A 57,671-nucleotide genomic window follows, 5' to 3' on the forward strand; every position below is an offset into this window, starting at 1 on the left:
TAAATTTGAGACAGCTTCTTTCTATGATTCGCAATCAAGTCAAACAGACTCCGAAAAGACCAAAGTCCTGAATCAGATTTATTGACCTGCTTGTTGTTTTGCTTCTTTCTTCATTTGATCACCTGCCACAATCACGATTTCAACACGACGATTTTGAGCACGTCCTGCTTCCGTATCGTTACTTGCAATTGGCTCAGAGAAGTTTCTACCTTCAGTTCTAATACGCGAAGACGCTAAGCCTTTAGATACCGCAAATGCACGTACAGAATTTGCGCGGTCCAAAGACACTTTTTCATTCGCAGCCAACGTACCTACATTATCTGTATGTCCGATAACCAGGATTTCAGTACCTTGTTCTTTGTTCAAGGTTGTTACCAAATTTGCGATATTATCTTTAGCTGACGCTTTTAAATCTGATTTATTGAAATCGAATAAAATACCTGAATCAAACTTAACCACGATTCCTTCCGCAGATTGTGTAACTTCCGCGCCTTCAACAGTTTTAGAAATCTCAGCGGCTTGCTTATCCATTTTTTTACCGATCAATACACCTGCAGCACCACCAATGGCAGCACCAGCCAAAGTACCTATTGCCGTATTACCAGCTTTACCTCCGATCAATGCACCCAATGCACCACCGGCAACACCACCGATTACGCCGCCTTTAGTTGTATTATTTGTATTTTGGATGGTAGAACAACTTCCAAATAACATAGCTGAGGTTGCAACTGTCAAACCTAATACAGCCAATTTTCTATTCATTTTCATATGTATGCTATCTAAGACTTTTAATATTCAAATTAAATACCGTTCTACTAAAATCAAACAAAGTGCCAAAAGATATTTTTATCAACTTTTTTGTTACAAAACACGAAAAAAGGCACTTAAAACTTCCGAAAATGACGTTGATACGCTACAAAATTTTAAATCACCTTTTCCGACCTTACAATCAGCTAACAGTAACAAAAGCAAAATGTTTTTATTTTTCTTGAGTCTTTACTTCAATATCAGGTAAAAGAGCCCCTTTAGGCCTTCCCTTGGCATTAAAGTCGTCCATAGACTGCTGTACGTAATGCATTAGATCGTACTGTCCCCAATGCTCAGCAAGATCAAACGATGGACGATAGCGTATCATAAAAGCATCTAATTCTGTACTATCCAGTTTCGTCAGGTTTTTAACAGCCTCCCGAGAAAAAATACGATCAACTTGCAACTCATCCTTCTCCCTATCCATAAAACGCCCAAAGCGTTTGGCGTTCTTGGCTTCCCGTCCAAAAAGATTATAAAGCGCTGTTGCCGGGCTACCCAGATAGGTCCCGAACTTATTTTTACCCCCATTATAAACGCCCTTTTTAGCGTAATTACTCATGGCATCATTTAATTCGGCCTCCTTTGTTTTTCGTTCAACGATGACAGTCTCCAATCGGATCCCTTCTTGCAACTCCACATAAAACTCGTTCAGGTTGGTCAGCACAGTTTTAACCGGTGAATACCCAACTTTTGTAAAAGACAAGGAATCTCCTACCGATGCATCAATCGTAAAAACACCAAAAGAGTTACTCAACGTAGACCTGTGTGTACGCATATTAAGCACCACAGCATCTCCAATGCGATTACCGTTACCTTTTTGCAGCACCATCCCCGAAACCTTCTGCAACTGTTGCGCAGTAGCACCGAAATAGGTGAATAACAGTAAAAAAAGCCCTAATATATGTATCTGTATTATTTTCATCCTAATATTTCTCTTCAATTACCCCAATTGGTTTCAGTGCGATTGTGATTCTCAACAATTTTATTGGGTCAAACATTCATTTCCGTAAAGAACAGTTTATAATTTATTTCAATTTATTAATTCCCTGTTACACCTAACCTACTTTGCTAAAAGTAGTAATAGTTTGACACTTGTACTGTTAAAAAAGTTTAAATATTCTTTGTTGATCACTTGTATGGATAAAAAACAAAATTAGCGCCTTCAGCAACGACAACAAATAAGCACATATAGTCTTTCGCAGGTTTATAGTTCTGAATAAAAGAAGCCTTACGATCTTCTTGAATAATATCCATTTCTACAAACTCTTCCAATGTAGAGGCATTTATACTCCATTTTGTTTCCAATTCTTTACGATCCAATATCAGTTCACCAACAGAAACTTCATGCTGATGTGCAACAAAAATAGGATAGTCAGAATAACCTTCTTCAACAATCTCCTGCGCTACCTCACGGATTGATTCACTATAAAAATCGAGATCTACCTGCAAACTCTTCAATGGACTTTGCGCTGTAGACGCTGTATTTTCTTCTCTTGCAGATCCTGCAAATAAATCTTCTACTTCCATATGGTATCCTATTACTTCTTTAACTCCAATAAAACGACATTCTCAACGTGTTGCGTATGCGGAAACATATCTACCGGCTTGATCCGCTTCACCTCATATTTTTCGCCTAACAACACCAAATCGCGGGCCTGTGTAGCAGCATTACAACTGACATATACAATACGCGGCGATTCCATTTCTAACAAACGCGCTACAACGTCAGCGTGCATTCCTGCACGTGGTGGATCGGTAATAACCACATCCGGTTTACCGTGTTCGGCGATAAAGGAAGGGGTCAACACATCTTTCATATCACCGGCGTAAAACTTTGTATTCGTGATATCATTGATCGACGAATTCACTTTAGCGTCCTCAATGGCAGTGGGAACATACTCTACACCCACAACTTCTCTTGCCTTCTTAGCGACAAAGTTTGCAATTGTACCTGCTCCTGTATACAAATCATACACCAGCTCATCCCCCTTTAAATTGGCAAAGTCACGTGTGATTTTATACAGCTCATACGCTTGTGCAGAGTTTGTTTGATAGAACGACTTAGGCCCCACTTTGTAACGCAAGCCCTCCATCTCCTCATAGATAAAGTCACGACCTGCATATACATGAATATCCTGGTCGAAGATTGTATCATTGCGTTTCTGGTTTACGATATATAACAAGGAAGCGACTTGAGGAAACTTTTCTTTAACAAATTCCATCAACAACTCAACCTGTCCTTCTTCAGGATATGCAAACACAACGATCACCATCATCTCCCCGGTAGACGAGATACGGATAATCAAATTGCGCAATACACCGGTGTGTTCACGCAGATCGTAGAACGTCATACCTTGACTAAGCGCAAAATCACGAATGCTGTTGCGAACTTCATTTGACGGATCTTCTTGCAAAAAACAATGATCAATATCTAAAATCTTATCAAAACGCCCTGGCACGTGAAAACCTAGCGCATTCATTTCCAATTGGGACGCATCTTCATCAACTGAAGTCAACCATTTTTTGTTGGAAAATGTATATTCTAATTTATTTCTATAGTATTCCGTTTGCGCAGAGCCCAAGATACTTTCCATCGCTGAAGTATCCACTTTCCCAATACGCGATAGGGCATTATCGACAGATTGTTGCTTGAATTTTAATTGAGCATCATAGGTCATATGCTGCCATTTACATCCACCACACACACCGAAATGTTCACAAAACGGATCTACGCGATAAGATGAAGCCTCTTTTAAACTGGTTACCCGAGCTTCCGCAAAATTCTTTTTCTTGCGCATAAGCTCCACGTCAACAACATCACCGGGAACAGCTTTTTCTACAAACAAAACCAAATCTTCGGTTTTTCCAACACCTCTACCCTCTTCGGCAATATCAATGATGGCAATATCTTTCAAGAACTTTTTCTCTTGCGGAATTCTTCTACTCATAGGGTGCAAAAATACAAATTTATACCGATTTTTCATCTGCATAAATGATTTATAGCCATTGATTATCACTGGCATAAACGAGTACCTGACGGGTATGATAAGTTTCAAGCGAATAAAATACGGGGATCAGATTCGGACATTGTTCGTACCTTATTCGGATGCGATACAGATTGTGTACCAATACTGACCAGATTCTGACCTGACTCTGAACAGGAATTATCTGTTCCGAGTCAGGTCAATAATAGTTGCAAGAGTGTTCATCTCCGAAGGTGGTACGAACACAATACGAATACAACCCGGCAACAGCATGAACGTTGCAGAGCATCATAAAAAAGTGAGCATGCAAAAAAGATAAGATGTAAACCTTTTTCAGCAATGGACATAACGTCGCGAATTAGAAAGGGATGCGCGCGTTATAACAACTTTACTGAACTGTTGCCTGAACAAGATAAGGAAGGATTTCTTTCTGAAACGAAATAAAGTTTTTCCGCACATCGGCATCTGAGACAGCCGTAAAAGCAAAAGAAAACACAATACTTTTACTGGACTTGATCAAAAAGGTTAGCTTCTCTTCGCTAATCGCTTCATTTATCTTTTCATTCTGAATGAATGTACTTAAGAGCAGAAACTCCAAATCTTCAGACAGCGTTTTTAAATATTCTTGGGCGTTTGCAGATTCCCGGATAAATTCCCAGCCGATCAATTCATTGCAAGCCGTATAGGTCAGTCGGCTTACCCGCAATATTGTTGAAGCCAAAAACGAAGCCATATCATCTTCATATTTGGTTGTTTTCAAAATATCCTGCAGACTCGCACGAAGATAATCCATGAGAATGGCATGCAGGATCATTTCTTTACTATCAAAATACTTGTACACTGTCGCCTTCGCAATCTTAGCTTTTTTTGCCAATGTGTTCACACTGGTTTTATGATAGCCATTTTGACGAAAGAGCTCACGTGCTGTTCTTTTTATGGATTCAATAATATAATCTGGTTCCATATACGTTAGATCGTACGAATGTTGAAAGTCATCTACAAAGCCTAAAGACCAAAAAGCATCACATTGTTCTCTTGCCTAGTTATCGTAGAGAATAATGTGATGCCACAATCTTTACAATGAATAATTTATATTAATTCAGTCTCAAATTGAGACAAGAAACGTGTGTCATTTTCTGAGAAAAGACGTAAGTCTTTAATCACATATTTAAGGTTTGTGATACGTTCTATTCCCATACCAAAAGCAAAACCAGAATACTTTTTACTATCGATACCACAGTTATCAAGCACGTTAGGATCGACCATACCGCAACCTAAAATTTCTACCCAGCCAGAGTACTTACACAAGTTACACCCTGCCCCCTTGCAGATTGTACAGGAGATATCCATTTCGGCCGAAGGTTCAGTGAAAGGAAAATAGGACGGACGGAAACGCACTTTGGTACCTTCACCATACATCTCTTGAACAAAATGATATAACGTTTGTTTCAAATCGGCAAAAGAAACATTTTCGTCTACATATAAACCTTCTACCTGATGAAAGAAACAGTGCGCACGGGCTGATATAGCTTCATTTCTATAAACACGTCCAGGCATTATCGCACGAAATGGCGGTTTACCGGCTTCCATTAAACGCACCTGAACCGAAGAGGTGTGCGTTCTCAATGTAATGTCATTACCTTCTTGTTTTTTGATAAAGAAAGTATCTTGCATATCACGCGCAGGATGTTCCGGCGGAAAATTTAGTGCGGAGAAATTATGCCAATCATCTTCAATTTCCGGTCCTTCTGATACAATAAAGCCTAATTTCTTGAAAATTTCAACAATTTCTTTACGAACTAAAGAGATGGGATGTCTAGACCCCAGCTGAAAACCTTGACCAGGCAATGTTAAATCACCCGCTAGTTCCTGGGATTTTTGCTTCTCACCAGACCCGAACTTTTCTTGTGCTTCTTTGAATGTATTTTCTGCTAACTGCTTAAATTCATTCAACACTTTTCCCAAAGTACGCTTCTCTTCAGGCGTAACTGTTTTGAATTCATCAAAAAGATTTTTCACAATCCCTTTGGAAACCAAAAACTTCAATCTGAAATTTTCTACATCGGCTGAAGAAGCTGGCGCAAATGCCTTAATCTCTTCAGTATACTGCGTAATTCTATCTTGCAACATAATTAGAGCAAACATAGCCAAAATTTCCACCAAAAAGAAATTTTGAACTTCGACCGGGCATTAAAAACATCACAACAGAAACAGCATGCTCGCTTGGGAGAAAGGAATCAGATTATACGGCTAAAACGCTGATAAAACAAAAGAGCGGGCTTAGTTGCCTGCTCTTTTGTTTTATCGATGATTTTACAATAGTTATTATACATGTAAAGTTTTTACATAATCTCAAATTCTTCAGCTTAAAATGGTAATGGATTATCCTCCTGATCATTCTCCGTAAAATCGACCTCCACTTCCTTATCTTCGACTTTTTGCGCCTGCGTGTTTGCTGTATTACCAGCACTTACACCAGCATTCGGTTCAAAATCCGATTTACGACCTAAAAGCGTGAAGGTTTCAGCGACAACCTCTGTAGCATATCGTCTAATACCCTCCTTATCCTCATAAGTACGCGTCCGCAGTCGACCTTCAATATAAACTAACTTCCCCTTTGTTAGATATTTTACAGCCACGTCAGCCAGACCTCGCCACATTACAATATTGTGCCATTCGGTTTGTTCTACTCTTTTCCCGTCTTTGTTATACGTTTCTGATGTTGCCAATGGAAAACTGGCAACAGAGACATTACCTTCTAAATAGCGAATTTCGGGATCTTTTCCAAGATGTCCCACTAAAATGACTTTGTTAACTCCTGACATAATTTAAAAGCATAAATGGTTAAAAATTTGACCTTTCCAAAAAGGTAAAGATCAACTTGTGTTTAGCTAATTTATCTAAATCTTTTAGAAATACATAATCCCAATTGGATTTTTTTTGAATTAGATCGCCTTTTAACCGCACCTCAAAAATTGTCGCGTAGATATTCTGATGACTCAGGATATGTTTTGTCTGCTGCTGTAAAACATAAAGTTGTGCATCGGGGCCGAAACAGGAAATAAACCACTCATCGCTAAGAACATCCGGAATAGACAAGCTGTAGTTAGACTCCAAAAGCGGAAACTCATATAGGTTCTGCCAAACGTCACTTGCACCGCGTTTGGACATCAGTATCCGATCGTTGTCCTTCAAGATAAAATAATTAAAGTATCTATCTTTACTTGCCTTGGCTTTAAGCTTTACAGGCAACTGCTCTACCTGCCCCTGACTCAGCGCATAACAGGAAGGACGAAACATACAGAATTCACATAAAGGCAGCTTGGGCTTACAATGGGTAGCCCCAAAATCCATAATTGCCTGATTATACAATGCCGGGTGTTTACGATCAAGATTTTCTTTAGCGATAGCTGTAAAAATCTTCTTTCCTTCTGTAGAATTGATAGGTGTTTCTATGCCATAGTATCGCGCTAGTACACGAAACACATTTCCATCCAATACCGCCTGGGCTTCATCGTTCGCAAAAGAAGATATCGCCGCAGCAGTATACTCACCTATTCCCGGAAGCGTTATTAATGTTTGATAATCTACCGGAAAGACACCCTGATACTGATCGCGAACAATTCGGGCAGCCTTATGCATGTTCCGTCCTCGAGAATAATAACCCAGACCTTGCCAAAGATGGAGAATATCATCTTCTTCTGCATTCGCAAATTCCACAACATTCTTAAATCGCTCGACAAAACGTACATAATAGGGTAAGCCCTGTTCGACACGAGTCTGTTGCAGAATAATTTCAGAAAGCCATATTTTGTAGGCATCTTTTGTTTCTCGCCACGGCAGATCTCGTTTATGCTGTCGATACCATGCTTGCAATTCCTCGCCAAATTTCATAGCGACAAAAATGCGCAATTTTTCGCTAAAACCAACATTTCATCATTCGAGGATAGGCCTACGAATGTAGGTAATCTGCTCATCAGGTTCCAAAATCGTATTTTCCAACGTGATAAAGCCCTTGTATTTTTCTTTTAGCGCCTGATAGAGACGTCCGTCATAGGAAACAGCAAATCGCCCATCTGCTTTGAGATAAACTGGCAGATGCCGATTGCCCACGTCGAAGCAGAACTCGCCCACAACTGATAGATTCTGACAATCCAACAATACACAAAGACAAGGTAAAATGTTGACCTGGATAAATAAATCACCGCGATGATAAATACACTGTCCTGAACGCAGTGCGCTGCTATCATCGCGCTGTATGCGCACCAGATTACCCTTTCTTGTTTTTCGCTGGATAACGCGCTTATTTACTTCATAATAGGAAAGATCCAAAATATCTGAATCGCGGCCCAGCTTCAATTGGTCAAAATCAGGGATAACATCAATCCATATCTCCTCGTGCAGGCTCTCCTTATGCATAATTAGTTCCTTCCACCACGACAGCTTCCATCAACTCGGGCTTACTTTTTCGACGGGGTTTGCGCTGTTCAATGACGCTGATTTCCTCGGCCTTCGATTTCTCATCTTCCGCTATCGCTTCAACTGTTGTCTCTTCCTTCTTTTCAGAAAGCTTATATTGTGTAAAATCCCAACACAATTGGCCCAACATGTGTAAGAAGTCGTACAATAACTCTCCATCAGTACCCAAAGCACGCAGGATAACCACATCTTTTGAAGCCTGTGTAAAACCATAAGAAATATCGTTGTATTCGACAGTTAAGATTTCATCCAATTCATATTTTAATTCTTGCGCAAAAAGAGCCGAGAACACAAAAGTGGCCTGATGGGTGTATCCCTCAAAAAACAACATCTTCTGTATCGGCTGACTTTTGGGCCGCAAAACCTGATTGTCAATAAAAGACAGTTTACCATTTCTAAAAATCTTGGTTTGCGTATGCAGACTATCGAACTCAAATGCCTCTTTCATGTGGATTCTACCCACACTAATAATATCCCCCCACATCAAAACCGCATCTTCAGCCAAGTGAATATGATTGCTTGCCTTGAAAATAGAATCCTTAAACGGCGTTACTGGGTGTGGAATGTAATGAAATAGGCCTCCGGCATCCACATGCACATCCGTATGTTGCTTTGCTCCCGTTTTCATGGGGTGAAGCTTATTGAAGGACTGTGTAAAAAGCTTCAATTGTGCATCTTTTTTCACACGAACATCAATATGCAAATAATCCGTATCCATAATACCAGGCGATGCACTCATGATGATCATTTCCAAATGGTTGGTCAATCCTGCAGCGCCATAATGCGTTAGTTTATAAGGTGCATTATGATAACTCTCCTTCAATCTGCTTCTGCCGTCCTCTTTGGCAACATTTAATACGATTTTGCTATCCATATACGATAAAATTTAGCCTACAGGCTCCAACAAAGCATACTTTTTGATCCATGATTTTACATCTTCCAAACCTTCTAAAGTCATTAAGTTTGTAAAAATAAATGGTCGTTCACCGCGCATGCGGATGGTGTCCTGACGCATCACTTCCAAGTCCGCATTTACATAAGGGGCAAGGTCTATTTTATTGATCAACAACAGATCCGAGCGCGTAATACCTGGCCCGCCTTTACGTGGCATTTTTTCGCCTTCAGCAACATCAAGAACGAATATGGTCAAATCGGCTAGATCCGGACTAAACGTGGCTGTCAGATTATCACCCCCACTTTCAACAAATATCAGTTCCACATCCTCAAAACGATGCGCTAATTCTTCTACAGCTTCAATATTCATCGAAGCATCTTCACGGATTGCCGTATGCGGGCAACCTCCTGTTTCAACACCAATAATACGTTCAGCGGGCAGTGCCGAATTCTGCTGTAGATACATCGCGTCCTCACGCGTATAAATATCATTCGTTACAACACAAATACTATAATCTGCCGACATCGAACGTGTCAACCGTTCAATAAGTGCCGTCTTGCCAGAGCCCACAGGACCAGCAACACCAATTTTCACGTAATTTCTCTTAGACATCTTTATTTCAATTTTTTTACGAAATGTAAATTCTCGTGTATAATTTTTCATGTTGCATGCATCGAATATCCTGAGCGATACAACAATTTCCAATTAGATCCTCATCCAGTTCGGGCTGTAATCCGACCAATTTATTAATCAAGGGCTGCAGTTTAAACAAAATCTGCTGTGCATCCATTTGGCTAATGGGAACCAGTTTGGCACAATTCGTCATAATACCATTCAAAGAATTATAATAAAAAGCGCTCAGTGCGTCTGCATAACTAATTTCCTGTGCATGGGCAAACATGGCAAATGCCATTGCATAGTGACCATGCAGTTCTTGCGCATTGATAGCCTTTAGATAAGCCGAACAACGCTTGACCGGTTTTAACTTTTCTGTTAATTTCAAAAACCGTATTCCCAATTTTTTACTGGCATCCCGAATCTCATAGGGGGCTTTGAAAGCAGTAATTAATGCATCCAGTTCAGCGATCTTTTTCTTGGTTGCTCTTGATTCACACAATTGCCAGGCCTTATGAAAAAAAGCGGCATCGTTGTAATAGAAGCTATGCTCCAATAAAGTCTGTGCATATTCTTTTGCTGTTTTAGCATCATGTACAATCTCTTTATTGATATAGGTTTCCAAGCCATAGGAATGTGTGAAGCCTCCAATCGGAAATACAGAGTCGTTAATCTGCATTAATGTCAACAATGGATTCATATGTAATCGTTATTAATTAAGTATTAAAGCCCCTTGGCCAAGGTAATTTTATGCTGGACTACAGCATACTGATGTATGCGTAAAGTATGGGTTCTTTCAATCACCCGTAACTCTTTCGTCGGTGTAAAACCGGCCCTTTCTAAGATTTCCCAGAGGGGGTTTTCATACGCTGCAATAATTTCATGTGCAGCGTTTATGAAAACAGGGATATGTTTATTGCCAATTTCGAGACATATCCGAGCCATATCCAAGAGGTTTTTGGGGCGTACAACAAGGCAAGGACAGGGCAATATTCGAACAGCGATGCGCAGGTCCTTTGTTTCAAACAAAATATCACCGTCGAACAAGGATTCCGTTCCTAAATTTTTAAAGCCTATTTCGCGGCCTGCAACAGTGAAGCCCCGGATAATACGTCTTTCCGTATCGAACCATTCGAGTTCCAAAAAATCAAGTTCAACGCCGTCCTGATCGGTGCCATCGGTCCAAATATTCCCCTTAATGTCTCTTGCTAACAACATAAATAACCAATTAGAATAAGAAGTACCGTTGGGCCATTGGAAGTTCCTTCAACGGTTCACAGGTTGCCAACACACCATCTACTGTCACTTCGTATGTTTCTGGATTAACGACGATATTTGGTGTAGCATGATTATGGACCATATCTTTTTTCATCACCGTACGACATCCCTCCACAGGCAGACATTTACGCGATAAATTCAATTTTTGAATATTTCCGTTCTCCAACGAAATTTTCGAAACGAAATTGAAGCATAGTTTTGAAACTGCTTTACCGTAATTTCCAAACATTGGCCTATAAATAATAGGCTGTGGTGTCGGAATCGACGCATTGGCGTCCCCCATTTTAGCACCCAAAATCATACCTCCTTTGATGATCAACTCGGGCTTTACACCAAATAATTCCGGTTTCCAAAGGATCAAATCGGCATACTTTCCTTTTTCAATCGAACCGATATATTGATCAATACCATGTGCTTTAGCAGGGTTGATTGTAAATTTAGATACATAACGTTTGACACGGAAGTTATCATTTTCTTTGCCTTTATCTTCAGCTAAAGGGCCGCGTTGGATTTTCATCTTATGGGCCGTTTGGAATGTACGGGAAATAACCTCTCCCACACGTCCCATCGCTTGGCTATCCGAACTCATAATGGAGAATACACCCATGTCTTGCAAAATATCTTCGGCAGCGATGGTCTGAGGACGGATACGTGAATCAGCAAATGCTACATCTTCTTTCACATTTTTATCCAAGTGATGGCAGACCATCAACATGTCCAAATGTTCTTCAGCAGTATTTACCGTAAAAGGTTTTGTTGGATTGGTAGATGCAGGGAGGATATTGGGATACATGGCGATCTTAATAATATCCGGAGCGTGTCCACCGCCAGCTCCTTCCGTGTGGAAAGTATGGATTACACGACCATCTATGGCGGCAACAGTATCTTCCAGGAAACCGGCTTCATTCAACGTGTCGGTATGGATTGCGACTTGTACATCGTATTTATCAGCAACTTTCAATGCCGCATCAATTGTTGCCGGAGTAGCCCCCCAATCTTCATGGATTTTGACGCCCAGTGCTCCAGCTTCAATTTGTTCTTCGATAGGTTTAGTGGTCGATACGTTACCTTTTCCGAAAAAGCCAACATTGATAGGAAGGTTTTCAAAAGCTTCAAACATACGCTCGATATACCACTTTCCTGAAGTCACTGTCGTGGCCAGTGTTCCGTCGGCTGGTCCCGCACCGCCACCAATGAACGTGGTTACTCCAGAATATAGGGCTGTTTCAATCTGTTGCGGCGAGATAAAGTGAATGTGCGTATCAATACCGCCGGCAGTTAGTATATAGCCTGCTCCCCCATGTACTTCCGTAGACGCACCGATGATCATGCCCTCGGTTACACCATCCTGTACATCTGGGTTTCCAGCTTTACCAATACCGACAATTTTACCATCCTTAATTCCGATATCACCTTTTACGATACCCCAGTGGTCGATGATAATGACATTAGTGATGCAAAAATCCAATACCCCCTCATCACGCAAGGCACGGGCAGATTGTCCCATACCGTCACGAATGGTTTTACCACCGCCAAACTTGTTCTCTTCTCCGTAAACATTGAAATCTTTTTCAATTTCAATGAAAAGCTCTGTATCTGCCAGACGAACCTTATCTCCAGTGGTGGGTCCAAAAAGAGCAGCATATTTGTCTCTTGGGATATAAAGTTCCCCATCAACATATTTTACAGATGATTTATCTAAACCTAGTTTATCTAAACCAAGCGCATGTAGACCAACAGTAGTTCCCAACGTGGTGAGTCCTACGACTTTAATCCATTCGCGTCTATTCCATCCTCCCATAGTTACTTCGATTGTCTGAATTTTAATTTTTTCATTTTATCAATGGCTTTGCTTTTCACCGATTGATCTGTATACTTACCATTTGTCAATCCATTAAAACCGTGGATTTCCTTACTTCCGCCAAATTCAACCAGAACAACTGATTTTTGTTCCCCTGGTTCAAAACGAACAGCGGTACTGGCTGGAATATTCAAGCGCATCCCAAACGCTTTCTCTCTGTCGAAGGAAAGCAACTTGTTGGCTTCAAAGAAATGATAGTGTGAACCCACCTGAATAGGTCGGTCACCTTCATTTTTCACAACGATGCTTGTGGTTCTGTGCCCAACATTAGCTTTGATTTCCTCTTTTTTTAAAATGTATTCTCCTGGAATCATATCATTCAATATTTATTAACGAATAGGATCATGGACAGTCACCAATTTAGTACCGTCCGGAAAAGTTACTTCGATTTGAACATCATGGATCATTTCGGGGACTCCTTCCATGACTTGGCTCCTTTTCAATAAAGTAGTACCATAAGACATTAAGTCCGCCACAGACCTCCCGTCCCTAGCCTCCTCCATGATCTGGGCACTGATGTAAGCGATACACTCTGGATAATTTAATTTTACCCCGCGTTTCAATCGCTTAGCCGCCAATTCGCCGGCCAAATGCAACAGCAGCTTTTCTGTTTCTCTCGGTGTTAAACGCATAAAAAAATAGTTATTTGTTAATTTGTTAAAGGAATTATTATAAAACTGGAATGGTAAAATATGCCCCAAAGGCTAAGCGGTTGTACTGACTCTTGGCCATATCCATATAGTCCTTATAGTTTACGGTGTTACCGACGTAACCTAGATAGAACCGAAGATCCTGGTTATGAAACGGCTTATGTTGCAAAGCCGCAAAATAGGTCCAGTTTTGGCGAAAATTCTTGCCGAGTTGCTTATCATCCCGCGATCCCGCAATCTCATAGCCACCTTTCAACGCCAGCTCCCATTTTTTACTCAAAAATTGATCATAGCGCAGTATGGCAGAGCTGTAGTTTACATCTTTGGCCAATACACGGTTCTCGCCAGTTCGACCATAAAATTCGTTGATCGCGGAAGATGCAATCATTGCATGATCGACAGCAAGATAAGAGTACTGTAAATCAAGATATAGCATCTGCTTTGCTGTTTTGAATTTATTCGCTAATGAAATGGCATGATTGGTATGTCCCTTTGCGAACTGAGCGATGTTGTAAGACCATTTCGTATTAAAACGTTTGTCCATAAATGCACCCACCCATGTGAAATAGGCTCCCATAGGCACAGTAGAGCGTTCCAAATCACCTACAGCAAAACCATTTTTTGTATGAAGCTCCATAAAACTATCATTGGTTGTGTTGTAAACTTGGGCATGCAACGAATGATTCGGGTTGACTTCATAGGATAACATTCCTCCGACGACGAAGAGATTCAATATACGGTCTACATAGTCTGTGAACTTATATTCGTAAATTGGGTTATTTTCGAACTCATAACTCCCGACCATTGCACTTTGTTTACCGGCCGTAACAGACCATTTGAGATCCTTGCCAAACTTGTACTTAATATAAGCCATATCCAAGGCACGCGATCCATTATCCTGACTCGTTGGAGCAAATGACCTATTGAGGCGAAAACGTACTTTATAGGATAATCGATCATTGTATTCCCCGCTCATCAGAATACGGGCGTCATCAAGGTTTGCTTTTGCTTGAGAAGCACCCTCGCCATTGTCCGTTTGCAGACCTGCTCTTAACAGGACATCCAATTGAAATGATTTTGCTCTCGCGGGTTCTTTCAGTAGCAAGCTGCTTCTCTGTGCCTGAACAGAGTCCGTTTGGACCTGCTCCTGCGCATGCAATGATGCTACGCCAATCCCAAGTGTTGTAAAAAGTAAACGTGTTTTTTTCATCCTTATAGTGTATTCCTCTAGGGTAAAGAAGCCATCCCGCAGTTTCAAAACAGAATTCGATTCAAAACAACAAGATAGATCCATGCTTTATACTTATCTCCGGTACAAGTATATCACAGCCACCTAAAAATGGAATAAGGATGAGATTAAAATGAAATTAGAAAGGAGTTTTTGGGATTGTAACAACGACCAAAGTGCCTTGACCTTCCGCTGAATGGAGGAGCAATTCAGCACCATGGAGGTCAAAGATATTTTTGGCTAAAACAAGCCCCAAACCATTGCCATAGATATCACCGACATTAGAAGCACGGTAAAAAGAGGTAAAAATATGTGGCTGGTCTTTTTTAGGAATACCGATCCCTTGATCAAACACTTTTATCGTAATATTTTTGCTATCGCTACTTATTGCTACGCCAACCTGCAGTCCATTGCCGTACTTAAATGCATTTGAAATAATATTGCTAAAGGCAATAAAAAACAGATCCGGATTCGCCAAAACCGTAAGTTCATCACTATCTTCCGGGATTTCCGTTAGATCAAAAGAAAGCTTGAGGTCCTTATGAATACTTTTTTCCGCTTTATAAATTTCATAGAGTAACTCGTCAATTCGAATAATTTCTTTATTGTCCACTTCCCCCTTGAAACCCATGCGAGATAGCTGCAAAAGATTATTGATAATCAACTCCATTTTATCCGCATATTTTGCGATAGTCTCCAGGGAATAATAGGCTTCATGCTCTTTCGACAAGAGCTGTTGCGCCAATTCGGCTTCTCCCCCAATAATTGTAAGTGGGGTTTTTAGCGAATGTGAGGCATTTCCGATAAAACTCTGTTGCGATTGAACCGAAATATCCAATCGGTTAAGCATTGAATTTAAGTTCGCAATCAAAACACCCAATTCATCTTTGCTATTACTGAATTTACTGAACAGGCGATGGTCTAAATGGGCGATATCAACTTTATCTAAATCATTGTTGATATCTTTAATAGGTTTCAATAATCGGTCAGCAAAGTAAAAAGACATGAGTACGATTAAAAAAATCGCCAAAATCCCACCTGTGATCAGTGTCCGATCCAATTGACACTGTTCCTCATGACCGTAATCATCGATCCCTTCCGATACAACAATCAAATTCTCGTGGTGAAGATGATCTTGAAAGAATACCGCTACAAAAGCAGTCTTACCATGCATGTATCTTCCCTTTCCATGGCGAATTACGTCGGTATAGAATGTTTCGGGCATGGGCAACTCAGGCCGCATTTGAACACGATCACTTCCTTTAACAACACGAATAAGATGGTCTGTTCCCTCAGATAACTGTTTCAGGTATTTACGTTTTACCTGAATATAGAGCGCTCTATTTTCATCCTTCTGATGGACGATGTGATCTCCAACAATCACGGCATTCTCTTCTAGCCGATGAAAAAATTTAGTTTGCAGACTGTCGTACGTGAAATAAGACACATAAATGGCAAAAACAACAAGCAGCAGGGTACTGATGATCGAAAATAGAAGAACTATTTTGGTCCTAATTTTCATGACGGATTACATAGCCCATACTAATCACTGTATGGATAAGTTTACGCGAAAATTGTTTATCGATCTTTTTCCGAAGGTAATTCACATATACGTCAACAACATTGGTACTTAAGTCAACATCCATACCCCATACTTCCTCCAGGATATCGATCCGGCTCAATACCTTATTTCGATTGAGCATTAAAAATTCAAGTAGACGAAATTCAGTAGCGGTAAGAATAATAGGAGAATTGGCACGTTGAACCGATTTGCTGTCTCTATCCAATTGAAGATCGTCAAATACCAATATATTTTTCTGCTCGGTCACTGTTTTGGATTTGCGGCTGTAGCGGCTGATTCGAGCCTTTAATTCCTCTAAACGGAAGGGCTTCGTCAAGTAATCATCCGCATCCCTGTCAAATGCCTCGACGATGTCCTCCGTTTGATTTAATGCCGTCAAGATAATAATAGGGACTTCGTTGTTTGACATCCGAATGTTTTTACAGACATCCAAACCATTCATACCAGGCAACATTACATCCAACAGGATGAGGTCATAATGATTCAATCCCGCCATTTTTAGACCAGTATAACCGTCCATAGCAATACTAATATGATAGCCTTCTTCTTTTAAGCCTCTTTCGATCAATGATATGACAGATGGTTCGTCCTCAATTAGTAATAGTTCCACAGGTATCTCTTTTAAACAGTAAAAAATTCGAGGTTTGTAAAATACAAAATTAACATGTCACCTTTTCTCAAAAAGCTACATTCTTAAATTATTTTCGCTTTTTCTTGACGATTATATGATAATAACACATAAAATAAGTATAAAAACACATACACCCTCAAGATCCCTTAACCACCGCCCTAATATCAATTTACTTTACATGATATAAAAAATATGTCCCCCTCTAGGTCTCTACTCAAAGGACGAGGCTACGTCTATCCCCAAAAAAATAAGCACAGACCAAAAACCGGATTTAAGCATTCGAATACAATAATATCTATTTTTGAAAGAATTTCCACAAATAACGAAAGATTATTTCAAAAATCAATTGAATTTCAATATTTTTGTAGCTCAAAATCACACAATGAAACAATTTATCCTTTGTTTACAGTTTGCGTTTTTACTCCTTATAGGACAAGGACATGCTCAGGAGAAACTATATAAAATTTCATACCAATTTGCTGATCCTGAAACGGGAACAGATACGGCATCTTCAGAATTCATCAAAATATTGGCTGGAAATAATGAAGCGTTAATGCAGGCCTTCATCGCGAAAGACCAGATGCGCATTGAAAGTTTATTATTTGGAAAATCGATACAGATCAGCAATATCCGCGAAGGCAGTTCTTTTCTACTGGATGAAGTAAATAAAACCTATACCGCAACAGAACTGGCCACGGGCAAACTCATTGAGACTTTCGCAAACGAAGGCGATAATTATGCCTATTCAGGGGATTTTGAGATCAGCTTAATTCCTAATCAAAAGAAAATAATTGCAGGAATCACCTGCGAAAAAGCAACATTCAATCTAACAGGTAGTCAAGACCAACAAACAGAAATTACCGTTTGGTATGCACCCAAATTACCAAAGTTATACTGGGGCACTTACGATTATCTCGAAAAAGTACCTGGGGCAGCGCTCTATATCGGATCGGCGGGTTTAGGAATTCAGGCCACTAAAGTCGAGGAGATACCATTCGACCAATCGCTCTTTGAAATTCCAGCGGATTACGAAGAAGGTGAAGCTACAGATGAAGCTGTAGATTCCACGTTAAACGACCATCTATCTTGGTATCAAGATTCCAGCACATCATATTTTGGTGTACAGGACAGCTTAGGAAACAAATTAACACCAGCAAAATATACGGCAATATATAGCTATGTAGGAGACTATGCCATCGTAAACGATGCAGCGCAAATGTTTGGCTTGATAGACCTCCATGGCAAAGAAGTTATTCCATGTCAATATGAATCGCTCAGTTTAGAAACCGAAGGCGGTCCTGTGGTTTATATGAGCGATCTTAAGTATGGACTTCTGGATACAAACGGTAAAATATTGCTGAAAGCGAAGTATGACTTTATTTCAGTACCTAGCCCAGCATATGGACTTTTTACGGAAGGAGAATACACGGGTATTATTGATCAAAAAGGCACTGTTTTACTTCCTGCCAAATATGAGACCATTTCAGATTATCGCGATAATCTCGCGTTAATTATAGTAAACCAATCCTACCAGCTTATTAATAAAACGGGGCACAATCAACTTAAGAAGGACTATGAATTTCTGTCTTTTGCAGGAGAGAAACTTCTTCTGGCCTTTAAAGACGACAAGTATGGATACATTGATTACACAGGAAAAGTCGTGGTCCCAATTAAATTTCAGAATGCCCAAGCTTTTGAAAACGGGCTAGCGCTTGTAACGGAGGATCTAGAGAATTTTTACTATATTGACGCAAAAGGGAAGTTTATCAAGAAATATGAAGAGTAATCCACAGACATTCCACTTGTCGACATTGCATCGTGGAAAATACATGTTAATCTTGCTGGTTTCAATCTTTTTGATCGGAATGGTCATGTCTAAAGTTCCCATACAAGAAATTCTCAAGATTATTGTTGCTCTTTTAATAATCCCTTTAGCACTGTATTTGGCCATAAAGTGTTCGACTTTATCATCGACTTGGGTCTTGGACGAAAATACACTGCAGATAAGCAATGCTAAAAAAACAATCGTTTTCCCTCTGAATAATATTTCTCATATCAGGAATCTTAAACGTTCTGGCGGAAACCTGATCATTATCAACCAAAACAAAGGACCGGCTTTTCGTACTTGGCGCAACAAATTGTTTCAAAAAGAAGATGATCTTCCTCTGCTAACCGAAGCCTTAAAGACCGCAGACATCGAATATTACGACCTATAAATTCTTTCTTCCTTCGGTAACATTTGTTACAGGCTTTTGCAAAGGCAGTATGTACCTTTGTAACATCACTTAAGAACATTGTTATGCTATTGGAATACATTAAACAACCATGGCCCTGGTATATTTCAGGACCTTTAATTGCGCTAGTCATGTACCTGCTGCTCAAACAGGGGAAGGATTTTGGCATGTCCAATAATCTACGCACCATGTGTACTGTATTAGGTGCCGGAAAAACTTCCTCTTTTTTCAGATTCGATTGGAAGACCCAATCATGGAATTTATTGGTGGTACTCGGGACAGCCATTGGCGGTTTTATTGCACATCATTTTCTGAGCGATGGCGCTGCAAGCCAGATTAATCCCAAAAGTATTGCCGACCTAAAAGAGCTGGGTATTATCGACCAGCTACAAGGCTACCTTCCTGAATCCATATTCGTTTTCGACGGATCTTTGTTTCAGTTTCTAATTTTAAGTATTGGCGGTGTATTGATTGGATTTGGAACACGCTATGCTGGTGGATGTTCATCAGGCCATGCTATTTCTGGACTTAGCAATTTTCAGCTTCCTTCTTTGATTGCTGTTATAGGTTTCTTCCTAGGCGGGATCATCATGGTTCATTTTTTATTCCCACTAATTTTCGCATAAATGAAAGCACTAAAATTTATTTTCATCGGTATATTGTTTGGAATCATCTTATACAAATCGGAGGCCGCGTCATGGTATAGAATCTACGAAATGTTTCAATTTCGTTCCTTTCATATGTATGGCATCATCGGTACAGCACTGACCACAGCAATTATAATCGTACAGATCATCAAGAGAAAGCGAATCAAAGATAGTAACGGGATGCAAATAGCATTCTATGACAAAGACAAAAGTATTACACGATACCTGGTCGGAGGAACAATCTTTGGCTTGGGATGGGCATTGACAGGTGCGTGTCCGGGCCCCATGTTTGCCCTAATCGGTGCCGGTTATTGGACTATTGGAATCGTCCTTCTTTTTGCTTTGTTGGGTACTTGGCTTTATGGGCTGTTGCGCAATAAGTTGCCGCATTAAGTTGAACAGACTTTGTTATGAAACTACCTCATATATCCGAAATCTGAGGCCTGTACCTGGAGTTTAAATTTTAGAAAGAGAACATGGAATTAATATTTATAGCTGGTTTTATATTAGCTGTTCTGGTCGGGCTATCAATGGGCTTGATGGGTAGCGGCGGAAGTATTCTAACATTGCCCATCTTTGTTTATATTTTTCATATAGAACCTCAATATGCATTGGACTATTCGCTGTTTTCTATAGGAATATTAGCCTTGGTCGGATCAATTTCTCCGTTGAAAAAAAGAGAAATTGATCTGAAAACTACTGCCATTTTTCTCTTTCCATCGCTAATTTCTGTCTTTCTGACCAAGCGTTATCTGCTTGTAGCCATACCAGAGTCATTTCACCTGGGCGAAATAGCGGTTTCCAGAAACCATATCATCATGTTACTTTTCTCGATGGTGATTCTGATTTCTGCAACAGCAATGGTGCGAAAACGTAAACAGGTTCAGCACGATCAATTCAGAAGCGGAATTGGTCAGATTTTCAACGTTTTCCTCGTCGGATTGCTCGTCGGTATCATGACTGGCTTGGTGGGCGCGGGAGGAGGCTTTATCATTGTACCTGCCCTCGTTTTACTCTTAGGAATCCCACTTAAACAGGCCATTGCCACTTCGTTGTTTATAATCGGTTTAAACGCTTCATTCGGTTTGATCGCGAATTATCAGTTCCTGGAACATATGAATTGGTTTATATTGGTTACCTTTACGTTAATCACTTTAATAGGCCTCCAAATTGGTTCCAAATGGAAAGACAAATTAGATGCAGCAAAATTGAAAGGTATTTTTGGGTACTTTTTAATTAGTATTGGCATCCTAATTTTTGCTTTCGAATTCATTCAATTTGTAAATCATTAAAATCACACGCTATGTTTTTTCAACACATTTTTGAGTCATCTTTAGCACATTCAAGTTATATCATTGGTTGTCAAGCCAAGGGTGTCGCTATTGTCATTGACCCTAAAAGAGATGTAGACAGCTATCTTGAGATTGCACAAAAGAATAATCTGACCATAACGCATATTGCGGAAACACATATCCATGCCGACTACCTTTCAGGTACGCTAGAGTTAGCCGCATTGACAGGCGCCAAACCTTATCTATCCGATGAAGGTGGAGAAGATTGGCACTATGAATTCCCACATATTGGATTAAAACATGGCGATCAATTTCACGTTGGAAATCTGATTTTCCAGGTTATCCATACACCCGGACATACGCCCGAGAGTATCAGTTTTGTATTGATTGATACGCCTGCAACCATGGAGCCGGTCATGCTATTTACAGGTGACTTTGTGTTTGTTGGCGATATCGGACGCCCAGATCTGTTGGAAAATGCAGCGGGAATGGTCGGAACCAAGGAAATTGGGGCCCACCAAATGTACCGATCGTTACAACATTTCCTGACGCTACCTGATCATATTCAGGTATGGCCCGCGCATGGGGCCGGATCCGCTTGTGGAAAGGCGCTGGGCGCCGTTCCGAGTTCAACGGTTGGTTATGAAAAAATACGCAATTGGGCACTTCAATACCAAAACAACGAAACAGCCTTCGTGGAAGAACTATTATCAGGACAGCCCGAACCGCCACGCTATTTTGCCATGATGAAAAAACTCAACAAAATAGCGCGGCCATTGCAAACGGCAGTTCCTCAGTACAACAAGTTAACGAACGAAACTTTTCTGGATTTATACCAGCAAGGAACAACCGTCATTGATACACGCTACAAGTTTGATTTTGCCAAAGGGTATCTCCCCAATAGCATCAATATTCAGAACAACAAAACATTTAATACCTGGGCTGGCTGGATCCTTAATTACACAGATCCGTTTATACTCATTGTAGCGGAAAGTCAATTGGACGACATTGCCCGCAAGCTTATGCGCATTGGATTGGATCAAGTCGCTGGATATGTTACGCCAGATACGATCCCGCATTTGGGAATTGCATTGGAGCACCAGCAACTCATCGGTTTCGAAGAGATGAATAGTGTATTGGGCAGATCCGATATCCAAATACTTGATGTACGCAATTCTAGTGAGTTTGCAGAGGGGCATTTACCTCATGCTACTCATATCTTTGTCGGTACAATTGCAGACAATCTCCACAAAATTGACCAAAACAAACAGCTGTACCTGCACTGTCAGTCTGGAGACCGCGCAACAATAGCAGCATCCATATTGGCAAAAAACGGTATTAAGGACGTCAAAATTTACAGTCCTTCCATCAATGAATGGAAATCAAAGGGCGGAACTTTGGTGCAATAACCTTAAGAAAAAGATCCCAGAATAAACATTCCTGGGATCTTTTTTTAGAGAACCAAACGATACCATCGAATTTGAGCTGCCAATGCATGATAAGGAGCAACTCAACTCGGCAGTATATTTCGTTTATAGACTATTTCTATTGATCCGCAAAAATTCGATAACCTCATCCTTCTTCTCTTCCATCTTGCCTTTCTTTTCCGTAAACTGATGATTATAGATGGTCAGATACTGATGGTCGTCCGTTTCAGATCCATATAATTCGGCCGTGGCAAAAGAGAAATGCTCTTCTTCATCTGAAAGATGATCATACACATAGGCAAAATCATGATTCCCCAAGGAGCTTACGACGGCATCTTTATCCGCCACGAATTTCAACCTTCCGGGCAATGTCCGCTTATTCATCCATACTTCGTCTTTTTCAGAAAAAGGATAAATAGTAATACCGCGGAAAGCCATAATAAGCGGCGTAATCAGAATAATACCCATCTCAATCGCCCAAACGGCCCACAACATACCACCCGAAACCGGGCTCTTTTTCAAGGTAAAGGTACCGACTTCGTTTAAACCTTGCATCGCTTCCCAAATAAATGAAGGGTGTAAGAAAAAGGCTTTGAACCCTTCCAGATTGAAAGATGATTTTACCCAGGTATCTCCGCCCATGGTTCCCTCCGCATTGTACATCAGCGAAACGAAAAGAGCCCATTGCGCATAAAAGGCTAAAAGCGCGACTAGCAAAGTAATCAATAGTGCAATGCCCTTATTTCTTAATTTCCATTTTTTGAAACAGAAATTCAGCAAATAGAATATCCCAGCACCAAATCCCAATGTAATAAATACATTAAAATAAATAATAGGGATAAACCACTGCAAAGCGATGTAAACAATTGCCAATACAACGGCACTGATTGTTCCTAGCACAAGAGATCCGATAAATGCCAAAGCAGGAGCCTTTCCCGAGGGCTTATAATATAGATTTTCCATAAAAACAGTAAAATTGATTTTTAACTTAACAGTTAAATTCCCTAACCAAAACCAAGCCAATTCCCAAAGAACAGTCAACTTTCGTCAAGATTTGATGACATTAACTTCGTTACATTCGTTTAAGTGCCATTTATTGAGACAATTTTGTAAGTTTGGGGCATGAAAATCAAAATAATATCCTTTTTTACACTTGCATGTGTATTGAATATTTGGGGGGCAGTAGCGAAGGCCCAAAGAAAAGGATTCTGGCAACAGAAAGTTGACTACCATATGGATGTCAACGTGGATGAAAAAGCATATCAGTACGATGGAAAAATGACCTTGAAGTACAGCAATAATTCAGGGCAATCACTTAAAAAAGTATATTTCCATCTATATTTCAATGCTTTTCAACCAGGATCGATGATGGATTACCGCTTAAAAAACATCAGTGATCCAGACAAGCGCATGGTGACCAACCTTGGCACAAAAGAAAAGCCGGTATATCAAAGCCGCATCGGAGAGCTTAAGACCAATCAAATTGGTTATCAAAAAATCAAAAGCTTAACAATGAATGGGGCTAACGCATCATTTAAAATTGACGGAACGATCTTGGAGGTCGCTTTACCAACTCCTATCCAAGATGGCGAAACAGCACGTTTTGATATGGAGTGGACCGCACAAGTTCCGGAACAAATCAGAAGAACTGGCCGGAATTCTGCCGAAGGTGTAGCATTATCTATGGCGCAATGGTATCCGAAGATGGCCCAATTCGATGAATTCGGCTGGCATTTGGATGAATATACAGGTCGTGAATTTATTGCTCCTTTTGGCAATTTTGACGTCACCATACACCTCAATAAAAATTATGTTGTTGGTGCCTCAGGTGTTCTTCAAAACCCATCAGAGGTCAAAGGTTATCAACAGAAAGCGAAAGTAAAAGCCATCGACAATAAAGCGACCTGGCACTATAGAGCCCAAAATATCCATGATTTTGTCTGGGCCGCAGACCCCAAATTTGTTGTGGATTCCGCTTCAAGTAAAAATGGTATAAAAGTATATACCGTATTCTTGCCAACTGACAAAGAAGTTATTTCAAATTGGAAAACGGCAATAGGCCTTTCTACCGAATTCTTTGACTTCTGTAGTGCGAAGTTTGGTAAATATCCATGGCCAACTTATACCATCATTCAGGGTGGCGATGGTGGTATGGAGTATGGCACAGCTACTCTGATCACAGGCGGCCGCAATCTAAAAAGTCTTGTTGGTGTCATATTCCATGAATCGGCACACTCCTGGTACCAACAATTGTTTGGGATCAATGAAACCGTAGATGAATGGTTTGATGAAGGTTTCACCTCCTATGTCGAAGAGTTGGCCATGCAACATATCTTTGAAAAAAGAGGTGCTATTGCCTCCAACCCACAAATTGCCGCCTACCGTGGCTACTATAAATTGGCTCTTTCAGGTAAAGAAGAACCGATGAGCTTACTGGCAGATTATTATAACACCAACTACGGCTACAGCAACGAAGCATACAACAAAGGTGCCGTGCTTGCAGAACAGTTGGGTTATATTATTGGTCAGGAAAATTTGGAAAAAACCTTCCTGAAATTTTATGACATCTGGAAATTTAAACATCCGACACCAAATGATTTTAAACGCGTTGCTGAAGAGGTTTCCGGTATAAACTTAAAATGGTATTTCAATCTGTTTATCAATACAACACGTCAAATTGATTACGCCATCGAAAAAGTAACAGACACCGACATTTTATTGGCTAATAAGTCAAATTTTGCCATGCCACTGGATGTTCTGGTAGAATACACAGATGGAAGTAAAGAACTATTTTATATTCCTTTGCGTGAAATGCGGGGAGAAAAACCGGAAGAACATTTTGACATATACAAAGGTGTTAAAAGGACCGTGCTTGAAGATTGGTTTTGGACCAAACCCGACTATACTATCCATGTGTCGAAAACACCAAAAGCGGTAACTATTGATCCTTCACTACGCTTAGCGGATGTAGAATCGGCAAACAACAGTTTTAGCAAATAACTCGTAGATTCCCATTATCTGAACAGATCGGGGCAAAAAAAGCTTCCAAACCACTTCACATATACCTGGTTTGGAAGCTTTTTTTCTAATCACCTAACCTGAATTAGGTATTCTTAAGAGGAATAACCATATTCCATGTGCGTTCAAATTGATAGGGCGCCGAACCATCTCCCGTAGCAGCAAACAAATGCGTAGGTTTCCCATTTTCAAATAATAAAAACGGTCGTTCAAAATTGGCCTGATGACTCGTTGTGCCGTCATCCCATTGAATTGTTTTAGAATAAGCTTTTACAGACTTTGAAAGATGCCAATCTATACCATCTTTCGAATAAGCGTGTATCCCGCCCCCCTCTTCACCGCAGATCTTTCCGTAACGGTCCTTCATAATAAGTTCAAACTGCTGACCATTATGCCACACAAATGGATCTTCTACATCATTTTCATGGTTTTGGTCCGTATGGAATGAAAAAATGGGTTTTTCCGACAAACGGCGATAAGGTCCGAGAAAAGAATCTGCTTGTGCAGCTCCCAATAGAAGTGGCGGATTATAATTTAGTGGGGAAGATTTATACACTAAATAAACCTTTCCGTTCGGTAAGACAACTGGCGAAGGGTTTGATGTAATGGAGGCATCCCATTCTCCTTTCCGCGGATTCAGAATCGGTTGATCAACTCGTTTCCATGGCCCTGCAATTGATCTGGAATAGGCCATCCCAATACGTTTATGCATCCAGGCTTTCTGGCCTAGGCCCGACTCCCATACATTTTCTGTAAAAGCAGGAGTTGGCTCATCATAATTATTGCCAAAGTAATAAAGTACATAATAGTCACCGCTTTTTACAATGCGCGGATTGTGTGTTGTACAACCATCAAAATATTGCTTCCCCCGAGCGGGCAAAACAACTTCAACAAATTCGTATGGCCCTTCAGGGGTATCTGAAATAGCCCTGACGACTTCTGAGTTTGTGACCCAATTACCAAAACCATATTGTTTGCTCCAACGCGAAGCAAACATATGATATCGTCCATCCTCTCCTTTTATAACCGAAGGATCCCAAATCCAATAATCTTTCATCGCAAATCCGCCGCCTTTTGGTGCCGGTAACAACCGATCGATAAAAGAGTCCTGATTATTAAAAAAGTCTTTAGGAATAGCCCCAAACGCATATCCATGGTTTGAAAACAGGAAGAGGCCGGAAACACCGGCAACGTTTTTTAGAAAGTCTCGACGGGAGGTTTTCATACATTTTACTTTTATTAGAAGAAAATAATTCGTTTTCTAATCTATTTGATCGGCTCCCATGAAATAATTTACACGAGGCTGATACCCACAATTTTTTAGAAAGAAACTCTTGAATTCACTTTCCTTCATCAGACATGAGGTGTTATATTGGTACTTCTACAAAAATATCGACAACAAGATAACGAATAACCAGCTCGTTGTCAACCTTCTTGTGGATGATTCTTCCATCCTATTGCACTTTCTTTTTAAATCCTTTAATGAACTGCGGAAAAGTCCAACAGCTATCTTACCCGGAATTTATTCGGCTAGTGGCTACCGGAAATAGTTAAACCTATAAATTCCTCTTGCATCTAGGCATAAGTCTAGAAAAGATTTCAGGTATGCATACTCGAAAGAAGAAAAAATAAGGAGCGATTTGGTCAGGTCTTGGTATATTTGTCCCCATGATTTATGTCCATATTCCCTTCTGTAAACAGGCTTGTCATTATTGTGACTTCCATTTTAGCACTTCACTACAATACAAAAGTGAGATGATCAATGCCATACGACGGGAAATTGAACTCAGGGCATCCTATTTGGAAGACAAAAAGGTCGAATCGATCTATTTTGGTGGCGGTACCCCTTCCTTACTGGAAGCGGATGAGATCGCCCAGATCATCGATACGATAGGGAAGCATTTTGACATCGCAAATCATGCTGAAATTACACTGGAAGCTAATCCCGACGATTTAAATGCCGCCAAAGTAAACAGTCTACGGAATACAGTAATCAATCGATTCAGCATAGGCATACAGTCTTTCTTTGAAGAGGATCTTAAATGGATGAACAGAGCACATAATCAACAAGAAGCACTGGCTTCAATTATGCGGGTGCAAGATGCGGGCTTTGAAAATATTACCTGTGATCTTATTTATGGCTATCCGTTACTGACTGACGAGAAATGGCGCCACAATATGCAACAGCTGATTGACTTTGAAATTCCCCATATTTCTTCGTATTCCATGACTGTAGAAAATAAGACAGCATTGGATCACTTCATTAAAAAAGGCTTAAGTCCAGCAATTGATTCGGATCAGGCCGCAGATCAGATGAGTCTCCTTATCCATACATTGAAAGCTGCGGGATATGAACAATATGAAATTTCCAATTTTGCAAAAAATGGCCTTTATGCGCGTCACAATACAAATTATTGGAAAGGTAAACATTATCTTGGTATAGGCCCTTCGGCACATTCGTTCAATGGAATTTCCAGAGCCTGGAATGTTTCCAACAACGCGAAATATATGACCGCAATCAATTCAAACCAACTTCCCCTGCAAATTGAGGAGCTTTCAACATTGGACCAAATCAACGAAAGTATCATGACTTCGCTGAGAACCATGTGGGGGCTCGATTTGATTGCGCTGGAAAGTAAATTCGGGCAATCTATCAAAAACCGCGTATTGAAGGATGCAGAGCCATTTCTGGAAGAGGGCAATCTTGTTTTGGAAGAAAGTAAATTACGTTTAACGGATGCAGGTAAATTAATGGCCGATCATATTATGTCCGACCTATTTGTTATAGAAGATTAATAAATAAAATAGATAAAAATTACAAAAACAATAATAACAACCGTGTTTATGTTTTAAATATTACGAAAATAAAAATATAGGTTATTTTTTTTGGCTCTTTGTGCTATGTTTGCAACATAATCTATTATAACATTATTATGTCACACAAGCCATCTTTTGACTTAGAGATCAAAAGTTACAGAGAGCAACAAAACGCTGCCGTAAGCTTAATTCAAATTGTCAGTAACCTGTGGTATAACCGCGCTATTGAACTTGTATTTTTTCGAAATCAACTCATTGATGTAAAATCGAGTTCAATTCTTAACCTGGTCAAGGAAAGCGTCCTCCTTACCGAAGAGCCATTCGATATTTTTGACACTCTTCAGGTGGCACAGGAATTGGAAAAGCTCACCCTATCTCCTGCACGTATCGATATCGGAAAACTTACCTTACAGGTCAAGAAACAGGCAATTGACAACAACGACCTGCCGAGTTTTATAACAAATGAATTAAAGGACATCAATCAACAAGCGGAATTAAAACCACGCGATGTTGTTCTTTATGGATTTGGCCGTATCGGCCGTTTACTCGCCCGAGAGCTTATGCATAAAGCCGGTGCCGGACAGCAGCTTCGCCTTCGTGCCATTGTAACCCGGGACGCCAATGACAGCAAGTCCATATTGAAAAGAGCGACACTATTAAAAACAGATTCCATACATGGTGCATTCGAGGGCGACATACAGGCCGACATTCCTAATCAGGCACTTATTATCAATGGTATCACTGTCCACCTTATCTCAGCCAAACAGCCAGAAGATATCGATTATACCGAGTATGGAATACAGCATGCTTTGGTCGTCGACAATACGGGCGCTTTTCGAGATGAGCAAGAACTAAGTCGTCACCTGCAATCCAAGGGTGTCGCCCAAGTTTTATTAACAGCACCGGGGAAAGGTGTTCCAAATATCGTATATGCAGTCAATGAAAATAATATTGACTTGCAAAAGCATGCGATCTTTTCCGCTGCTTCCTGTACGACGAATGCAATATCCCCTATTTTGGCGGTGCTTGAAAATAAAATAGGCATTGAAAAAGGACATATCGAAACCATACATTCCTATACCAACGACCAGAATCTTGTCGACAATATGCACAAAAAGTCCAGACGGGGTCGTGCTGCGGCGCTCAATATGGTGATCACAGAAACTGGAGCGGGCGCTGCTGTTTCAAAAGTATTGCCATCGCTAAAGGGCAAACTGACCTCCAATGCCATTCGCGTTCCCGTGCCAAACGGATCATTGGCAATTTTAAATCTCGAAATTAAAGCCAAAACTACGGTCGACGAAATCAATGCACTTTTAAAAGAGGCATCTCTGCAGGGTGACCTGGTCGAACAGATTAAATTTTCTAAAGATCATGAACTCGTTTCTTCGGATATTATTGGTTCCACTGCCACCGCAATCGTGGATGCTCCAGCGACGATCGTTTCGGGAGATGGCAGGAATGTTATTTTATATGTCTGGTACGACAATGAATACGGATATTCCCATCAGGTGATGCGCTTATCGCGTCACATTACCGGTGTAAGAAGATATACCTATTATTAGGAGGCAGTCAAGCATCAAGAATAAGAAACCACGCGTAACCTGCAGAATATAGGCGGCGGCAGTACAGCTACCGCTTATATTTTCACGGAATTGCTTTTGAGGTATTTCATTATAATTGCTGTTGCTCCGGCCTTCTGCAGCACATACGCACGGGCCAGTTTTCCCGCCTCTTGACGGACAGCCTGATCTTGTAGAACAGCAAAGATTTTCTTTAGTTCTTTAGCACTACCAATGGCGAAACCGGATCCATTTTGCACGAGCTCTTTCGCCTCCTGAAACTTCTTGAAATTTGGACCAAATAGCACCGGTATGCCATACGTTGCAGCCTCGAGTGTGTTATGTATCCCTACGCCAAAACCACCACCAATATAAGCCAGTTGGCCATAGCCATACAAAGACGAAAGCATACCAATGTTATCGATAACCAGCACCTTTGAATCGGCAACTAATGCGGCATCGTAGCTAGCCATCTCCGAAAAGCGGAGCGCCTTCGGCCAAAGGTTAAAAATGCTCGCCAAATGTGATTCATTGATTTCATGTGGCGCCAAGATCAGCTTATAGTCTGAATAACCCTGAAGCAATTCCTGTAGAGCCTGTTCATCTTCCGGCCAGGTACTTCCTGCGACAAGCGTCGGACTTTCACCAACAAATTGGCTGATCTCGGAAATCATTTTTCTATTTTTAGGAATGTCTACCACGCGGTCAAAACGTGTATCTCCGGCTAACCCAGCATTCCGTATCCCATATTCTTTCAAAAGACGTACACTTTCTTCATTTTGCACAAAGAAGTAAGTCACAAAACTTAAAATTTTCAGAAAAAAAGTACCATAAGCCTGAAAAAAGATCTGATCGGGTCTAAATATTGCTGAGATCAGAAACAAGGGAATGCCCCGTTTATGTAGGCCTTCAAAAAAATAATACCAATATTCATATTTCGTGAACACAGCGAAACTTGGATTGATCAGGTCGAGAAAAAGCCGTGCATGCTGAGCAGTATCATAGGGGAGATAAAAAACATAATCGGCCAAAGCGGTGTTTTTTCTGATTTCGTAACCAGAGGGAGAGTAAAATGTTACAATTATTTTATGATCCAAATAATTATTTTTCACCGCTTCCAGGACAGGTCTTCCCTGCTCAAATTCGCCCAATGATGCAAAGTGAAACCAAATATGTTTTTGGGAAGAATCAACCGTTTGTTTCATCCTCGAATACCAGTCTTTTCGCCCCTCTACCATAAGCTTGGCTTTGGCGTGAAAAGGAGCCAAAATACGCAGTAAGAGTCCATAAAGAAAGATTCCAATTGAATAAAGCAAACGCATGTTTTTAAAATAATGTTTATCTTAGTCAAAGATATTAAACCCATTTCATTAAACGGAACCATTGAGTGGAAAATAAACATCGCAAACGGATTTTGATAACAGGAGCAGCTGGCTTCCTCGGTTCTCACCTTTGCGATCGCTTTATTGCGGAAGATTACGATGTCATTGGAATGGACAACCTGATTACCGGAGATCTACAGAATATAGCACATCTATTTAAGTTGGAAAATTTCGACTTCTATCATCACGATGTATCGAAATTTGTCCACGTTCCCGGACACTTGGATTATATCTTGCATTTCGCTTCGCCAGCCAGTCCCGTTGATTATCTTAAAATTCCGATACAAACATTGAAAGTCGGATCTTTGGGAACACATAATCTCTTGGGCCTTGCACGCGCCAAACAAGCACGCATATTAGTCGCCTCCACCTCTGAGGTTTATGGCGATCCACTTGTTTCGCCACAATCCGAGGACTACTGGGGCAATGTAAATCCCGTTGGACCTCGCGGTGTATACGATGAAGCGAAGCGTTTCCAGGAGGCAATAACAATGGCCTATCATAATGCACATGGTCTGGATACCCGTATTGTCAGGATATTTAACACCTTTGGTTCTAGAATGCGCCTCAATGATGGCCGCGCTATTCCTACCTTTATCGCACAAGCGATTCGGGGGGAAGACATTACGATTTTTGGGGATGGTTCGCAAACACGATCATTCTGTTATATTGACGATCAGATCGAAGGCATTTATCGCCTACTGCATTCGGCATGTGTCACACCGATAAATATTGGTAATCCGAACGAAATCAGCTTGCTGCAATTGGCCCATGAAATTGTCGAATTGACAGACAGCTCGAGTAAAATCGTCTACGAACCATTGCCGGTTGATGATCCAAAACAACGGAAACCGGATATTGGCCTGGCGAAATCTAAATTAGCCTGGGAACCTCAAATAGATCGAAAAACAGGATTGAAAAAAACCATAGCATTTTACAAAAAGATCCCTTTGAATACCTTATCACATAAAGACTTTACTTACTATAATCAACAATAATGAACAAAAAAATATTAGTCACAGGAGGAACAGGTTATATCGGTTCGCACACAGTGGTCGAACTACATCAAGCAGGATATGTGCCTGTCATCGTGGATGATCTGTCCAATTCAAACATCAAAATTTTGGATCAGGTTGAGAAGATCATCGGCGTTAGACCTGAATTTCACCAGTTTGACCTTTGTGACACAGACCGCGTGAATGAATTTGTAAAAAACAATACCGATATCTCGGGCATTATCCATTTTGCGGCCTCTAAAGCTGTAGGTGAATCTGTACAGAAGCCCTTAAAATATTACCACAACAATTTTTTCTCGTTAATCAACTTATTAGAAGCATATCAAAATAAGCCGATTAATTTTGTCTTTTCTTCAAGCTGTACCGTATATGGTGAGCCAGACTATTTACCTGTCGACGAAAGTGCTCCCGTGAAGAAGGCCACCTCTCCTTATGGCAACACAAAACAAATTGCGGAAGAAATTTTACAGGAGACTGCCGCTGCATATGATAACTACAACATTATCGCACTCCGTTATTTCAACCCAGTAGGTGCACATGAGTCGGCTTTGATCGGTGAATTACCAAACGGTGTTCCTCAGAATCTGCTTCCATTTATCACACAAACTGCCATTGGAAAAAGAGAAAAATTAACGGTATTTGGCTCTGATTACGACACACCGGATGGATCTTGTATCCGCGACTACATCCATGTTGTTGACTTAGCAAAAGCTCACGTTGCAGCAATCAGATTGTTGGAACAAGGCAACCCCAACGGAAAATACGATGTCTTTAATGTGGGAACAGGAAACGGGTATTCTGTCCTTGAAGCGATCAAAGCTTTTGAGAAAGCTTCTGGACAAAAACTGAATTACGAATTTGGTCCACGTCGTGATGGAGATATTATCAAGGTTTATGGCGACGTTACTAAATCAGCTAATCAGTTGCATTGGAAAGCAGCACTTGGTATTGATGAAATGATGGCTTCTGCCTGGGCATGGGAAAAAAATCTAAAAGAAAATCCCTTGGATTAAACAGTAGCCTATTGTGCGGCAACAAAGCATAATACTTAGCTTAACGTTATATGACCGTCTTAAAAACTAAGACGGTCATATTTTTGGCAGTACGAGTCCTTCGACATCCCTTCTTTCGAATCCTTCCAACCACATCATTCAAGCTGAAAAGCAGTTAGAATCGAAGCTGGATTAAAATCCTTCTCGTTGAGTATATTTGGCCGACGACGATCCTTCGCCAGATACAAAATAGTAAAGCCAACAAAAATAGAACTGCCTACAAAATCGCCACATGCTATGGACAAGGATTTTTCCGGTATGATGTTCTCTTTATACTTCACATCATATTCCCATTCCGTGTCTTGAATGACGACAGATTTAAGTTGATCAAAATTGAATGCGAATGCTTGAAATTTGAATACAATGGCATTACATCTTTTAGGAAGGATCATGGCTCTTTTCATATCAAACTCCGGAAAAGATACCTTCAGTTATTTCTTTTTGCTCAGTGAAATGGCAGGATCGATAAAAAGATAGTCCTGTGTTGGACAGTTTTCATTGAATTGAAAATTTACCAAGCGATCCAGTACACAGTTACTCAGTGTTCGACTGCCTTTTTCGCGATCAAGATTTGTCTTTATCGCACGGTAGATCTGCCTATTAAGGCGATTGCCCATCTGCCCATCGTGGAGCTGCTGATGGATTTCACTAAGATACGTTCGAATCAGTGCACCGGCACGGCTCACCGTTCCAAACTCCCGCCCTGCTTTTTTTGTATCTTCCTTTTGTTTGACAGGTTTTGGCCTACTCTGAACATAATTTTTGTCACCAACTTTTCTATTTACGAGAGGACCAACCAGCCCCCTGATAAATCCATTATCATTGACTCCCATACTTCAATTTACTAAGGGAAAGCCTGAAAACCAAACATCAGCTTGATTTTTAGTGATTTACAAATAGCAGTCAAACGAGGATTTTCAATCTTGCAATTTTCAAGGGTCTTTTTTGCAAATACCTTATAGCCAAATTCGCCTTATGTTCTGCCTGCTCCCAACTTGTAAAAAACGTACCAGCACAATGAAAGCACTTAAAAAGGTAGACTCAACGTGGACTCACTGTAGACTCACCCTGCATACAGGTCGAAGTCGACCACAATACGATCTCAACTTGGCATCCAAAAGGCCCCTCGGCCAACCGATGATCGACATTAAACAAACTCTTTGTCGGAAATGTAATCCATAAGCACCCCAGCTTGATCTCCAAGCTTCTTTTTCAAGCGCTGCATAGATTTTTTTATGGCGTCTGGAGTGACCCCCAATACATTGGCTACTTCCTTATTATTTAACCCCAGTTTCATAAGTACAATTACCCTCAAATTGGATTCCGTTATATCGCGAAATCTGGATTGTATATCCTGCAGTAAATTGGGAAACTCTTTTACAATCAATAATTTAAATTCCTGCCATTTCTCTTCGGTGATGAGATGTGACTGCAACAATATTTTTAGTTCCTCACGATCTTTTTCAACAACATTCCCTTTTTCCTCAAGCATAGCAGAAAGCACATTGATCTGTTCATTATTCCGCTTAAGGTAAGCGACGTACTCTTCCACCTGGCTTTTAGAGCTCACCAGTTCCCTGTCCAATTCCGCTTTTGTATACTTTAAATTAAGAAGCTGATATTCATAGTCACGTATACGTTTTCTCGCACGGTATCGAACCGCATTATAAATAAAAAAGAATACCACCAGTACCAACAAACTTATTATGACCCATAATCGTCTCTCAGCTTGCTTTTTCTTAATAACAGCTTGCGCCAGCGATAACTTATCGGCATACTTTTGCTTATCGGCCATAAACTTCAACTGGGTCAATACTGGATCACCATCTAAAAAGCGTAGGGAGTCTTGGAGGCGTTCTATCCGTCTTCGTGCATTCAGCTCACGACCGATATCGTTACTTTGCATGGCCAAATTCAACTTGTGAATTTCCAGTTCAAGTATGGTCTTCTTATCATCCGAGCCTGACAAAAGCGATTCAGCTTCCGCAATCATAGGACGGACATCTTTCGTTTCCTTATTCGCTATATCTAAACGAATTCGCATCATTAAGGCGAAAATTGTATTTCTATCATTACCAAGTGATCTTGAGATCTCAATATCCTTATCGAGGAGCAATAAGGCTTTATGGTAGTCCTTCATCCCTTCGAACACAGCAGCCTGATTACCTAAAATCTTCGCGTAGCGTAATGAGTCATTTTCTGAAAGTGCCAACGTCTGCGCCAATTCAAAAATTTTCATCGCCTGCAAGGTATCACCACCACTTTTCAGCGTCAATACACCTAAATTGTCTAAGATTTCAGCTTTCAATCTCGGCGAAATTTGTTCTTGTCGTTGCCCTAAATCCAGATATTTAATTCCAGAAATATAATCACCTAAGGTTCCAAAAAAATAGCCAAGCTTCTTGTACGTTTGAGTTAGGTCTAAAACAAGTTCTTTAGGTACATCTTCTAATCCTTTCTCCCCTTCCAAAATAAAAGGTAATGCCTCAGAGGCTTTCAGGCATCGATATAGGTAAAAGCCATACATCACTTTTACCCAAACGCGTACATTTTGGTAGCTATAGCCTTCTTCAAGGTCCAGCGCTTTTAAATAGTATTTATCACTAAAGTTATTTCTTGTACCTTCATCATTAAACGACTGATCCGCCAGTAAACAATAATAGATTGCCAAAAGCGCCTTATCATTTTTTCGTACCGCCTGACTAAAATAGGGTGCAAGATATTTACTCAATGACAGACTGGAGGATTGATACTGCGCTGATTCTTTTATAATTGTTTCGTAAAAGTTCTTCTCTTCTATCGAGGAATTGGAATCCATTAAATCCATCCCATAGACCACATGACAAGGTATGATTGCTAGGAAAAGAAAAAATAGAAGATATCGAAACATATCGGCGCAGGCATTGAATTTCGCAATAAAAATAAAAAATAATTTTAATTAAATCAGCATGCGACAAAATCAACCAACTACTTATCAAAAAAATGATAAATATGATCTGGCGTAATGGCCTGCGTCAATTGGACATCGTATTCATTTTTATCCGCAATAACATCAATTGGATCAAAAAAAGATAGTCCAACACGCTGCACATCAACTTTACAGGACGCGAAAAAACGGTCGTAAAACCCTTTTCCGTAACCTACTCTGTAGCCCAAAAGATCAAAAATTAACAAAGGAACTATAATCATATCAATAAGCGATGAATTCACCTTAATGCCGGATACTGGCTCAGGAATACCCCAGTTGTTCGTCTCAAATAGGGTATGCTCATCCAATATGAAATGTTGCATCGAATAGTCCTCAAAATTAGATCGCGAAACGACGATCTTTATCTGTGGAAAAGATTCTTGAATATAGTTGATTATTAAATATGTATTGGGTTCGTGATATTTCCCTATGGGAATGAAAATATGCAAAAATTCGACCTCCGACAGATCAAGCTTTGTAAACTGCGAAAGTAGTCGTTCATTGAGCGTAGTTTCTGTCTCTACAGACAATTGACAACGCTTAGTTTTATACTCAAGCCGTAATTCTTGTTTCGATTTCATTTGTACAATAGTTATTTTTAAATTTTATTTCCCTTCTTCACCAAAATCCCCATTTAAGTCTACCACTTATGCCACGATTAATCAAAAATAGCATTCCTCCCAATTCAATTTTTATTTGATCTTCAAAAGCCATTAGAAATTCTTATTCTGAATCGAAAACCGTATGCTCAACTCAGTTGAAACTTTTGTAAAAAAAAACGGCCTTGTAGCGAGCGCTAACAAGACCGAATAATCAACCTAAACCTAAAATCTTTGTATTATTTTACGCGCTCGATATAATTACCTGTTTGCGTATCAACTCTTACTTTCTCACCTTGATTAATGAACAACGGCACCATAATTTCAACACCAGTCTCTACAGTTGCTTTTTTCAATGCATTTGTAGAAGTATCTCCTTTTACAGCCGGTTCAGTATATGTAATTTCCAACTCAACACTTTTTGGAGCTTCTGCCATGATAGGCTCATCACTTTCAAAAGCAATAATTACAGTCATTCCCTCTTTCAAGAAACGAGCTGAATCACCGAACAAAAATTTAGGAATATTGAATTGCTCGTAGGTATTGTTATCCATTACCACGAAGAAATCTCCATCCTCATACAAATACTGATAATCGCTAGTTTCTACACGCGCTATTTCTACAGATTCGTCAACTCTAAAACGGTATTCAACTAACTTACCAGTTTTAACATTACGCATTCTCGCTTGATAAAACGCGCGTAAATTACCTGGTGTACGGTGTATATATTCTTCTACGGATACTAATTCTCCGTTAAATCTTAAGATATTTCCTGATTTTACCTCTGATGCCTTAGCCATTCTTTGAATTGAACTTTAAACGGTTATCTCATTATTGAGTCGTCAAAAGTACAAAAACTAATTGTGTTATTAAAATTTCATTCGCTACTTTTTTTCTGAACCTGTTTGTTTTTATTGGCCGGAGAGAACCTTCAGTTCACTTTTGTAGCTGCTCATGATGATACAGTCTTGACGGTTTTATTGAAAGTAGCTATTTTTAATACAGGACAAGAACTTTTCGCCTATTTTCGATGTGATAGCAACAAATTGTTGATCTCCCTAAGGCTTAAAATCGACTATAGAAATACTTTCATCGCAGAATTCATACTCTTTTTTTTGGTTCGAACAGACGATAAACAATCTAGACTCCAATTTTGTACGCTCAATTAAACGAAGATACCATTGTTCACCCGCACTATCCAAATTACTTGTAGGCTCATCCAACAAAACCAAGGCAGATGCAGAACAACAAGCTAGCGCTAGCTTGACACGTTGACGCATACCTGATGAAAAAAAACGGATCTCTCTGTCAAGCGCAAGTTCCAATCCCAATAGCTTTACAACAGTTGCTTTATCAAAAGAAGGAAGATAATTTTTAAATTTAAAATGAAAATCAATCAGCTCGTTTAAGGTAAATTCCTCGATCAGTTCAACATAAGGAGCTGCGAGAGACAGCTGCTGATATATCGTATCCACACCCAGGACTTGGTCTCCATCGGTGTAGATCAGTTCACCCGCTGAGGGTGTCAAACTACTTGAAAGCACTTTTAAGAAAGTGGACTTTCCGGAACCATTATGGCCAAGGATGGCATAACTCTTGCCGGACTCGAAGGTATAGTTTATATGCCTAAAAATCCATTCATTGTTATACCTCCTACCAATATCTTTTAATGTAATTTTCAAATTCACTAGAATCGACAAAGCGACTACATCGCTCTATTATTGAATCCTTTCATGATACCCCGGCCTGAGTTTCGAATAAAATCCAAAATTTCATCACGGATTTCCGTTGCCTGATATTCAGCTTCTATAATTTCTATTGCTTTAGCCAGATTTCTGTTTTGAACAAAAAGAATGCGATAAAGATTCTGAATCTCGGCAATTTGCTCTTCCGAAAATCCTCTTCTTCTCAATCCAACAGAATTAATACCCGCATAAGAAATCGGTTCACGTGCGGCCTTAACAAAAGGTGGAATATCCTTACGTACCAATGAACCACCGGTAACAAATGCATGCGAACCAATTTTAACAAATTGGTGAACAGCGACCATCCCAGCAAGTACAACATAATCGCCTACTGTAATATGTCCAGCAAGTGTACTGTTGTTCGAAAAAACACAATTATCACCTACTTCACAATCATGTGCAACATGACTATACGCTTGGATCAAACAATTTTTTCCAATGACCGTTCTATACCTATCCTTAGTTCCTCTATTGATTGTTACACACTCACGAATGGTTGTATTGTCTCCAATTTCGGCTGTCGTAATCTCACCATCAAATTTTAAATCTTGAGGTTCGCCAGAGATTACTGCACCGGGATATATTTTACAGTTTTTTCCAATTCGAGCTCCATCCATGATCGTCACATTTGATCCTATCCAAGTGCCTTCGCCAATGACGACATCTTTATAAATGGTTACAAATGGCTCGATGACCACATTTTTAGCAATTTTTGCATCCGGATGAATATAAGCTAATGGCTGTATCATCTATACTACTTTAGTTGTTATTTACTCTTACGATCTGTGCCATAAGCTCCGCTTCGCACACAATTTTCTCTCCTACCATAGCCACACCTTTCATTTTTGCGATACCTCTTCGGATCGGCTCCATCAAGTCGCATCTAAAAATAACAGAATCCCCTGGAGTTACCTGCGCTTTAAAACGTGCATTTTCAATTTTAAGGAATAAGGTCAACCAATTCTCTGGATCAGGGACCGTCTTCAGCACTAAAATTCCTCCTGTCTGTGCCATAGCCTCTACCTGCAAAACACCGGGAAATAATGGCGCACCAGGAAAATGTCCCATAAATAGATCTTCGTTCATGGTAACATTTTTCAAACCCACCACATGTGTTTCCGTCAACTCAAGAATTTTATCGACCATAAGCATGGGCTGACGATGCGGTAAAATCTTCATGATTTCTACTGTATCGTATAATGCAGGCATATTGGGATCGTAAACTTTAATTTTTTTACGTGTTTTATCTTTTTTGATCTGCTCCTTTATCTTTTTTGCAAAAGCCACATTCGCTGCATGACCTGGTCGTGCAGCCATAATATGCCCTTTCAAAGGTCTTCCGACAAGTGCTAAATCTCCAACCATGTCCAACAATTTATGTCGAGCAGGTTCATTTTGGTAACGCAATTGATTATTGTTTAATATTCCTTCCTTAGCAACTGCAACGGTTTCTTTATGAAAAAGATGCGCTAATTTCTGCAATTCCTCGGGAGAAGTCTCCTTATCCACAATAACGATTGCATTACTCAAATCACCACCTTTAATTAGGCCATGATCAACCAACATTTCCAATTCGTGTAAAAAACAAAACGTACGTGAAGAGGCTATTTCTGATTTAAAGTCCTCAATCGATGTTATTGCGGCATGTTGGCTTCCCAACACCGGCGAGTTAAAATCGATCATACAAGTCAAACGATACCCGTCCATCGGCATACCCAGTATTTCAACTTTGCGATCTGGCTCTGCATAATGGATATTATTGGATATCTCATAATAATCCCGGTCAGCATCTTGTTCTTCAAATCCCGCTTCCTCCAGCAACTTCACAAAAATAGCTGAGCTACCATCGAGTATGGGTATTTCAGGGCCATCAATATCAATCAGCACATTATCGATTTGTAAACCAATTAACGATGCCATCAAATGTTCAATTGTACTCACACTTGCTCCATTCTGCGTTATTGTCGTCCCTCTGGAGGTATCCGTCACATTATCCGCATCAACCAAAATTTCTGGTTGTCCCGCTAAATCTACACGTCTGAACTTAAACCAGTGATTTTCCGGAGCTGGCTTGATCGTCATCGATACAATTTTCCCTGTATGAAGACCTACCCCCGAAATTTCAACCTCGTTTTTGATGGTTCGCTGTTTTACATTCATTTCTAATAACATATTTTTAAATCAAAACTTCTTTTGACAAAACATTTATCCCTTAAGCTACATCGATGTTGCCATAGCCGTGCCTGGAATGCTTATTTCATCACCATTAAAGAACAGTTTATTTTCAATGAAAAATAATTATTTCAATTTTTTTTCTACTAACTTTTCTAACTCTTGGATTCGTTTTTCCAACTCAGGGAGGCGTGCAAAAATCACATTAGAACGCAATTGGGGCTGATAAGGCATCACCGGTGTACCGCCCCACTTTTTACCTTCTTCTTTAATCGATCTATTCACTCCTGATTGCGCCTGGATTTGAGAGCCCTTTGCAACAACAATATGACCAACAACCCCAACCTGGCCTCCTAAAACCACATGTTCTCCAATTTTTGAGCTACCAGAAATACCTGTTTGCGCTGCGATCACAGTATTCTTTCCAATATCAACATTATGTGCAATTTGAATCAAATTATCCAACTTAACACCATCACGCACGATTGTAGCACCCATTGTTGCTCTATCGATTACTGTATTGGCGCCGATCTCAACATTATCCTCCACTTGCACATAACCAATCTGAGGTACTTTTTTATATGTTCCGTCTTCTTGTGGTGCAAATCCAAATCCATCCGATCCGATCACAACACCAGAATGTACGACGACATTTTTCCCAATCTTACAATCATGATAAATCTTCACCCCTGGATAGAGTGTTGTATTATCTCCAATCGTTACTTTATCGCCAATATAGACCTGTGGGTAAATTTTCACGTTATCTCCAATGGAAGCTCCGCGTCCAATATATACAAATGCACCGATATAACCTCCTTGGCCGATCTCCGCTTCAGTATGTATAAAATGAGGCTCCTCACGTCCGCTTTTGTCAAGACGGAACTCATTATACATATTCAGAATAGTAGAGAAAGCAGCATATGCATTCTTCACCCGTATGATCGTTAAAGTCGGCTTAGTTGCTTGGGTCAATTGTAAATCTTCATTCACAATTACAATCGAGGCGTCAGTAGTATAAATAAAATGCTCATATTTTGGATTTGACAAAAAAGAAAGATCGCCTTTTTTACCTTCCTCAATTTTGGCAAGGTTACCTACAGTAACTTCTGGATTTCCTTCAATCCGTCCTTCTAATAATGTCCCTATTTGTTGAGCAGTAAATTGCATGGTACAAATCTATGTTTTTTTATTAAAAAATAACTACTTGATGGAAGTAATTGCAACATATCCCACCTCTTTTGGATAACATAAGGCGTATTTAGCCACATTTTTCGATAGTGCTTCTAAATTCCCTAGATCAGAAGCCTCTGTTATATCCACGAGCTCACCGGATTTCAATAATATTTTTATTTGATCCTTGGAAGAATTATAGGCACGGTTTTGAATTTCCTGCATAAATACATAATAATGAATATCCTCCTGAGCCACACCCAGCTCAGCTTGTACTTTCGATTTCACTAAATCTACATATGCTGGCGAGAATGGTTTATTGCTCATGACAGAGCGATATAGATTACGTTTCATAACGCGCTGGCACATTGTACTTAAAATAGAATCCTCATGATGTTCCCATGTTTTTATCGCAGACATAATATCCGTATCATCTAAACGAGTAAACCAATCCAAATGTAACGGATCATCCAAAAAATTAGTTTTGTTGACCTGCTGGCTTAAAAACCAATGAAAAGCCGGGGTAGAAAAGAGCTTATGACCAGTAGCCGTTAAATATTTTGCCCGCTGCAGAATTTTAATCAATAATTGTTCAGCACCGATAACGGTCTTATGTAAATAGACTTGCCAATACATGAGCCGTCGTGCAATCAGGAATTTCTCCACAGAATACAGCCCTTTATATTCCACCACGATTTCATCCGCCACGACATTGAGCATTTTTATGATACGATCAAATGAGATCACGCCTTCCGATACACCGGTAAAAAAACTATCTCTATTGAGGTAATCCATTCGATCAACGTCCAATTGGCTCGACACCAATTGATGGAGAAATCTGCGTTCATATTTATTGTTAAAGATTGTAATTGCCAAGCTTAACCTTCCGTCCAAATCCTGGTTGATACGATCCATCAACAGGGAGGACAATAACTCATGTGAAACTCCTTCAATCAAACTATGCTCCAAAGAATGGGAAAAAGGACCATGACCGATATCATGCAGTAAAATTGCCGAAAGAACAGCCTCCTCTTCATCCGCAGAAATGATGACACCTTTACTCCGCAAAGTTTCCAAAGCCATTGACATCAAATGCATCGCCCCTATGGCGTGCTGAAAACGAGTATGTAAAGCTCCGGGATAGACAAGATGCGTCATGCTCACCTGCTTAATATAGCGGAGCCTTTGAAAATAAGGATGTTGCACTAAGTCGAAGACCAATCCTGTAGGAATAGCGACAAATCCATATACCGGATCATTAATAATTTTATTTTTGTTCAACGTGGCGACAAATTAATACGATCATCAACACTATAAATTATGAAACCGAGCGCTTTAATTACGAAGCCTTGGGTAACACTAGTATAAACTTAAAACAAAGATAGTTAGTTCACCGTTAAGAAATGTTAAAAATAAAATCTAAAGCACGATATTTGCTTATGTTAGCATGAGATCGAAAATCCGATCCTCCCCTCTACTAATAGACATATAATAACAAGATGCAAAAAACACATATCCTTTGGGCTGACGATGAGATTGACTTTCTAAAACCACACATATTATTTTTAGAAAGCAAAGGTTACAAAGTTGACACGGTCAACAATGGAAATGATGCCGTTGAAGCCTTTAAGAATGGTTTTTTCCACCTCGTTTTCCTAGACGAAAATATGCCTGGGCTAACCGGGCTCGAAACACTTGCTATACTCAAATCGATCAACCCTACTGTCCCTGTTGTTCTGGTTACAAAAAACGAAGAAGAACATGTCATGGAAGATGCCATCGGCTCCAAAATAGATGATTATCTGATCAAGCCGGTCAACCCCAAGCAGATCTTGATGACAATTAAAAAATTAACGGAGAACAAGCGTCTTGTCAATGAGAAAACATCCATGGCCTATCAACAAGACTTCCGCAATTTAGGGATGATTCTAAATGACAATTTGGATTTCAATCAATGGTCAGAAGTCTACAAAAAATTGGTCTACTGGGAATTGTCTCTCGAAAAGCTTGAAGATAACAATATGCATGAAATTCTGACGATGCAAAAATCCGAAGCAAACATGCAATTCTCAAAATTTATTGAAAACAACTATATACAATGGATTAATCGTCCCGAAAACGCGCCCATTCTATCCCACCAGCTATTTAAGAAGAAGGTATTTCCGACCATAGAAGATCATATTCCGACATTTTTCTTTCTAATAGACAATTTGCGTTTCGATCAATGGAAAATTATCAATGAGGTCATTACCGATTATTTTAGACTTGAGGAGGAGATAACCTATTACAGTATTTTACCAACAGCAACACAATATGCTAGAAATGCCATCTTTAGTGGCTTAACTCCACTGGAAATGGAAAAACGCTTTCCGAAATTATGGCAAAACGATGAAGATGAAGGCGGCAAGAATTTATATGAGGATAAATTTTTGGAAGATCAGATCAAACGACTTTACCGCAAGTCCATAAAACACTCCTACACGAAAATTTTGACCCTGGAACAAGGAAAGGATGTGTTAGACAATCTTGGTAATTTGATGCACAATCAACTGAATGTATTGGTGTATAACTTTGTTGACATGCTTTCTCACGCACGTACAGACAGCTCTATGATTCGTGAATTAGCAAACGATGAAGCGGCATATCGCTCGCTTACATTGTCATGGTTTGAACACTCACCTTTATTAGAGGTTATAAAATGGCTCTCTCAAAAGAAAGTTCGTGTGATCATTACAACCGACCACGGCACGATCCGGGTAAAAAAACCAAGTAAAATAGTTGGTGACCGCAACACAAATACAAATTTGAGATATAAGCAAGGGAAAAACCTGAACTATATTGACAAAGATGTTTTTGCTATCAAAAATCCCCACGAGGCACAGCTGCCTAAACTTCATGTAAGTTCAACATACGTTTTTGCCAAAGAAGATTCGTATTTTGTTTACCCTAACAACTACAATCAATTTGTCAATTACTTTAATGGAACATTCCAACATGGTGGAATATCGCTGGAAGAAATGATTATCCCCTTTGCGACATACCTACCGAAATAGTAATTTTGCAACATGGAAATTATTGTAAATACCACAGCAGATCTATCTCAAGCGGCTCAGACACTTTTAAATAGTTTTCCAAAGGACCGGATTTTTCTATTATATGGTTCCATGGGAGCAGGAAAGACAACTTTTGTAAAACACCTGTGTAAACAATTGAATGTACAAGATAGTACATCTAGTCCAACATTCTCCATTGTTAATGAATATGAGTCTCCAGCTGGCCCCGTATATCACTTTGATTTTTACCGCATTAAAGATGAACAGGAGGCATTCGATTTTGGTTATGAGGAATATTTCTATTCCGGTGCTTATTGCTTTGTTGAGTGGCCGGAGAAAATCCCCAACTTACTTCCTGAAGAAGCAAAAGAGATACATATTAGCATCCTAGATGCAACAACACGTCAAATTTCTATTCGTTAACTACCTTTTTTTCGACTCCCTACTATGGCTCATTCATCCTCTTGTCAATATATTCCAACTGATATCCATGTGCCCGGATTAGCGGCTATACATGCCGAACACTTGAGCTTTTCCTTTCATGAGAACAATATGCAGTTTGCTGTTGAAAATAGTTCTTTCGATATCGACGAAGGAAAAATAACAGCGATCATTGGTGAATCTGGTAGTGGAAAAAGTACCTTGCTTAGACTTATATACGGTCTTTTGGAACCAACTGGTGGCATTGTGCGCTATAAAGGTTGGCAGGTCCCGACGCGCAAGGACAAGCTGATCCCCGGACATGATGCCATGAAATTAGTCTCGCAAGGCTTTGACGATTTGAATACGTATGCCAATGTATGGGATAATGTTGCTTCCCAATTGCCAAACACAGATATCAAACGCAAACAAGACAAAACTGCGGAAATATTACAACGTCTACGGATTGATCACCTCGCTAAAAAAAGAGTAGCCGACATCAGTGGCGGAGAAAAACAACGCGTCGCAATCTGTCGTGCACTAATCAACGAGCCTGAAGTCTTACTTATGGATGAACCATTCAATCAGGTCGATGCCTCTTTTAGGGATACCTTACAACAGGACATCAAGGATATTGTTAAAGAAACCGGGCTAACCGTCATTTTAGTTTCACACGATCCGACGGAAGTACTTGCCCTGGCAGATAATCTTATTGTGATGAAATCTGGCAAAATCCTGGATCAAAACAACCCACATGTGTTGTACAGCAATCCATCGCACCCTTATACTGCCCAATTATTGGCAAAAAGCAATATATTACAGGTTGAGCAAGCTCAAAATTTAGGCATAGCAAGCGAAAAACCAATCGCGATACATCAAGAATGGATCTCAATCAGTCCTGCTGAGCAGTCTACTTTTTTTGTGAAAGATGTCCGATTCAGAGGTTTTTATTATGAAATCGTCGTCAGCAATAATGAGATTAACTTACATGCGATTATTACATCGCAAATAATTCCACAAAAACAACAGGCTGTTGACCTAACAATATCCCACTGGATCTCTTTTGACCATTAATTGCATAGCTTAGTCCTGTGTATCAAGCCAAGATAAAAATGCGTCAAACCATAACTTATCCGAAGTTTTGTTAATTAATCCAAAACCGTGTCCCCCTTGCTCAAAGGTATAAAGCTTGTTGGGTACTTTTGACTTGTCCAGAGCAGCAATCATTCTATAACTGTTTTCTATCGGTACAGCTGTATCGTCTTTGGCATGTACAAAGAAAACCGGACAAACTTCAGGAGATACCTGCAAATTGGAAGAAAAAAGGTTGATTTGGTCTTCTGAAGGGTTTTCTCCGATGAGATTTATACGCGAACCTTTGTGTGTGATATCATTTTGCATAGAGATTACAGGATAAATTAATCCAGCAAAATCAGGTCTTAGGGATACATGTGAAGGATTCACTATATAGTCTTTCTTAAACTTCGTTATTAAAGTGGAAGCCAAATGTCCGCCTGCGGAAAATCCGATAACCCCCACCTTTCGAAGTCCGGGGTGCAGGGTTCTGATCAATTGCATTGCCCGCTGCGCGTCCTGAAGAGGCCCTATAGATTTGTCACGCATGATATTCGGCGAAGGCAATCGATATTGCAAAACATATGCCGAATACCCATTTTTCACCAACTCTTTAGCAACGGCATGTCCCTCATGATCCATTGCGATATGAGCATACCCGCCCCCAGGAATAACCAGTACGGCGATATTTTTATCGACACTTTTATCTGCTGTATAGGCAAATAGCTTGGGGACGTTCTTTTCTAAATTTACCTGCTCTTTATCAGTCGCATTTGGAATAGAATCTGCATAAAGGTTGATTGCCTCCTGCGCTTTAACAAGCGAGATCAAGGAACATAAAATCATAAAAACTTTTTTCATTTAAATAACATTTAAAAAAGATCGCAAAATTATATTTACTAGAAATATCCTTCCATTTTACATGCAACATCTGCATGGAGTAGATCAAGAAGCAGCTGGATACGCTTAGAATTTATAACGAAGAGACGACTAATAAATCTAAATCCTTTGCTGTCATATTAAACCTGGAGGCCATATCTATATTCGTCAGATTACCTTGATACAAATAAATGGAACTTCGAATACCAGGGTTCTTCCAAATGGCATTTTTCAATCCCCCGAGTTCAGCGAAATCGAGCAAAATCGAAGTGAAGATATTGCTCATGGCATAGGTGGCTGTTCGCGCTACCCGAGACGCTATATTAGGAACACAATAGTGAATAACATCAAATTTCCGAAAGATAGGTTTATCGTGAGAGGTCACCTCCGAAGTCTCAAAATTACCACCTTGATCAATGCTTACATCTATAACAACGGAATTGGGTTTCATTTTAGAAACGGTCTCTTCCGAAATCACGCAAGCGGAACGTCCATTAAGCGCTCGTAAAGCACCGATAACAACGTCTGAACTGATCACGGCTTTGTTTAAAATAATAGGTTGTATAACAGATGTAAACACACGACTACCCAGGTTATTTTGTAGGCGTCTAAGTTTATAAATCGAATTATCAAATACTTTTACCTCTGCTCCTAGCGCCAAAGCCGTCCGAGCAGCTTGTTCACCAACGGTCCCTGCGCCGATAATAACAACTTCGGTCGAGGCTACCCCGGTAACGCCGCCGAGCATCAGTCCCTTGCCTCCAAATGCATTGCTCAGATACTCTCCAGCAATTAAAGTTGCCGTCGCCCCTACGATTTCACTCATAGCACGAACCACAGCTAGGCAACCGCCCTCATCTCTTAAATATTCGTAAGAAATTGCGGTAATTTTTTTATGCATTAATGCCTTTAAGACATCCAAGTTCATAAGTGAAGGTTGCTGAGAAGATAATAAAAGCTGTCTTTCTTTCATCAGCTTGACTTCACTAATTACAGGGCTGCCTACCTTGATGATCAGATCCGCTTGGTACACTTCTTCTCTTGAAGATACAATACGGGCTCCCTGCTCACTATAATGGTGATCCAAAAAATTGGCTCCTGCTCCTGCTCCCGTCTCAATGATTACTTCGTGCCCATTTTCTACCAATAATGCAACCGCTAATGGTGTCAGGCAAATTCGCTTTTCCTGAAGCGAGATTTCTTTTGGAATGCCAATAAATAAACTTTTTGCATTCTTTTTCTTCTCAAACAGCATCTCTTTTGGAGAAATCATAGCCTGACTCGCAAGCTTTCCTAACTCATTCATCTTGTAAAATTGATCGTTAGCTAAAATTACAACAAATAATCAATCTTATCAAACGAAGATAAATTTGGTTTGGCACAGCTTTGGAATGAAACAAATTTATCTACATTTGTTTTAAATTAATCAGATATAATACCATGCTCAGTAAAGTCAATATAGTGCCACGGTGGATCATTTTTTTATTGGACATCTTTAGTGTATCCGTCGCTTATCTCCTCGCAAATGTCATTTATTATGATTTTAATTTCGATTTTTTACTCGATATTGATTTTAGCATTCGTTACATTTTATTTATCGGTGTATGTTCTTTGTCGTTCTATCTCTTTAAAATGTATACTGGGATCGTGCGTTACACAAGCGCCATCGATTCCATACGTATATTATCAACGATAACATTCAGTGTGTTTGTTCTCCTCGTTATAAAACTAGTTATCCAAGCAAATGAAATCGAGCGCAACATTCCAACGGCACTCATTATCTTCTTTGCCCTATTCTCCTTTCTTATTTTAACTGTATATAGAACAATTATTAAGATTTTCTTTCTATACACCAAAAAAGTCAACGGTTCCAGAAAAAAAACACTGATCTACGGAGCTGGTGATTTGGGGATTGCTGTAAAAAGAACCTTAGACCATGATGTACGTTCCAAAAATGCTATTGTAGGATTCTTGGATGATAATGATCAAAAAATCAACAAAGTAATTGATGGGACCAAAATTTACTCTTCTCAAAAGTTTAGCCACCTCATCAACACACTAAATATTGAAGAGGTCATCATCGCGTCACACAACATCCCTTCGGACCGCAAAAATGAAATAACAGATGTCGCGCTCGAAAAAAACGTCAATATTTTAACACTTCCGCCCGTTAAAAAGATCATGAATGGCGACCTTAACCCCAATCAGATTCAGAAAATAAAAATTGAAGATTTGTTGGAAAGGGAGCCGATCAAGATTAACGACGACCACATCTTAAGCCAGACGAAGGGCAAAAGAATCCTTGTTACTGGAGCAGCCGGTTCTATCGGAAGTGAAATTGCAACCCAATTGGGAAGATACGAGCCCCAGATGATTATTCTTTGTGACCAAGCAGAGTCCCCCTTACATAATCTCCAGCTTGACCTTCAAGATGAATTCCCAAATCAAGTCTATCATACTTATATAGCAGACGTCCGAAGTACAAAAAGGATGCAATTGCTTTTTGACACGTTCAAGCCGCACTATGTTTATCATGCGGCAGCATACAAACATGTGCCAATGATGGAAAACCATCCTTTGGAAGCGGTACAGACCAATGTTATGGGAACAAAGAATTTGGCGGATTTAGCCGTAGAATTTCAGGTTGAAAAATTTGTCTTTGTCTCTACCGATAAAGCTGTAAATCCCACGAATATCATGGGGGCGACAAAACGTATCGCAGAAATCTATGTACAATCGTTAAACAATCATTTGGAAAATACATTGGGGGCAAGTGTTCACACCAAATTTATAACAACACGCTTTGGCAATGTCTTAGGCTCCAATGGATCTGTTATCCCCCGATTCAGGGACCAGATTCAGAAAGGTGGCCCTGTAACCGTTACTCATCCAGAAATTACACGGTATTTTATGACCATTCCCGAAGCATGCCGACTAGTCCTTGAAGCTGGAACAATGGGACAAGGTGGCGAAATTTTTGTCTTTGATATGGGTAAATCTGTAAAAATAGTAGAGCTAGCTAAAAAAATGATTCGCCTTTCGGGATTTAAACCGAATGAAGATATTGAAATAAAATTCACGGGATTAAGGCCTGGTGAAAAACTATATGAGGAATTACTAAATGATTTAGAGAATACCTTACCGACGCACCACGAGAAAATCATGATCGCCAAAGTCAGAGAAAATAATTATGATAGGGTGTGTATGAAAATCGGAGAATTGCAACAGCGTTTAGCGACGCAGAACAAAAACGAAGTTGTCTATCAAATGAAAATTATTGTACCTGAATTCAAAAGTAAAAACTCCATCTACGAACAGCTAGATAAGGAAATTGAACTATCGAATGAGTCGGAAAACCAAAGTTAATTCACGTTAAAATTTGCAAAACACTTGCAAATTTGCTCGAAAAGTGTATTTTTGCAATCCATATTTTACTGATTAGTAATGTCTAAAAACACAAATAATACAAATCAAGGTTTCAAACCTTCAAAAGGATCTTTTTTTCAAGATAACCAAAAAAGTGTCGTGTTCATTTTAGGTGGTATCGTTGTATTGATCTTACTTTATTTTGGTTATCAAAAGCTTTATCTAGATCCAAGAGCAGAAGAAGCTTCGAATCGTATGTACAAAGCAGAACAGCTTGCTACAATTGATTCGTTACAAAGCAAAGCAATCATGGGCGATGGTGCATTTCTTGGATTTAAACAAATTGCGGACGAATATTCCAATACAAAATCCGCAAATATTGCAAACGCATATTTAGGAGGTTTGTATTTGCGTCAAGGTAAATTCGATGAAGCTGCAAAAGCGCTTGAAAAATATGCTCCGACAGGAAGTCAAATTCTAGATCCACTCGTAATTGGTTTAACAGGTGATGCTTATTCAGAATTAAAAGACTACAAAAAAGCTGCAGACTACTATAAGCAGGCTTCTGAAAAATCAAGCAACTCGTATACAACTCCACTCTTTTTGAAAAAACTAGGACTTGTATATGAAGCCCAAAATGACTACAAAAGTGCAGAGACAGCTTACAAAAAGATTAAAACAGATTTTCCGGAGAGCCAAGAAGCTTCAACAATTGATGGTTTATTAGGCCGTGTACAAGCACATTTATAATAGAATAATTATAAAAATATACTAAAAAGAGGCTATTTGATAGCCTCTTTTTTTGTGACCATCTAAAATCACTATCTTTGTTCCTATTATGGCAAGTAGCATTAAAAATTTATCCGACTTTTCGCATATTCAGGTTGCGGATGCAAGTCCATTCAAATTTGCAATCGTTGTTGCACAATGGAATGCAGAAATCACAGGTGCATTATTGAATGGTGCAATTACAGGCTTAGAGAAGCATGGCGCTCAAGAAAAAAATATCCAAGTCATCGAGGTTCCTGGAAGTTTCGAATTAATTTCGGGAGCAGATCTTGTGTTCAGAAACCAGAATTTTGATGCTGTTATTTGTTTAGGCTGCGTCATTCAGGGTGAGACGAGACACTTTGATTTTATCTGCGATGCAGTTGCAAATGGCATTGCCAATGTAGGGCTCAAATACAATAAACCGGCCATTTTTGGTGTATTAACTACTGATAACCTTCAGCAAGCATTGGATCGTGCTGGTGGAAAACATGGCAACAAAGGTGAAGAAGCTGCTATTACAGCAATACAAATGGCTCATATTGCCAAAAAATTCTAGTTTGGTATTAATTTTGCCTACCATTCAATGATGAAAAGTATTACTGAGCACAGCTTATTACTCAGTTACTTATATTTTATACAAATCGATTAATAACATATTCAGTTATCTTATTAATCGATTTTTATTTTTTCACTGGAATAAATTGTTATTGAATTGTTTTGATTGTATTGTAAATCAGATGTACAACAATCGATAGTTTTATAGACAATGACGCAATGATGAAGTTTATCCCGATCAATTTTGATACGGCTTACTTGATGATTGTTTCTTAAAAAAATAGGATTATGAAAACATTATCGAATGTACTCTTGGTCGTTATGCTGACGTTATTCTGTCAGCTGGATCTAGTGGCGCAAGACGATAGTCTAAACAAGCAGATTTGGCAAAGTATTGGTGGCCAGGAAAAATGGGATTCTTTGCAATATTTGGCATTCTCAGCAAAGGGAAATACCATCTCCGACCAATTGTCAAAAGAAGAGCGAAAATTCTTGTTCAATCGCAGCACCGGAGCATGTCGATTTGACGGCTATAGCGCCACAGATCAGGTGACCTATCTGTTTAATTTTAAGAATCCAGGGGCCGATAAACTCTTTATTGAAGGGAATATAGCTGGAGATGGGCCAGAGCTAAAAAAGTCAATTAAAAACCAGCTATTTTCGGATCTCAATCTACTACTTTTACCCACCTTGATCGGACAGAAGAATGTGCAGCTAAAAAGTCAGAAGGAAAGTTTCAGCGCTGGACAAAAATTAACGATAGCAACTATCAGCTCGTCAGGCCCTATCTTTGGTTCAAAGATGGATGGTTTGCTTTACATTGATCAAAATACCGGTGAGATTGTACGTTACGAATACACAGATAAGGGCGAAAAAAACACTTATGAAGTGAGCAAATATAAGGAGATTGGCGATGGTATACGTTTACCTAGTTTCTTCAATTCGACAAGCAATGACCAAAAGAGTTGTATATTCTCCGCTATTTCGTCTTTTGTACAAGTAGAACAGAAAAAATTTACAGAACTATAATATGATTAACTGGATAGAATTAAATACAGAGGAACAGTTACAGGAGCTTTATCAATCTGATAAAGTTGCAGCCATCTTTAAACATAGCACGACTTGTGGTATCAGCAATATGGCTAAGCGCAGTCTTGAGCGTATGTCTGCGACGTCAGACCATGATTATGCAATCTATCTTTTAGATCTTTTGCGCTACCGTCCATTATCAAATGAGATTGCCCAACGTTGGAATGTAACACATCAATCCCCTCAGATACTGATTGTTGAAGGAAAAGAAAGTCTATATGATGCTTCCCATGGCGATATCCAATTTGATGAGATTGAACAATACCTGACGGCAATTTAAATAGTATAGGCCGTAATCGCTGTTCAATAAAAAATAGTTAACAAAATTTATCCCAAGGGGTTAATATGTTATATTGATCCCTTGGGATATATTATGATGATGAAAACAGCTGTGCTGGCTATTTATAAATTTCTACTGTTATCTTACCGTCTTTGGTCACGGTACCCCGGTACATCCCGGCAGTATTAAAAGGCATAGCAACATGTCCATTTTTATCCAGTGCGATCAGGCCGCCATTTCCGCCCATTTCACCAATCCGATCGATCACTTGCCGGCTCGCCTTATCAACATGTTCACCTTTGTATTCCATTAAAGCCGACACCGAATATGCAGCCACGGTGCGGATATAATATTCTCCCCATCCAGTACAGGAAACAGCACAGGTATTATTGTTCGCATACGTTCCAGCACCAATAATTGGCGAATCTCCGACACGTCCAAACTTCTTGTTTGTCATCCCTCCTGTAGATGTACCGGCGGCCAGGTTACCTGCTTTATCCAAAGCAACACAACCAACTGTACCAAATTTAGCATCCTTATTGATGATTCCTAAACGTGAGCTTTGTTTTTGATCGTGATCTAGTTGTGTTTGCGTACTGTCCTCCCTGTTCACTTTCTGCAAAGCATCCCAACGTGCTTTAGTCCAAAAATAAGAAGGATCTACGATGGTTAGCCCCACTTTTCTTGCAAATTCTTCGGCACCTTTCCCCACCATCATAACGTGCTCAGACTGTTCCATCACCGCTTTTGCTGCTGAGATTGGATTTTTGATCGTCGTCACTCCTGCAACTGATCCCGCAGCCAAGGATTTACCATCCATAATGGAGGCATCCAGCTCGTTGCGTCCGTCATGTGTAAAAACCGCTCCTTTCCCTGCATTAAACAAAGGTGAGTCTTCCATCACATGGATAGCCGATTCGACGGCATCCAAACTGGATTTACCTTCTTGCAACTTTTGATAGCCTATACGAAGTGCTTGCTCTAAGACAATCCGATAAGCTTGTTCCATCGAATCTGTCATATTCTTTTTCAAGATCGTCCCCGCTCCACCATGGATCGCCAAAACAAATCCGCCCTCTGTCACGTTTACAGATTTTTTATACGACTTACAGGAGATAGCCAACAGGGCTCCCGCAATTATCACAGCACTTATCTTGAGCTTATTCATCTTCTTTCTCCCACCATTCTGAAGATTGTAAATCATCTATCTCACGACGGTCTTTTTTCGTAGGACGCCCTGTACCGCGATCGCGTTTTAGGACAGGAGCATGAAATACGGATTTAAACCCTACCGTTTCTTCTACAGGCGTCTGATCTTCGTAGAATTGAACAGCAGTCTTGGCGTCAACACGACGGTCTAAAAGACCTGTCACCTGCACCACTTTTTTTTCAATTCCCTTTTGGATATGGTATACATCTCCGATCTTAACTTCATAAGAGGGTTTTATATTTTGGCCTTTGAGTTTTACTCGTCCAGCCTTACAGGCCTCTGTTGCCAAGGTTCTTGTCTTAAATAAGCGAATTGACCACAAATATTTATCAATTCTCAATTTTTCTGATGTTCCAGCCATATTTACAAAAATAATTATATTCAGAAACTATCGGGGCCCCTTCCAGGTAAATTAACATATTTCCGTTATAAATATATGCTTAAAGCACAAGGAGCCATGGATAAAGTTGCTTTTAACTGCAACTTTATCTAAGTTTGTACATCAAAATAAACTAATTCAAATAAGCAAACAAATAATATGGTAGAGCCACTTAAAAAATTGATTGAGGAAGCTTGGGAAGATAGACAATTATTGGAGTATAAAGAATATACAGAAGCGATCCGCGCTGTTATCATGAAGTTGGATAGCGGTGAAATCCGTGTGGCTGAGATGATCGGTACAAGATGGCATGTAAATGATTGGATAAAAAAAGCGGTCATCTTATATTTTCCAATCAATGATATGCGCGAAATGACTGCAGGTCCTTTTGTGTTTCATGATAAAATGAAATTAAAAACAGACTACAAGCACACAGGTGTACGTGTTGTACCTGGAGCTTCCGCTCGTTTAGGTGCATATTTGGCTAAAGGAGTGATTATGATGCCTTCTTACGTTAATATCGGTGCTTATGTAGACGAAGGTACCATGGTGGATACCTGGGCAACTGTTGGCTCTTGTGCGCAAATTGGGAAACATGTACACTTAAGTGGCGGCGTCGGAATTGGAGGTGTATTGGAGCCGGTACAAGCAGCCCCGGTTATTATTGAGGACAATGTTTTTATCGGTTCAAGAGCGATCGTAGTAGAAGGCATTCGTGTAGAAAAAGAGGCTGTATTAGGTGCCAATGTTGTATTGACAGCCTCAACAAAAATTATCGACGTTACGGGACCTGAACCTGTAGAATATAAAGGTTATGTACCTGCCCGCTCTGTTGTTATTCCGGGTTCTTACACCAAGAAATTTGCAGCGGGGGAATACCAAGTTCCTTGCGCTTTGATCATTGGTCAACGTAAAGAGTCTACAGACAAAAAGACTTCATTAAATGACGCACTACGTGATCATAATGTAGCTGTATAAAGTTAAAACTAGTATAAAGATAAGATGAGTGCATTCGTAGATCGTGAGGATTTGAATAAGGCCTTGGAGACGTTAAAAAACGGCGGATTAATTCTATACCCCACCGATACCATTTGGGGGATAGGCTGTGATGCCACCAATCCAGAAGCCGTGGAGAAAGTTTTCCAACTAAAAGGAAGAGATAAATCCAAAAGTCTGATCGTCCTTTTACACAACGACAATCAATTAGCGAGTTATGTCAATGAAATCCCGGATGTGGCTTATCAACTTATTGAATATACAGAAAAACCCTTGACAATTGTCTATTCGAATGCCAAAAATCTTGCGCCCAATGCAATTGCTGAGGACGGTTCAATTGGCATTCGAATTGTCAAACACCCTTTTTGTGAACAGCTTTTGCAACGGTTTCGCAAACCGATCATTTCAACTTCGGCAAATATCAGTGGTGAGCCAACGGCAAAAGATTTTGACGAAATATCGGATGCCATCAAGGATGGGGTAGACTATATTGTTACCTATGACAGAAACGTAACAACAGATGGGAAATCATCTACTGTCATGAAGCTGGACCCTAGTGGTAAATTTGAATTTATTAGAAAATAGCATGAAAAAGATCGTTTTATTTTTTGCATTAGCCTTTGCTGTTACCAATATATCTTTGGCACAGCAAAAGGATATTCCCGCCGCCAAACCTGGTGTAAAATATGGGAAAGAAATCTCTGCGTCCAATGCGATTTCAGTAGCAAAGCTTGAAAAAGAACTTACGCAAAAGAACGCATTCAACGGAAAGGTAGCCGGTAAGGTCGTTGAGGTATGTAAGAAAAAAGGCTGTTTCATGACTTTGCAACGGGAAGGTGAAGAACCTATTACCGTTCGTTTTAAGGACTATGGTTTCTTCATGCCAGCAGACATTGTCGGTAAAACGGTTGTTGTCGAGGGTATTGCGAAGAAAAAAGAAGTTTCCGTAGCGTCGTTACAACATGCGGCAAAGGATCTGGGTAAATCACAGGCTGAAATAGATCAGATTACTCAACCTAAAAAAGATATTAGCATTATTGCCGACGGCGTTTTGGTTGTCAAATAAGCCCTTCTCACCAAGCCTAGCATTGTTCTGATGAAAATATTCCAGCCTTCACCCTGTCATTCCATACTGGTCGATGGTACCTTAATGGCTTTCGAAAAGCCCATTATTATGGGGATACTCAATGTGACTCCAGATTCATTTTATGATGGTGGCGACAATACAACCGTCGAACTTGCGGTAGAGAAAGCAAAGAAGCTATTGCTTGAAGGTGCTCAAATCCTTGATATTGGCGCCTATTCCTCACGTCCAGGTGCTCCATTGATTTCATCACAGGAGGAAATGGATCGAGCTCTTCCTGCTATTCGGGCGATTAAAACTGCATTTCCTGACGCAATTTTATCAATAGATACCTTTAGGGCAGACGTTGCCGCTGCGGCAATCGATGCGGGAGTGCACATCATAAATGATGTTTCGGGAGG

Annotated in this window: 60 protein-coding genes (1 of these 60 running past the window's edge); 24 read left to right on the forward strand and 36 right to left on the reverse strand. The window is 39.9% G+C overall.

Annotated elements, in window-relative coordinates; translation table 11 throughout:
• Window positions 1–78 precede the first annotated feature (78 nt).
• From B3H30_RS00590 to B3H30_RS00680, 19 genes are all read right to left on the reverse strand, one after another.
• Window positions 79–768, reverse strand: coding sequence for an OmpA family protein (locus B3H30_RS00590; RefSeq protein ID WP_172462318.1), 690 nt, complete (start codon window positions 766–768; stop codon window positions 79–81).
• A 211-nt stretch (window positions 769–979) separates the two neighbouring features.
• On the reverse strand, window positions 980–1,732 hold the full coding sequence (locus tag B3H30_RS00595) for a hypothetical protein (protein WP_070561645.1): 753 nt from the start codon (window positions 1,730–1,732) through the stop codon (window positions 980–982).
• Between the two features lie 206 nt (window positions 1,733–1,938).
• Window positions 1,939–2,337 carry a hypothetical protein gene (locus tag B3H30_RS00600; RefSeq protein ID WP_070561647.1) on the reverse strand — a complete coding sequence of 133 codons (399 nt, stop codon included), beginning with the start codon at window positions 2,335–2,337 and terminating at the stop codon, window positions 1,939–1,941.
• A gap of 11 nt (window positions 2,338–2,348) precedes the next feature.
• A complete protein-coding gene (gene rlmD / locus B3H30_RS00605; RefSeq protein ID WP_070561796.1) occupies window positions 2,349–3,758 on the reverse strand; it encodes a 23S rRNA (uracil(1939)-C(5))-methyltransferase RlmD in 1,410 nt (469 codons plus the stop codon).
• 424 nt (window positions 3,759–4,182) lie between these two features.
• A complete protein-coding gene (locus tag B3H30_RS00610) occupies window positions 4,183–4,758 on the reverse strand; it encodes a TetR/AcrR family transcriptional regulator (RefSeq protein WP_046674798.1) in 576 nt (191 codons plus the stop codon).
• Between the two features lie 125 nt (window positions 4,759–4,883).
• Window positions 4,884–5,924: a phenylalanine--tRNA ligase subunit alpha gene (gene pheS / locus B3H30_RS00615; protein WP_046674797.1), complete on the reverse strand. Its 1,041-nt coding sequence runs from the start codon at window positions 5,922–5,924 to the stop codon at window positions 4,884–4,886.
• A 236-nt stretch (window positions 5,925–6,160) separates the two neighbouring features.
• Entirely contained in the window at window positions 6,161–6,619 is a 459-nt protein-coding gene (locus B3H30_RS00620; RefSeq protein WP_046674796.1) for a single-stranded DNA-binding protein, read from the reverse strand.
• Between the two features lie 19 nt (window positions 6,620–6,638).
• Entirely contained in the window at window positions 6,639–7,688 is a 1,050-nt protein-coding gene (mutY, locus tag B3H30_RS00625) for an A/G-specific adenine glycosylase (protein ID WP_286832985.1), read from the reverse strand.
• Window positions 7,689–7,730: 42 nt separating this feature from the next.
• Entirely contained in the window at window positions 7,731–8,213 is a 483-nt protein-coding gene (locus tag B3H30_RS00630) for a hypothetical protein (protein WP_053003768.1), read from the reverse strand.
• Window positions 8,206–9,147, reverse strand: coding sequence for an urease accessory protein UreD (locus B3H30_RS00635; RefSeq protein ID WP_112373964.1), 942 nt, complete (start codon window positions 9,145–9,147; stop codon window positions 8,206–8,208). Before B3H30_RS00635 ends, B3H30_RS00630 begins: the two co-directional genes overlap by 8 nt.
• 12 nt (window positions 9,148–9,159) lie before the next feature.
• Window positions 9,160–9,780, reverse strand: a complete 621-nt coding sequence (gene ureG, locus B3H30_RS00640; protein ID WP_046674969.1) for an urease accessory protein UreG — start codon at window positions 9,778–9,780, stop codon at window positions 9,160–9,162.
• Between the two features lie 16 nt (window positions 9,781–9,796).
• Window positions 9,797–10,483, reverse strand: coding sequence for an urease accessory protein UreF (locus B3H30_RS00645; protein ID WP_070561653.1), 687 nt, complete (start codon window positions 10,481–10,483; stop codon window positions 9,797–9,799).
• A gap of 23 nt (window positions 10,484–10,506) precedes the next feature.
• Window positions 10,507–11,001: an urease accessory protein UreE gene (locus B3H30_RS00650; protein ID WP_112373965.1), complete on the reverse strand. Its 495-nt coding sequence runs from the start codon at window positions 10,999–11,001 to the stop codon at window positions 10,507–10,509.
• A gap of 10 nt (window positions 11,002–11,011) precedes the next feature.
• On the reverse strand, window positions 11,012–12,862 hold the full coding sequence (gene ureC / locus B3H30_RS00655; RefSeq protein WP_046674791.1) for an urease subunit alpha: 1,851 nt from the start codon (window positions 12,860–12,862) through the stop codon (window positions 11,012–11,014).
• A 2-nt stretch (window positions 12,863–12,864) separates the two neighbouring features.
• On the reverse strand, window positions 12,865–13,236 hold the full coding sequence (gene ureB / locus B3H30_RS00660) for an urease subunit beta (RefSeq protein ID WP_070561656.1): 372 nt from the start codon (window positions 13,234–13,236) through the stop codon (window positions 12,865–12,867).
• 15 nt (window positions 13,237–13,251) lie between these two features.
• Window positions 13,252–13,554, reverse strand: coding sequence for an urease subunit gamma (gene ureA, locus B3H30_RS00665; protein WP_046674789.1), 303 nt, complete (start codon window positions 13,552–13,554; stop codon window positions 13,252–13,254).
• Between the two features lie 37 nt (window positions 13,555–13,591).
• Window positions 13,592–14,782, reverse strand: coding sequence for a porin (locus B3H30_RS00670; RefSeq protein ID WP_070561658.1), 1,191 nt, complete (start codon window positions 14,780–14,782; stop codon window positions 13,592–13,594).
• A 157-nt stretch (window positions 14,783–14,939) separates the two neighbouring features.
• Window positions 14,940–16,322: a sensor histidine kinase gene (locus B3H30_RS00675; protein ID WP_070561660.1), complete on the reverse strand. Its 1,383-nt coding sequence runs from the start codon at window positions 16,320–16,322 to the stop codon at window positions 14,940–14,942.
• On the reverse strand, window positions 16,312–16,992 hold the full coding sequence (locus B3H30_RS00680) for a response regulator transcription factor (protein WP_070561662.1): 681 nt from the start codon (window positions 16,990–16,992) through the stop codon (window positions 16,312–16,314). Before B3H30_RS00680 ends, B3H30_RS00675 begins: the two co-directional genes overlap by 11 nt.
• A gap of 403 nt (window positions 16,993–17,395) precedes the next feature.
• Here B3H30_RS00680 and B3H30_RS00685 point away from each other — a divergent pair, with 403 nt between their 5' ends.
• The 6 genes from B3H30_RS00685 to B3H30_RS00710 all read left to right on the forward strand — a co-directional run bounded on the left by B3H30_RS00685 (window position 17,396) and on the right by B3H30_RS00710 (window position 22,595).
• Window positions 17,396–18,799 (forward strand): WG repeat-containing protein, encoded by a 1,404-nt coding sequence (locus B3H30_RS00685; protein WP_139144889.1) that lies wholly within the window; start codon window positions 17,396–17,398, stop codon window positions 18,797–18,799.
• A complete protein-coding gene (locus tag B3H30_RS00690; protein WP_083295783.1) occupies window positions 18,789–19,229 on the forward strand; it encodes a hypothetical protein in 441 nt (146 codons plus the stop codon). Before B3H30_RS00685 ends, B3H30_RS00690 begins: the two co-directional genes overlap by 11 nt.
• A gap of 83 nt (window positions 19,230–19,312) precedes the next feature.
• A complete protein-coding gene (locus B3H30_RS00695; RefSeq protein ID WP_254667645.1) occupies window positions 19,313–19,873 on the forward strand; it encodes a YeeE/YedE family protein in 561 nt (186 codons plus the stop codon).
• The gene (locus tag B3H30_RS00700; protein ID WP_070561666.1) at window positions 19,874–20,287 is read left to right on the forward strand and encodes a DUF6691 family protein; all 414 of its coding nucleotides are present in this window, start codon (window positions 19,874–19,876) and stop codon (window positions 20,285–20,287) included.
• 83 nt (window positions 20,288–20,370) lie between these two features.
• On the forward strand, window positions 20,371–21,186 hold the full coding sequence (locus B3H30_RS00705; RefSeq protein ID WP_070561668.1) for a sulfite exporter TauE/SafE family protein: 816 nt from the start codon (window positions 20,371–20,373) through the stop codon (window positions 21,184–21,186).
• Window positions 21,187–21,197: 11 nt separating this feature from the next.
• Complete coding sequence (locus B3H30_RS00710) at window positions 21,198–22,595, forward strand: MBL fold metallo-hydrolase (protein ID WP_070561670.1); 1,398 nt, start codon at window positions 21,198–21,200, stop codon at window positions 22,593–22,595.
• Window positions 22,596–22,718: 123 nt separating this feature from the next.
• Here the strand turns inward: B3H30_RS00710 and B3H30_RS00715 are convergent, their stop codons facing one another.
• The gene (locus B3H30_RS00715) at window positions 22,719–23,576 is read right to left on the reverse strand and encodes a hypothetical protein (RefSeq protein ID WP_070561672.1); all 858 of its coding nucleotides are present in this window, start codon (window positions 23,574–23,576) and stop codon (window positions 22,719–22,721) included.
• Window positions 23,577–23,735: 159 nt separating this feature from the next.
• Between B3H30_RS00715 and B3H30_RS00720 the strand changes: the two genes are divergently transcribed.
• Window positions 23,736–25,613, forward strand: a complete 1,878-nt coding sequence (locus B3H30_RS00720; protein WP_070561674.1) for a M1 family metallopeptidase — start codon at window positions 23,736–23,738, stop codon at window positions 25,611–25,613.
• A gap of 103 nt (window positions 25,614–25,716) precedes the next feature.
• Here the strand turns inward: B3H30_RS00720 and B3H30_RS00725 are convergent, their stop codons facing one another.
• Window positions 25,717–26,856 carry a glycoside hydrolase family protein gene (locus tag B3H30_RS00725; protein ID WP_217493508.1) on the reverse strand — a complete coding sequence of 380 codons (1,140 nt, stop codon included), beginning with the start codon at window positions 26,854–26,856 and terminating at the stop codon, window positions 25,717–25,719.
• Between the two features lie 109 nt (window positions 26,857–26,965).
• Here B3H30_RS00725 and B3H30_RS00730 point away from each other — a divergent pair, with 109 nt between their 5' ends.
• The 3 genes from B3H30_RS00730 to B3H30_RS00740 all read left to right on the forward strand — a co-directional run bounded on the left by B3H30_RS00730 (window position 26,966) and on the right by B3H30_RS00740 (window position 30,013).
• Window positions 26,966–27,181, forward strand: a complete 216-nt coding sequence (locus B3H30_RS00730) for a hypothetical protein (protein WP_112373971.1) — start codon at window positions 26,966–26,968, stop codon at window positions 27,179–27,181.
• 118 nt (window positions 27,182–27,299) lie between these two features.
• Window positions 27,300–28,427 (forward strand): radical SAM family heme chaperone HemW, encoded by a 1,128-nt coding sequence (gene hemW / locus B3H30_RS00735; RefSeq protein ID WP_083295784.1) that lies wholly within the window; start codon window positions 27,300–27,302, stop codon window positions 28,425–28,427.
• A gap of 137 nt (window positions 28,428–28,564) precedes the next feature.
• Window positions 28,565–30,013, forward strand: a complete 1,449-nt coding sequence (locus tag B3H30_RS00740; RefSeq protein WP_070561678.1) for a glyceraldehyde-3-phosphate dehydrogenase — start codon at window positions 28,565–28,567, stop codon at window positions 30,011–30,013.
• 74 nt (window positions 30,014–30,087) lie between these two features.
• Here B3H30_RS00740 and B3H30_RS00745 read toward each other — a convergent pair whose 3' ends face one another.
• A complete protein-coding gene (locus B3H30_RS00745) occupies window positions 30,088–31,332 on the reverse strand; it encodes a 3-deoxy-D-manno-octulosonic acid transferase (RefSeq protein WP_070561680.1) in 1,245 nt (414 codons plus the stop codon).
• Between the two features lie 65 nt (window positions 31,333–31,397).
• On the opposite strand from B3H30_RS00745, the gene B3H30_RS00750 reads away from it, so the two are divergent.
• Both B3H30_RS00750 and galE read left to right on the forward strand, forming a co-directional pair.
• Window positions 31,398–32,390: a UDP-glucuronic acid decarboxylase family protein gene (locus tag B3H30_RS00750; protein WP_070561682.1), complete on the forward strand. Its 993-nt coding sequence runs from the start codon at window positions 31,398–31,400 to the stop codon at window positions 32,388–32,390.
• The gene (gene galE, locus B3H30_RS00755) at window positions 32,390–33,421 is read left to right on the forward strand and encodes a UDP-glucose 4-epimerase GalE (protein WP_046674775.1); all 1,032 of its coding nucleotides are present in this window, start codon (window positions 32,390–32,392) and stop codon (window positions 33,419–33,421) included. Before B3H30_RS00750 ends, galE begins: the two co-directional genes overlap by 1 nt.
• 134 nt (window positions 33,422–33,555) lie before the next feature.
• Here galE and B3H30_RS00760 read toward each other — a convergent pair whose 3' ends face one another.
• The 10 genes from B3H30_RS00760 to B3H30_RS00805 all read right to left on the reverse strand — a co-directional run bounded on the left by B3H30_RS00760 (window position 33,556) and on the right by B3H30_RS00805 (window position 43,395).
• A complete protein-coding gene (locus tag B3H30_RS00760; protein ID WP_070561684.1) occupies window positions 33,556–33,864 on the reverse strand; it encodes a hypothetical protein in 309 nt (102 codons plus the stop codon).
• A gap of 27 nt (window positions 33,865–33,891) precedes the next feature.
• Complete coding sequence (locus B3H30_RS00765) at window positions 33,892–34,293, reverse strand: hypothetical protein (protein WP_070561686.1); 402 nt, start codon at window positions 34,291–34,293, stop codon at window positions 33,892–33,894.
• Between the two features lie 314 nt (window positions 34,294–34,607).
• Window positions 34,608–36,350, reverse strand: coding sequence for a helix-turn-helix transcriptional regulator (locus tag B3H30_RS00770; protein WP_139144890.1), 1,743 nt, complete (start codon window positions 36,348–36,350; stop codon window positions 34,608–34,610).
• 77 nt (window positions 36,351–36,427) lie between these two features.
• The gene (locus B3H30_RS00775) at window positions 36,428–37,009 is read right to left on the reverse strand and encodes a 5-formyltetrahydrofolate cyclo-ligase (RefSeq protein ID WP_070561690.1); all 582 of its coding nucleotides are present in this window, start codon (window positions 37,007–37,009) and stop codon (window positions 36,428–36,430) included.
• Window positions 37,010–37,266: 257 nt separating this feature from the next.
• The gene (gene efp / locus B3H30_RS00780) at window positions 37,267–37,827 is read right to left on the reverse strand and encodes an elongation factor P (RefSeq protein WP_046674772.1); all 561 of its coding nucleotides are present in this window, start codon (window positions 37,825–37,827) and stop codon (window positions 37,267–37,269) included.
• 258 nt (window positions 37,828–38,085) lie between these two features.
• On the reverse strand, window positions 38,086–38,715 hold the full coding sequence (locus B3H30_RS00785; protein WP_312128732.1) for an ABC transporter ATP-binding protein: 630 nt from the start codon (window positions 38,713–38,715) through the stop codon (window positions 38,086–38,088).
• A gap of 17 nt (window positions 38,716–38,732) precedes the next feature.
• Window positions 38,733–39,521, reverse strand: coding sequence for an acyl-ACP--UDP-N-acetylglucosamine O-acyltransferase (gene lpxA / locus B3H30_RS00790; RefSeq protein WP_070561692.1), 789 nt, complete (start codon window positions 39,519–39,521; stop codon window positions 38,733–38,735).
• Between the two features lie 10 nt (window positions 39,522–39,531).
• Entirely contained in the window at window positions 39,532–40,932 is a 1,401-nt protein-coding gene (locus tag B3H30_RS00795) for a bifunctional UDP-3-O-[3-hydroxymyristoyl] N-acetylglucosamine deacetylase/3-hydroxyacyl-ACP dehydratase (RefSeq protein WP_175441947.1), read from the reverse strand.
• A 138-nt stretch (window positions 40,933–41,070) separates the two neighbouring features.
• Window positions 41,071–42,111, reverse strand: coding sequence for a UDP-3-O-(3-hydroxymyristoyl)glucosamine N-acyltransferase (gene lpxD, locus B3H30_RS00800; protein ID WP_046674769.1), 1,041 nt, complete (start codon window positions 42,109–42,111; stop codon window positions 41,071–41,073).
• Window positions 42,112–42,144: 33 nt separating this feature from the next.
• Window positions 42,145–43,395 carry an HD domain-containing protein gene (locus tag B3H30_RS00805; RefSeq protein ID WP_070561694.1) on the reverse strand — a complete coding sequence of 417 codons (1,251 nt, stop codon included), beginning with the start codon at window positions 43,393–43,395 and terminating at the stop codon, window positions 42,145–42,147.
• A 218-nt stretch (window positions 43,396–43,613) separates the two neighbouring features.
• Between B3H30_RS00805 and B3H30_RS00810 the strand changes: the two genes are divergently transcribed.
• The 3 genes from B3H30_RS00810 to B3H30_RS00820 are packed head-to-tail and all read left to right on the forward strand — an operon-like array spanning window position 43,614 to window position 46,661.
• Entirely contained in the window at window positions 43,614–45,167 is a 1,554-nt protein-coding gene (locus B3H30_RS00810) for a bifunctional response regulator/alkaline phosphatase family protein (RefSeq protein WP_070561696.1), read from the forward strand.
• Between the two features lie 12 nt (window positions 45,168–45,179).
• Complete coding sequence (gene tsaE / locus B3H30_RS00815; protein WP_070561699.1) at window positions 45,180–45,590, forward strand: tRNA (adenosine(37)-N6)-threonylcarbamoyltransferase complex ATPase subunit type 1 TsaE; 411 nt, start codon at window positions 45,180–45,182, stop codon at window positions 45,588–45,590.
• A 24-nt stretch (window positions 45,591–45,614) separates the two neighbouring features.
• Window positions 45,615–46,661, forward strand: a complete 1,047-nt coding sequence (locus B3H30_RS00820) for an ABC transporter ATP-binding protein (protein ID WP_070561701.1) — start codon at window positions 45,615–45,617, stop codon at window positions 46,659–46,661.
• Between the two features lie 9 nt (window positions 46,662–46,670).
• Here the strand turns inward: B3H30_RS00820 and B3H30_RS00825 are convergent, their stop codons facing one another.
• Together B3H30_RS00825 and B3H30_RS00830 are read right to left on the reverse strand one after the other, a co-directional pair.
• Window positions 46,671–47,522, reverse strand: a complete 852-nt coding sequence (locus B3H30_RS00825) for an alpha/beta hydrolase (protein WP_070561704.1) — start codon at window positions 47,520–47,522, stop codon at window positions 46,671–46,673.
• Window positions 47,523–47,634: 112 nt separating this feature from the next.
• Window positions 47,635–48,846: an alanine dehydrogenase gene (locus tag B3H30_RS00830; RefSeq protein WP_070561706.1), complete on the reverse strand. Its 1,212-nt coding sequence runs from the start codon at window positions 48,844–48,846 to the stop codon at window positions 47,635–47,637.
• A gap of 134 nt (window positions 48,847–48,980) precedes the next feature.
• On the opposite strand from B3H30_RS00830, the gene B3H30_RS00835 reads away from it, so the two are divergent.
• The 5 genes from B3H30_RS00835 (at window position 48,981) to ytxJ (ending at window position 53,601) form a co-directional block, all read left to right on the forward strand.
• Complete coding sequence (locus tag B3H30_RS00835; protein WP_070561708.1) at window positions 48,981–50,906, forward strand: polysaccharide biosynthesis protein; 1,926 nt, start codon at window positions 48,981–48,983, stop codon at window positions 50,904–50,906.
• Window positions 50,907–50,984: 78 nt separating this feature from the next.
• On the forward strand, window positions 50,985–51,656 hold the full coding sequence (locus B3H30_RS00840; protein ID WP_046674761.1) for a tetratricopeptide repeat protein: 672 nt from the start codon (window positions 50,985–50,987) through the stop codon (window positions 51,654–51,656).
• An 88-nt stretch (window positions 51,657–51,744) separates the two neighbouring features.
• On the forward strand, window positions 51,745–52,233 hold the full coding sequence (gene ribH / locus B3H30_RS00845) for a 6,7-dimethyl-8-ribityllumazine synthase (protein ID WP_070561710.1): 489 nt from the start codon (window positions 51,745–51,747) through the stop codon (window positions 52,231–52,233).
• A gap of 287 nt (window positions 52,234–52,520) precedes the next feature.
• The gene (locus B3H30_RS00850; RefSeq protein WP_070561712.1) at window positions 52,521–53,261 is read left to right on the forward strand and encodes a hypothetical protein; all 741 of its coding nucleotides are present in this window, start codon (window positions 52,521–52,523) and stop codon (window positions 53,259–53,261) included.
• A 1-nt stretch (window position 53,262) separates the two neighbouring features.
• A complete protein-coding gene (ytxJ, locus tag B3H30_RS00855; RefSeq protein ID WP_197084070.1) occupies window positions 53,263–53,601 on the forward strand; it encodes a bacillithiol system redox-active protein YtxJ in 339 nt (112 codons plus the stop codon).
• A 118-nt stretch (window positions 53,602–53,719) separates the two neighbouring features.
• Here ytxJ and B3H30_RS00860 read toward each other — a convergent pair whose 3' ends face one another.
• Both B3H30_RS00860 and B3H30_RS00865 read right to left on the reverse strand, forming a co-directional pair.
• A complete protein-coding gene (locus B3H30_RS00860) occupies window positions 53,720–54,769 on the reverse strand; it encodes an isoaspartyl peptidase/L-asparaginase family protein (RefSeq protein WP_286709469.1) in 1,050 nt (349 codons plus the stop codon).
• Complete coding sequence (locus B3H30_RS00865) at window positions 54,762–55,172, reverse strand: RNA-binding S4 domain-containing protein (protein ID WP_070561714.1); 411 nt, start codon at window positions 55,170–55,172, stop codon at window positions 54,762–54,764. The genes B3H30_RS00860 and B3H30_RS00865 overlap by 8 nt, the downstream gene beginning before the upstream one ends.
• Window positions 55,173–55,349: 177 nt before the next feature.
• Here B3H30_RS00865 and B3H30_RS00870 point away from each other — a divergent pair, with 177 nt between their 5' ends.
• The 4 genes in view from B3H30_RS00870 to folP are tightly spaced (at most 30 nt apart) and all read left to right on the forward strand, a layout consistent with a single transcriptional unit that may run on beyond the window.
• Window positions 55,350–56,168, forward strand: a complete 819-nt coding sequence (locus tag B3H30_RS00870) for a 2,3,4,5-tetrahydropyridine-2,6-dicarboxylate N-succinyltransferase (RefSeq protein ID WP_070561716.1) — start codon at window positions 55,350–55,352, stop codon at window positions 56,166–56,168.
• A gap of 24 nt (window positions 56,169–56,192) precedes the next feature.
• Entirely contained in the window at window positions 56,193–56,771 is a 579-nt protein-coding gene (locus B3H30_RS00875; protein WP_070561718.1) for an L-threonylcarbamoyladenylate synthase, read from the forward strand.
• Between the two features lies 1 nt (window position 56,772).
• A complete protein-coding gene (locus B3H30_RS00880; protein ID WP_286709470.1) occupies window positions 56,773–57,252 on the forward strand; it encodes a DUF4920 domain-containing protein in 480 nt (159 codons plus the stop codon).
• A gap of 30 nt (window positions 57,253–57,282) precedes the next feature.
• Window positions 57,283–57,671, forward strand: partial view of a dihydropteroate synthase gene (folP, locus tag B3H30_RS00885; RefSeq protein ID WP_112373988.1) — the start only. It continues 454 nt past the right edge of the window; 389 of the gene's 843 nt are visible here — the first part of the coding sequence; it begins with the start codon at window positions 57,283–57,285; its stop codon lies off the right edge, out of view.

The sequence above is a fragment of the Sphingobacterium sp. UBA7038 genome (assembly GCF_002494055.1).
In the GTDB taxonomy this organism is placed as follows: Bacteria; Bacteroidota; Bacteroidia; order Sphingobacteriales; family Sphingobacteriaceae; genus Sphingobacterium; species Sphingobacterium multivorum.

Bases quoted from the DNA above. Each gene is read 5' to 3' on its own strand.
- B3H30_RS00860 (WP_286709469.1), bottom strand. From the start codon at position 54,769: ATGAATAAGCTCAAGATAAGTGCTGTGATAATTGCGGGAGCCCTGTTG.
- B3H30_RS00595 (WP_070561645.1), bottom strand. From the start codon at position 1,732: ATGAAAATAATACAGATACATATATTAGGGCTTTTTTTACTGTTATTC.
- B3H30_RS00765 (WP_070561686.1), bottom strand. From the start codon at position 34,293: ATGGGAGTCAATGATAATGGATTTATCAGGGGGCTGGTTGGTCCTCTC.
- B3H30_RS00770 (WP_139144890.1), bottom strand. From the start codon at position 36,350: ATGTTTCGATATCTTCTATTTTTTCTTTTCCTAGCAATCATACCTTGT.
- B3H30_RS00720 (WP_070561674.1), top strand. From the start codon at position 23,736: ATGAAAATCAAAATAATATCCTTTTTTACACTTGCATGTGTATTGAAT.
- B3H30_RS00820 (WP_070561701.1), top strand. From the start codon at position 45,615: ATGGCTCATTCATCCTCTTGTCAATATATTCCAACTGATATCCATGTG.
- B3H30_RS00740 (WP_070561678.1), top strand. From the start codon at position 28,565: ATGTCACACAAGCCATCTTTTGACTTAGAGATCAAAAGTTACAGAGAG.
- B3H30_RS00645 (WP_070561653.1), bottom strand. From the start codon at position 10,483: ATGAATCCATTGTTGACATTAATGCAGATTAACGACTCTGTATTTCCG.
- galE (WP_046674775.1), top strand. From the start codon at position 32,390: ATGAACAAAAAAATATTAGTCACAGGAGGAACAGGTTATATCGGTTCG.
- ureB (WP_070561656.1), bottom strand. From the start codon at position 13,236: ATGATTCCAGGAGAATACATTTTAAAAAAAGAGGAAATCAAAGCTAAT.
- ureA (WP_046674789.1), bottom strand. From the start codon at position 13,554: ATGCGTTTAACACCGAGAGAAACAGAAAAGCTGCTGTTGCATTTGGCC.
- B3H30_RS00670 (WP_070561658.1), bottom strand. From the start codon at position 14,782: ATGAAAAAAACACGTTTACTTTTTACAACACTTGGGATTGGCGTAGCA.
- B3H30_RS00590 (WP_172462318.1), bottom strand. From the start codon at position 768: ATGAAAATGAATAGAAAATTGGCTGTATTAGGTTTGACAGTTGCAACC.
- B3H30_RS00870 (WP_070561716.1), top strand. From the start codon at position 55,350: ATGGTAGAGCCACTTAAAAAATTGATTGAGGAAGCTTGGGAAGATAGA.
- ytxJ (WP_197084070.1), top strand. From the start codon at position 53,263: ATGATTAACTGGATAGAATTAAATACAGAGGAACAGTTACAGGAGCTT.
- lpxD (WP_046674769.1), bottom strand. From the start codon at position 42,111: ATGCAATTTACTGCTCAACAAATAGGGACATTATTAGAAGGACGGATT.
- B3H30_RS00835 (WP_070561708.1), top strand. From the start codon at position 48,981: ATGCTCAGTAAAGTCAATATAGTGCCACGGTGGATCATTTTTTTATTG.
- B3H30_RS00610 (WP_046674798.1), bottom strand. From the start codon at position 4,758: ATGGAACCAGATTATATTATTGAATCCATAAAAAGAACAGCACGTGAG.
- B3H30_RS00760 (WP_070561684.1), bottom strand. From the start codon at position 33,864: ATGAAAAGAGCCATGATCCTTCCTAAAAGATGTAATGCCATTGTATTC.
- B3H30_RS00880 (WP_286709470.1), top strand. From the start codon at position 56,773: ATGAAAAAGATCGTTTTATTTTTTGCATTAGCCTTTGCTGTTACCAAT.
- ureG (WP_046674969.1), bottom strand. From the start codon at position 9,780: ATGTCTAAGAGAAATTACGTGAAAATTGGTGTTGCTGGTCCTGTGGGC.
- tsaE (WP_070561699.1), top strand. From the start codon at position 45,180: ATGGAAATTATTGTAAATACCACAGCAGATCTATCTCAAGCGGCTCAG.
- B3H30_RS00620 (WP_046674796.1), bottom strand. From the start codon at position 6,619: ATGTCAGGAGTTAACAAAGTCATTTTAGTGGGACATCTTGGAAAAGAT.
- B3H30_RS00775 (WP_070561690.1), bottom strand. From the start codon at position 37,009: ATGAAATCGAAACAAGAATTACGGCTTGAGTATAAAACTAAGCGTTGT.
- B3H30_RS00795 (WP_175441947.1), bottom strand. From the start codon at position 40,932: ATGAATGTAAAACAGCGAACCATCAAAAACGAGGTTGAAATTTCGGGG.
- B3H30_RS00705 (WP_070561668.1), top strand. From the start codon at position 20,371: ATGGAATTAATATTTATAGCTGGTTTTATATTAGCTGTTCTGGTCGGG.
- B3H30_RS00725 (WP_217493508.1), bottom strand. From the start codon at position 26,856: ATGAAAACCTCCCGTCGAGACTTTCTAAAAAACGTTGCCGGTGTTTCC.
- B3H30_RS00700 (WP_070561666.1), top strand. From the start codon at position 19,874: ATGAAAGCACTAAAATTTATTTTCATCGGTATATTGTTTGGAATCATC.
- B3H30_RS00635 (WP_112373964.1), bottom strand. From the start codon at position 9,147: ATGGATAGCAAAATCGTATTAAATGTTGCCAAAGAGGACGGCAGAAGC.
- B3H30_RS00865 (WP_070561714.1), bottom strand. From the start codon at position 55,172: ATGGCTGGAACATCAGAAAAATTGAGAATTGATAAATATTTGTGGTCA.
- B3H30_RS00745 (WP_070561680.1), bottom strand. From the start codon at position 31,332: ATGCGTTTGCTTTATTCAATTGGAATCTTTCTTTATGGACTCTTACTG.
- mutY (WP_286832985.1), bottom strand. From the start codon at position 7,688: ATGAAATTTGGCGAGGAATTGCAAGCATGGTATCGACAGCATAAACGA.
- B3H30_RS00840 (WP_046674761.1), top strand. From the start codon at position 50,985: ATGTCTAAAAACACAAATAATACAAATCAAGGTTTCAAACCTTCAAAA.
- ribH (WP_070561710.1), top strand. From the start codon at position 51,745: ATGGCAAGTAGCATTAAAAATTTATCCGACTTTTCGCATATTCAGGTT.
- B3H30_RS00710 (WP_070561670.1), top strand. From the start codon at position 21,198: ATGTTTTTTCAACACATTTTTGAGTCATCTTTAGCACATTCAAGTTAT.
- B3H30_RS00690 (WP_083295783.1), top strand. From the start codon at position 18,789: ATGAAGAGTAATCCACAGACATTCCACTTGTCGACATTGCATCGTGGA.
- B3H30_RS00715 (WP_070561672.1), bottom strand. From the start codon at position 23,576: ATGGAAAATCTATATTATAAGCCCTCGGGAAAGGCTCCTGCTTTGGCA.
- lpxA (WP_070561692.1), bottom strand. From the start codon at position 39,521: ATGATACAGCCATTAGCTTATATTCATCCGGATGCAAAAATTGCTAAA.
- B3H30_RS00810 (WP_070561696.1), top strand. From the start codon at position 43,614: ATGCAAAAAACACATATCCTTTGGGCTGACGATGAGATTGACTTTCTA.
- B3H30_RS00825 (WP_070561704.1), bottom strand. From the start codon at position 47,522: ATGAAAAAAGTTTTTATGATTTTATGTTCCTTGATCTCGCTTGTTAAA.
- B3H30_RS00600 (WP_070561647.1), bottom strand. From the start codon at position 2,337: ATGGAAGTAGAAGATTTATTTGCAGGATCTGCAAGAGAAGAAAATACA.
- B3H30_RS00830 (WP_070561706.1), bottom strand. From the start codon at position 48,846: ATGAATGAGTTAGGAAAGCTTGCGAGTCAGGCTATGATTTCTCCAAAA.
- B3H30_RS00685 (WP_139144889.1), top strand. From the start codon at position 17,396: ATGAAACAATTTATCCTTTGTTTACAGTTTGCGTTTTTACTCCTTATA.
- B3H30_RS00695 (WP_254667645.1), top strand. From the start codon at position 19,313: ATGCTATTGGAATACATTAAACAACCATGGCCCTGGTATATTTCAGGA.
- B3H30_RS00630 (WP_053003768.1), bottom strand. From the start codon at position 8,213: ATGCATAAGGAGAGCCTGCACGAGGAGATATGGATTGATGTTATCCCT.
- B3H30_RS00875 (WP_070561718.1), top strand. From the start codon at position 56,193: ATGAGTGCATTCGTAGATCGTGAGGATTTGAATAAGGCCTTGGAGACG.
- efp (WP_046674772.1), bottom strand. From the start codon at position 37,827: ATGGCTAAGGCATCAGAGGTAAAATCAGGAAATATCTTAAGATTTAAC.
- B3H30_RS00850 (WP_070561712.1), top strand. From the start codon at position 52,521: ATGAAAACATTATCGAATGTACTCTTGGTCGTTATGCTGACGTTATTC.
- B3H30_RS00675 (WP_070561660.1), bottom strand. From the start codon at position 16,322: ATGAAAATTAGGACCAAAATAGTTCTTCTATTTTCGATCATCAGTACC.
- rlmD (WP_070561796.1), bottom strand. From the start codon at position 3,758: ATGAGTAGAAGAATTCCGCAAGAGAAAAAGTTCTTGAAAGATATTGCC.
- pheS (WP_046674797.1), bottom strand. From the start codon at position 5,924: ATGTTGCAAGATAGAATTACGCAGTATACTGAAGAGATTAAGGCATTT.
- ureC (WP_046674791.1), bottom strand. From the start codon at position 12,862: ATGGGAGGATGGAATAGACGCGAATGGATTAAAGTCGTAGGACTCACC.
- hemW (WP_083295784.1), top strand. From the start codon at position 27,300: ATGATTTATGTCCATATTCCCTTCTGTAAACAGGCTTGTCATTATTGT.
- B3H30_RS00650 (WP_112373965.1), bottom strand. From the start codon at position 11,001: ATGTTGTTAGCAAGAGACATTAAGGGGAATATTTGGACCGATGGCACC.